Annotated in this window: 50 protein-coding genes and 1 riboswitch (2 of these 51 only partly in view); of the genes, 24 read left to right on the top strand and 26 right to left on the bottom strand. The window is 55.9% G+C overall.

The genetic code is table 11. The annotated features are described in order from the left end of the window. From gsiA to WFK85_RS04565, 3 genes are all read right to left on the bottom strand, one after another. On the bottom strand, window positions 1–263 hold the 5' end (the start) of the coding sequence (gene gsiA / locus WFK85_RS04575) for a glutathione ABC transporter ATP-binding protein GsiA (RefSeq protein WP_336706995.1). The gene continues 1612 nt to the left of window position 1, outside the view; 263 of the gene's 1875 nt are visible here — the first part of the coding sequence; the start codon lies at window positions 261–263; the stop codon falls past the left edge of the window. Further along, window positions 263–1216: a beta-aspartyl-peptidase gene (gene iaaA / locus WFK85_RS04570; RefSeq protein ID WP_166991090.1), complete on the bottom strand. Its 954-nt coding sequence runs from the start codon at window positions 1214–1216 to the stop codon at window positions 263–265. The genes gsiA and iaaA overlap by 1 nt, the downstream gene beginning before the upstream one ends. A gap of 214 nt (window positions 1217–1430) precedes the next feature. Then, window positions 1431–3374 carry an autotransporter outer membrane beta-barrel domain-containing protein gene (locus tag WFK85_RS04565; protein WP_442892230.1) on the bottom strand — a complete coding sequence of 648 codons (1944 nt, stop codon included), beginning with the start codon at window positions 3372–3374 and terminating at the stop codon, window positions 1431–1433. A 243-nt stretch (window positions 3375–3617) separates the two neighbouring features. Here WFK85_RS04565 and moeA point away from each other — a divergent pair, with 243 nt between their 5' ends. Together moeA and moeB are read left to right on the top strand one after the other, a co-directional pair. After that, a complete protein-coding gene (gene moeA / locus WFK85_RS04560) occupies window positions 3618–4850 on the top strand; it encodes a molybdopterin molybdotransferase MoeA (protein ID WP_166991084.1) in 1233 nt (410 codons plus the stop codon). A 1-nt stretch (window position 4851) separates the two neighbouring features. After that, window positions 4852–5598, top strand: coding sequence for a molybdopterin-synthase adenylyltransferase MoeB (moeB, locus tag WFK85_RS04555; protein ID WP_336706990.1), 747 nt, complete (start codon window positions 4852–4854; stop codon window positions 5596–5598). A gap of 35 nt (window positions 5599–5633) precedes the next feature. Here the strand turns inward: moeB and WFK85_RS04550 are convergent, their stop codons facing one another. Both WFK85_RS04550 and WFK85_RS04545 read right to left on the bottom strand, forming a co-directional pair. After that, window positions 5634–6680, bottom strand: coding sequence for a magnesium transporter (locus tag WFK85_RS04550; RefSeq protein ID WP_008455228.1), 1047 nt, complete (start codon window positions 6678–6680; stop codon window positions 5634–5636). Between the two features lie 72 nt (window positions 6681–6752). Then, window positions 6753–6925, bottom strand: a riboswitch (M-box (ykoK) riboswitch). A 91-nt stretch (window positions 6926–7016) separates the two neighbouring features. Beyond that, a complete protein-coding gene (locus WFK85_RS04545; protein WP_166991081.1) occupies window positions 7017–8087 on the bottom strand; it encodes a substrate-binding domain-containing protein in 1071 nt (356 codons plus the stop codon). Window positions 8088–8382: 295 nt separating this feature from the next. Between WFK85_RS04545 and WFK85_RS04540 the strand changes: the two genes are divergently transcribed. Then, window positions 8383–9684, top strand: a complete 1302-nt coding sequence (locus tag WFK85_RS04540) for an MFS transporter (RefSeq protein ID WP_336706988.1) — start codon at window positions 8383–8385, stop codon at window positions 9682–9684. A 14-nt stretch (window positions 9685–9698) separates the two neighbouring features. Next, window positions 9699–12062 (top strand): TIM-barrel domain-containing protein, encoded by a 2364-nt coding sequence (locus WFK85_RS04535; protein ID WP_166991078.1) that lies wholly within the window; start codon window positions 9699–9701, stop codon window positions 12060–12062. A gap of 102 nt (window positions 12063–12164) precedes the next feature. Here the strand turns inward: WFK85_RS04535 and WFK85_RS04530 are convergent, their stop codons facing one another. Further along, window positions 12165–13760 (bottom strand): ABC-F family ATPase, encoded by a 1596-nt coding sequence (locus WFK85_RS04530; protein ID WP_008455235.1) that lies wholly within the window; start codon window positions 13758–13760, stop codon window positions 12165–12167. A 238-nt stretch (window positions 13761–13998) separates the two neighbouring features. Here WFK85_RS04530 and ldtB point away from each other — a divergent pair, with 238 nt between their 5' ends. From ldtB to WFK85_RS04500, 6 genes are all read left to right on the top strand, one after another. After that, window positions 13999–14913, top strand: coding sequence for a L,D-transpeptidase (ldtB, locus tag WFK85_RS04525; RefSeq protein ID WP_008455237.1), 915 nt, complete (start codon window positions 13999–14001; stop codon window positions 14911–14913). 170 nt (window positions 14914–15083) lie between these two features. Then, window positions 15084–15485: a CidA/LrgA family protein gene (locus WFK85_RS04520; RefSeq protein WP_039295384.1), complete on the top strand. Its 402-nt coding sequence runs from the start codon at window positions 15084–15086 to the stop codon at window positions 15483–15485. Beyond that, window positions 15482–16177: a CidB/LrgB family autolysis modulator gene (locus WFK85_RS04515; protein WP_008455241.1), complete on the top strand. Its 696-nt coding sequence runs from the start codon at window positions 15482–15484 to the stop codon at window positions 16175–16177. Before WFK85_RS04520 ends, WFK85_RS04515 begins: the two co-directional genes overlap by 4 nt. A 128-nt stretch (window positions 16178–16305) precedes the next feature. Next, window positions 16306–17193 (top strand): cytidine deaminase, encoded by an 888-nt coding sequence (cdd, locus tag WFK85_RS04510; protein ID WP_336706984.1) that lies wholly within the window; start codon window positions 16306–16308, stop codon window positions 17191–17193. Between the two features lie 131 nt (window positions 17194–17324). Beyond that, complete coding sequence (gene sanA, locus WFK85_RS04505) at window positions 17325–18044, top strand: outer membrane permeability protein SanA (RefSeq protein WP_008455244.1); 720 nt, start codon at window positions 17325–17327, stop codon at window positions 18042–18044. Between the two features lie 282 nt (window positions 18045–18326). Continuing rightward, the gene (locus WFK85_RS04500; RefSeq protein WP_336706983.1) at window positions 18327–18950 is read left to right on the top strand and encodes a hypothetical protein; all 624 of its coding nucleotides are present in this window, start codon (window positions 18327–18329) and stop codon (window positions 18948–18950) included. 144 nt (window positions 18951–19094) lie between these two features. Here the strand turns inward: WFK85_RS04500 and mglC are convergent, their stop codons facing one another. The 6 genes from mglC to folE form a co-directional block, all read right to left on the bottom strand. Further along, window positions 19095–20105 carry a galactose/methyl galactoside ABC transporter permease MglC gene (mglC, locus tag WFK85_RS04495; protein ID WP_039295392.1) on the bottom strand — a complete coding sequence of 337 codons (1011 nt, stop codon included), beginning with the start codon at window positions 20103–20105 and terminating at the stop codon, window positions 19095–19097. Between the two features lie 20 nt (window positions 20106–20125). Further along, a complete protein-coding gene (gene mglA, locus WFK85_RS04490; protein WP_039295397.1) occupies window positions 20126–21646 on the bottom strand; it encodes a galactose/methyl galactoside ABC transporter ATP-binding protein MglA in 1521 nt (506 codons plus the stop codon). 201 nt (window positions 21647–21847) lie between these two features. Then, complete coding sequence (gene mglB, locus WFK85_RS04485) at window positions 21848–22843, bottom strand: galactose/glucose ABC transporter substrate-binding protein MglB (RefSeq protein ID WP_008455250.1); 996 nt, start codon at window positions 22841–22843, stop codon at window positions 21848–21850. A 283-nt stretch (window positions 22844–23126) separates the two neighbouring features. Further along, window positions 23127–24182, bottom strand: coding sequence for an HTH-type transcriptional regulator GalS (gene galS / locus WFK85_RS04480; RefSeq protein WP_008455251.1), 1056 nt, complete (start codon window positions 24180–24182; stop codon window positions 23127–23129). A 122-nt stretch (window positions 24183–24304) separates the two neighbouring features. Then, window positions 24305–25462 (bottom strand): DUF418 domain-containing protein YeiB, encoded by a 1158-nt coding sequence (gene yeiB, locus WFK85_RS04475; RefSeq protein ID WP_166991072.1) that lies wholly within the window; start codon window positions 25460–25462, stop codon window positions 24305–24307. 20 nt (window positions 25463–25482) lie between these two features. After that, a complete protein-coding gene (gene folE / locus WFK85_RS04470) occupies window positions 25483–26148 on the bottom strand; it encodes a GTP cyclohydrolase I FolE (protein ID WP_008455254.1) in 666 nt (221 codons plus the stop codon). A 238-nt stretch (window positions 26149–26386) separates the two neighbouring features. Between folE and fghA the strand changes: the two genes are divergently transcribed. Further along, window positions 26387–27223 carry an S-formylglutathione hydrolase gene (gene fghA / locus WFK85_RS04465; RefSeq protein ID WP_008455256.1) on the top strand — a complete coding sequence of 279 codons (837 nt, stop codon included), beginning with the start codon at window positions 26387–26389 and terminating at the stop codon, window positions 27221–27223. Between the two features lie 671 nt (window positions 27224–27894). Here the strand turns inward: fghA and cirA are convergent. The 10 genes from cirA to yieE form a co-directional block, all read right to left on the bottom strand. After that, a complete protein-coding gene (gene cirA / locus WFK85_RS04460; RefSeq protein WP_336706976.1) occupies window positions 27895–29865 on the bottom strand; it encodes a catecholate siderophore receptor CirA in 1971 nt (656 codons plus the stop codon). A gap of 126 nt (window positions 29866–29991) precedes the next feature. After that, a complete protein-coding gene (locus tag WFK85_RS04455) occupies window positions 29992–30780 on the bottom strand; it encodes an ABC transporter ATP-binding protein (protein WP_085938913.1) in 789 nt (262 codons plus the stop codon). Then, the gene (locus tag WFK85_RS04450; RefSeq protein ID WP_008459946.1) at window positions 30777–31853 is read right to left on the bottom strand and encodes a FecCD family ABC transporter permease; all 1077 of its coding nucleotides are present in this window, start codon (window positions 31851–31853) and stop codon (window positions 30777–30779) included. The genes WFK85_RS04455 and WFK85_RS04450 overlap by 4 nt, the downstream gene beginning before the upstream one ends. 15 nt (window positions 31854–31868) lie before the next feature. Beyond that, a complete protein-coding gene (locus WFK85_RS04445; protein ID WP_034809653.1) occupies window positions 31869–32984 on the bottom strand; it encodes an ABC transporter substrate-binding protein in 1116 nt (371 codons plus the stop codon). A gap of 180 nt (window positions 32985–33164) precedes the next feature. Beyond that, window positions 33165–34634, bottom strand: coding sequence for an amino acid permease (locus WFK85_RS04440; protein WP_166991063.1), 1470 nt, complete (start codon window positions 34632–34634; stop codon window positions 33165–33167). A 189-nt stretch (window positions 34635–34823) separates the two neighbouring features. Further along, window positions 34824–35561, bottom strand: coding sequence for an amino acid ABC transporter ATP-binding protein (locus tag WFK85_RS04435; protein ID WP_039295413.1), 738 nt, complete (start codon window positions 35559–35561; stop codon window positions 34824–34826). Then, window positions 35542–36198, bottom strand: a complete 657-nt coding sequence (locus WFK85_RS04430; protein WP_336706973.1) for an amino acid ABC transporter permease — start codon at window positions 36196–36198, stop codon at window positions 35542–35544. Before WFK85_RS04430 ends, WFK85_RS04435 begins: the two co-directional genes overlap by 20 nt. Further along, window positions 36195–36863 (bottom strand): amino acid ABC transporter permease, encoded by a 669-nt coding sequence (locus WFK85_RS04425; RefSeq protein ID WP_008459934.1) that lies wholly within the window; start codon window positions 36861–36863, stop codon window positions 36195–36197. Before WFK85_RS04425 ends, WFK85_RS04430 begins: the two co-directional genes overlap by 4 nt. Before the next feature lie 10 nt (window positions 36864–36873). After that, entirely contained in the window at window positions 36874–37659 is a 786-nt protein-coding gene (locus WFK85_RS04420; RefSeq protein ID WP_166864868.1) for a transporter substrate-binding domain-containing protein, read from the bottom strand. 184 nt (window positions 37660–37843) lie between these two features. Next, window positions 37844–38710, bottom strand: coding sequence for a DNA-binding transcriptional regulator YeiE (gene yieE, locus WFK85_RS04415; protein ID WP_008459931.1), 867 nt, complete (start codon window positions 38708–38710; stop codon window positions 37844–37846). A 124-nt stretch (window positions 38711–38834) separates the two neighbouring features. Between yieE and WFK85_RS04410 the strand changes: the two genes are divergently transcribed. Both WFK85_RS04410 and nfo read left to right on the top strand, forming a co-directional pair. Further along, window positions 38835–39884, top strand: coding sequence for a YeiH family protein (locus tag WFK85_RS04410; protein WP_008459930.1), 1050 nt, complete (start codon window positions 38835–38837; stop codon window positions 39882–39884). An 86-nt stretch (window positions 39885–39970) separates the two neighbouring features. After that, window positions 39971–40828, top strand: coding sequence for a deoxyribonuclease IV (gene nfo / locus WFK85_RS04405; RefSeq protein ID WP_008459928.1), 858 nt, complete (start codon window positions 39971–39973; stop codon window positions 40826–40828). 49 nt (window positions 40829–40877) lie between these two features. Here the strand turns inward: nfo and fruA are convergent, their stop codons facing one another. From fruA to fruB, 3 genes are read right to left on the bottom strand one after another with little or no spacing between them, the layout of a single operon-like run. Then, window positions 40878–42566, bottom strand: coding sequence for a PTS fructose transporter subunit IIBC (gene fruA, locus WFK85_RS04400; protein WP_166991057.1), 1689 nt, complete (start codon window positions 42564–42566; stop codon window positions 40878–40880). A 16-nt stretch (window positions 42567–42582) separates the two neighbouring features. Beyond that, window positions 42583–43521 carry a 1-phosphofructokinase gene (gene fruK, locus WFK85_RS04395; RefSeq protein WP_008459923.1) on the bottom strand — a complete coding sequence of 313 codons (939 nt, stop codon included), beginning with the start codon at window positions 43519–43521 and terminating at the stop codon, window positions 42583–42585. Continuing rightward, entirely contained in the window at window positions 43521–44651 is a 1131-nt protein-coding gene (fruB, locus tag WFK85_RS04390; RefSeq protein WP_008459922.1) for a fused PTS fructose transporter subunit IIA/HPr protein, read from the bottom strand. The genes fruK and fruB overlap by 1 nt, the downstream gene beginning before the upstream one ends. A 386-nt stretch (window positions 44652–45037) precedes the next feature. Here fruB and setB point away from each other — a divergent pair, with 386 nt between their 5' ends. Then, on the top strand, window positions 45038–46222 hold the full coding sequence (setB, locus tag WFK85_RS04385) for a sugar efflux transporter SetB (protein ID WP_213712712.1): 1185 nt from the start codon (window positions 45038–45040) through the stop codon (window positions 46220–46222). On the opposite strand, the gene WFK85_RS04380 is transcribed toward setB, so the two are convergent. Continuing rightward, on the bottom strand, window positions 46219–46473 hold the full coding sequence (locus WFK85_RS04380) for a YkgJ family cysteine cluster protein (RefSeq protein ID WP_273968840.1): 255 nt from the start codon (window positions 46471–46473) through the stop codon (window positions 46219–46221). The genes setB and WFK85_RS04380 overlap by 4 nt on opposite strands. A 133-nt stretch (window positions 46474–46606) precedes the next feature. Between WFK85_RS04380 and WFK85_RS04375 the strand changes: the two genes are divergently transcribed. From WFK85_RS04375 to WFK85_RS04330, 10 genes are all read left to right on the top strand, one after another. After that, on the top strand, window positions 46607–47047 hold the full coding sequence (locus WFK85_RS04375) for a DUF2946 family protein (RefSeq protein ID WP_166991045.1): 441 nt from the start codon (window positions 46607–46609) through the stop codon (window positions 47045–47047). 109 nt (window positions 47048–47156) lie between these two features. Beyond that, window positions 47157–49223 carry a TonB-dependent receptor domain-containing protein gene (locus WFK85_RS04370; RefSeq protein ID WP_336707010.1) on the top strand — a complete coding sequence of 689 codons (2067 nt, stop codon included), beginning with the start codon at window positions 47157–47159 and terminating at the stop codon, window positions 49221–49223. A gap of 60 nt (window positions 49224–49283) precedes the next feature. Further along, the gene (locus WFK85_RS04365) at window positions 49284–49544 is read left to right on the top strand and encodes a DUF2534 family protein (protein WP_008459914.1); all 261 of its coding nucleotides are present in this window, start codon (window positions 49284–49286) and stop codon (window positions 49542–49544) included. Between the two features lie 164 nt (window positions 49545–49708). After that, complete coding sequence (gene yeiP / locus WFK85_RS04360; RefSeq protein ID WP_008459912.1) at window positions 49709–50281, top strand: elongation factor P-like protein YeiP; 573 nt, start codon at window positions 49709–49711, stop codon at window positions 50279–50281. 190 nt (window positions 50282–50471) lie between these two features. Continuing rightward, window positions 50472–51938, top strand: a complete 1467-nt coding sequence (locus WFK85_RS04355) for a mannitol dehydrogenase family protein (protein WP_336706962.1) — start codon at window positions 50472–50474, stop codon at window positions 51936–51938. A 150-nt stretch (window positions 51939–52088) separates the two neighbouring features. Beyond that, on the top strand, window positions 52089–53066 hold the full coding sequence (locus WFK85_RS04350) for a CobW family GTP-binding protein (RefSeq protein WP_336706960.1): 978 nt from the start codon (window positions 52089–52091) through the stop codon (window positions 53064–53066). Between the two features lie 45 nt (window positions 53067–53111). Further along, on the top strand, window positions 53112–53816 hold the full coding sequence (locus WFK85_RS04345) for a phosphatase PAP2 family protein (protein ID WP_166991030.1): 705 nt from the start codon (window positions 53112–53114) through the stop codon (window positions 53814–53816). A 420-nt stretch (window positions 53817–54236) separates the two neighbouring features. Continuing rightward, window positions 54237–54803 carry a bifunctional murein DD-endopeptidase/murein LD-carboxypeptidase gene (mepS, locus tag WFK85_RS04340; RefSeq protein ID WP_039295455.1) on the top strand — a complete coding sequence of 189 codons (567 nt, stop codon included), beginning with the start codon at window positions 54237–54239 and terminating at the stop codon, window positions 54801–54803. 251 nt (window positions 54804–55054) lie between these two features. Further along, window positions 55055–56635 (top strand): cyclic di-GMP phosphodiesterase, encoded by a 1581-nt coding sequence (locus tag WFK85_RS04335; RefSeq protein ID WP_336706957.1) that lies wholly within the window; start codon window positions 55055–55057, stop codon window positions 56633–56635. Window positions 56636–56767: 132 nt separating this feature from the next. Beyond that, window positions 56768–57671 carry the 5' portion of an extracellular solute-binding protein gene (locus WFK85_RS04330; protein WP_442892229.1) on the top strand. 896 nt of this gene lie beyond the right edge of the window, so only the first 904 of its 1800 coding nucleotides appear in the window; it begins with the start codon at window positions 56768–56770; its stop codon lies beyond the right edge, outside the window.

Below are 57671 nucleotides of genomic sequence, written 5' to 3'. Positions count from 1 at the left end.
AGCACCTCTTTATTACGCCGACGCAGCAGCAGCTTGTCGCAGCTAACCTGCCCGCCGCCCTGCTCCAGCAGGCGCATCAGCGCCATCGCCGTGACCGACTTCCCGGAACCAGACTCGCCCACGATAGCCAGCGTTTCGCCCCGGTTAAGGGTCAACGACAGGTGGCGTACCGCGTCGGCAACCTGCTGCTGTTGGCGAAAGCGAATATTGAGGTCGCTAACGGCAAGCACCTGCTCGTCCGGTAGCTCATGACTGTGCGGCATTAACTCTCCTGGTCACGATAAATTCCTACGTTCGGGGCATCGCCGACAAAGCCAAAGCCACGGTACATTCCTTCGCTGTTAAACGGCAGCGCGACGTTCCCCTGATTGTCGATGGCAATCATGCCGCCGCTGCCGCCCAGCGCGGGCAGTTTCTCCATCACCACGCGGTCAACGGCCTGCTGCAGACTTAGTCCGGCATACTCCATCAGGGCCGCAATATCGTAGGCCGCCAGCGTGCGGATAAAAACTTCGCCCGTGCCGGTGCAGGACACGGCCACATTGGCGTTGTTGGCATAGCAGCCCGCGCCGACTAAGGGAGAATCCCCTACCCGGCCCGGCAGTTTATTGGTCATTCCGCCGGTGGACGTTGCCGCCGCCAGATTCCCCAGTTTATCCAGCGCCACTGCGCCTACCGTGCCAAATTTTTTATCGGCATCAATCGGCTCAGCCCCGTCATGATCCAGCAGAGTCTGTTGACTTTCACGGGCGCGCAGCAGCTGCTGATAGCGTTCTTCGGTCGAAAAGAGCGTGGCTTCGACCGGCTCAAGCCCATTCTGCGCGGCAAAACGCTCCGCCCCTTCGCCAATCATCAGCACGTGCGGGCTGTTTTCCAGCACTAATCTTGCCGCCAGGATCGGGTTGCGAATATGGCTCACGCCCGCCACCGCCCCGGCATTCAGGCTGTTGCCATCCATCACGCAGGCGTCCAGCTCATGTGTACCTTCACTGGTGAACACAGATCCTATCCCGGCGTTGAACAGCGGGCATTCTTCGAGCAGGCGCACCGCCTCGGTCACCGCGTCCAGCGCGCTGCCGCCGCGTTCAAGGATCTGCTGCCCGGCTTCAACAATGTCGGAGAGTGCGCTAATAAACTGCAGCTCTTTTTCCGGCGTCAGGTGGGCGCGGGTCAGGGCTCCGGCCCCGCCATGAATAGCGATAACGGCTTTGGTCATTCGGCATTGCCTGTAGAAAGTGATATCCGGCAGCGTTTTTTCTATAAATATCAGAATCGTTGCCAAACATTGATACGATTTTTGAATATAGAAAGACGTAAAAGTGTTGTAAAGAAAATTGACTTTACTCTATAAGCCTTTTGCCGCCCTGGCGGGAAGGAGAAATAGCGGCCAATTAAACCAAAGCCGCTATTTCTGTGGTAATAACAAAATCTTAGAACTTCGCGCTGATCCCCACGTTGTAGCTGGTCTGGTTCCCGTCGCTTAAGCCTGCCGTTTGTGCCACCGCCGCGAATGCGGACACGGTATTTGAAAGCGGCATATCTGCCCCGACGGCGATATCGGCCCAGTTTTTATCCAGCTGTTCACCGCTGCGGCTGAAGGTCAACGCCGTGGATTTTAGGCCGCCGTTCGCCCGATAACTGTCATCGCCGAACTGATGGCGATAGCTTGCCTGCGCCCAGGGATTAATGACGCCCAGCTTCGTGTCCACGCGCCAGCCCGCGCTGCCGATTTGCGAATGGCCGTTCTGGTCGCCAAAGCGCATAGCCGTGCTGCTGCTGCCATTTTCGCTGTAGCCGTTTACGTGGCTGTAATCCCAGGCGTACTGCAGCACCGGCCCCGTGGTTAGCCAGGCCGTGACGGGGATATCGTAGCCAGCCGTCAATCGCGCGCCATACAGCCTGCCGTCGGTGTCGCCTTTTTCCGTGCGGGTAAGCTGCCCCAGGGTGATATCGCGCTGAATATTGGTGAAGTCGGCAGAGAGATAATGCACGTCCCCGTTCAGCCAGGCCTGGCCCGCGCGAAGCTGGCCAAAGAGCGCCGCCTGAAAACCTCGGGTATCGTAGCGGTAGCCGTCGTCCGGGCGCTGATTGTCCAGCGAACCGGCGATCAGCCCGCCCAGCACCACGTTTTCGTTCAGCTGATAGTCGAGACCGACCGTCAGGTTATTGGTGTTACCTTTGCCGTCGCCGGTTTCGCTATTGCCGCTGTACCGCTGATACCCGCCGCTGTAGCCGCCAAATACGCCCAGTGAACCTGTGGCGTTATCGCCCTGCCGCAACTGCTGATAGCGGCTGTCGAGCGTTGCCCGGCTGCCGCGCACCATCGCCTGCGTGCCCTGGTTCAGGCGAGTGACCTGGACGGGCGCGACGATAATCGACTCAATGTACTCGGCAATGATGCTGTGAACCTGCGGGCTCGGGTGGAAATGATCGGCAAACAGATAATCCTGCGCGGCGTTAAATCCCGGCGTGGAGCTGGTGCAGTCGGTCGCCGCCACGCCCGGCGGGCAGGCCATCCCGGCGCTGTTTGTCAGACCGAAGGCCTCAGGATTAGCCAGAATCTCCTGGAAGACACCGTTGATATCCGCCCGGGCGATATTCCCCCCATGCTGCAGCAGGGCCTGATCTTCGGCGCTGTTGTAGAACGTGGTAAGCAAAGCGGCCTGCTGCACGGCCCGATCGTAGGCGGCTATCAGCTGCGCGGCTACCCCTTGCTGAACGAGCGGATTGGCACTGACAACGGAAGCCGCCGCCTGCAGTGCCTGATGAATCGCCTGCTGACGACTCGCCAGGTCAGGCGTTTGTGCCGCATCCAAAGACGCATAGGCAGCCTGAATCGCAGCCGTGGCCGCCGCCCCAAGCCCGGCGCTGAGTACCAGTTCCATTAGCGTTGGCGTGGCGCCGATATTCGGAACGTTCGGCACCACCACCAGCCCGGCGCCCGCATCAAGCAAAGCCCCCACCTGAGCGGCGGCGTTGGCCGCGCTATTGGCCGCTATCCCCTGCGCCAGCGCAGGCTGAGTGGCGGCCGCGGCAAGATCGTTGCCACCGATCCAGTGAATATATAAGCCGTTGCCATCCGCCCGCCCACCGGTCTGGCTCAGGTAGCGCTGAACCTGGCTTTGCGTATTATCGGCCGGATTAAGCGCGGGCACAGCGGTGCCCCCGCCTGCGGCATAGTTGCTCCCACCTTCGCGGGAAGGCGTCAGCGTCAGGCCATAATGTGCGGCGAGCTGCTCGTCATAGAGCTTGTTCTGGCTGCTGTTCCAGGTCCAGCGCCCGTTGTTGCCGGTATCGCTGAGGCTGTCGCCAAAAACGGTGAGGGAATCAAAGGCAAATGCAGATGAGGTGAAGCCCACAGCGGCGGCCAGCATACTGAATTTGAATGCTTTTTGTTTGCTTATCATCAGTTCTTCCTTGCAAGGTTTTTTATTAGCCACAATGACTATAGCCAATGGCGATTGACACGCAGGCCGAGCGTAAAGAAGAAACGTGACAACGTGATGTAACGCATGTCCGACCACTGACGAAAGGTTTTTGCTGATCCCAGACATGCCGTCAGGCGGCGTTTTCTGCCATACTAAGGCCTTATTTTGCCCCTGCCCCAGGAGTCATGAATGGAATTTACCGCCGGGCTGATCCCGCTTGAAACCGCACTTGAACAGATGCTGTCCCGTATTCATCCGTTGTCTGAAACAGAAACCCTGCCGCTGCTGCTGGCCACGGGCCGCGTCACGGCGTCCCCGGTGGTCTCGCCGCTGGATGTCCCCGGTTTCGATAACTCAGCGATGGACGGCTACGCGGTGCGGCTGGCGGATATCAAAGCCGGGGGCGCACTGCCCGTCGCCGGGAAAGCCTTCGCCGGACAACCGTTTAGCGGTGAATGGCCTGCAGGCACCTGCGTGCGCATCATGACCGGCGCGCCGATCCCTGTCGGAGCTGAAGCCGTTGTGATGCAGGAAGAGACGGAAGTCACCGAAAGCGGCGTGCGTTTTAACGCTCCGGTGAAGAACGGCCAGAATATTCGCCGTCGCGGTGAGGATATCCATCAGGGCGCCAGCGTGCTGGCCGCAGGCGTGAAATTAACCGCCGCCGAACTGCCGCTGATTGCCTCGCTGGGCATCCCGGAAGTGAAGGTCTTTCGCAAAGTGCGTGCGGCGGTGTTCTCCACCGGCGATGAACTCCAACTTCCGGGCCAGCCGCTGGCCGAAGGCCAAATCTACGATACCAACCGCCTGGCGGTGCACGTCATGCTGGAGCAGCTGGGCTGCGAAGTGATCGACCTCGGCATCGTTCGGGATGACCAGGCGGCCCTTCGCGCGGTGTTTAACGAAGCGGACAGCCGGGCAGATGTGGTCATCAGCAGCGGCGGTGTTTCCGTGGGCGAAGCCGATTACACCAAACAAATCCTCGAAGAACTGGGCGAAGTCGGCTTCTGGAAGCTGGCGATTAAACCGGGCAAACCGTTTGCCTTTGGACGCCTGAAAAACAGCTGGTTCTGCGGTCTGCCGGGCAACCCGGTTTCCGCCGCTCTGACGTTCTACCAGCTAGTGCAGCCGCTGCTGGCGAAGCTGAGCGGGCAAATCGCCAGCCCTCTGCCGCCGCGCATGCGCGTTCGCAACGTCGGCAAGCTGAAGAAATCCCCTGGCCGCCTCGACTTCCAGCGCGGCATTCTTCGCCGCAATGAGCAAGGCGACCTGGAAGTGTTAAGCACCGGGCATCAGGGATCGCATATTTTCAGCTCCTTCAGCCAGGCCAACTGTTTTGTGGTGCTGGAGCGCGAACGCGGCAACGTAGAGGCCGGGGAATGGGTTGAGGTCGAACCGTTTAATCCGCTGTTCGGAGGCTGAAATGGTCGAGCTTAGCGATGAGGAGATGCTGCGCTACAACCGCCAGATTGTGCTGCGCGGCTTTGACTTTGACGGCCAGGAAAAGCTTAAGGCTTCGCGAGTGCTCATCGTCGGGCTGGGCGGGCTGGGCTGCGCGGCGGCACAGTATCTGGCGGCCGCGGGCGTGGGCCAGCTCACGCTGCTCGATTTCGACACCGTTTCGCTCTCAAATCTCCAGCGGCAAACGCTGCACAGCGATGCCACAATTGGCAAACCGAAGGTGGATTCCGCGCGGGATTCACTGGCGGCGATTAATCCGCATATCCAACTCGACACCGTCAATGCGATGCTCGAATACCCTCAGCTTTCCGGGTTAATCGCCCGCCACGATGTGGTGCTGGACTGCACGGATAACGTGGCTATACGCAACCAGCTCAATCGCGGCTGCCATCAGCATAAGATCCCGCTGGTGTCCGGGGCGGCCATTCGCATGGAGGGCCAGATTAGCGTCTTCACGTATCAGGATAACGAGCCCTGCTACCGCTGCCTGAGCCGTCTGTTTGGCGAAAGTACGCTGAGCTGCGTTGAGGCTGGCGTTATGGCCCCGCTGGTCGGGATTATCGGCTCGCTGGAAGCCATGGAGGCCATCAAGCTGCTGGCAAACTACGGCACCCCAGCGCGCGGGAAAATCTTGCTTTACGATGCGATGACCTGTCAGTTCAGAGAGATGAAGCTGGCACGTAACCCGCAGTGTGAAGTGTGCGGGTAGAAACGAAAACGGGGATATCATTATCCCCGTTATTTTTAGACCGCCAGATCGGTGAGCATCACCTTGGCAATTTCGAAGTAAATCAGCAGCCCGGTTCCGTCGATTAAGGTGGTGATAAACGGCGCCGACACCACGGCCGGATCGATATTCACCTTACGAAGCAGCATCGGAATAATCGAAGAAACAATCGCGCTCCAGACGGTGATGGCGATGAGCGTCAGGCTGACCACCATCATCACTTCCATACCCACGCCCAGCATCCAGGCCCGAATAAACCCGGCGGTGCCAATGGTTAAGGCAATGAGCACCGAGGCCGAGATCTCCTTGCGCAAAATAGCGCCCAAATCCTTTAGCCCCACTTCGCCGAGCGCCATCGCCCTGACCAGCGTCGAGGTAATTTGTGTGCCGGTATTGCCGCCGGTGCCAATCAGCAACGGGATAAAGAACGCCAGCGCAATCGCCGCCTCAAGCTGATCTTCAAACGATTTAATCACCGAGCTGGTGTAAGCCTCGGCCACAAACAGCAGCAGCAGCCAGACCGATCTTTTGCGCCACAGCGTAAAGACGCTACTTTGCAGATAGGGCGTTTCCAGCGGCGACGACGCGCCCTGCAGCTGGCTGTCCAGCGTGTTTTCGTCCTCAAGCAGCTGAGCGATTTCCTGCGGGCCCAGCACGCCTTTCAGCTTGCCGTAGCTCAAAACAGGGATGTAGTTAGCGCCCGCCTTTTTAATATCCACGCAGGCTTCATGCCGCGTTTTTTCCGGCGTTAATGAGAACGCCACGGGCCGCATCAGATCACTGAGTAGCGCCTCTTTGTCGGCCTGCAGCAGTGATTTTACCGGCACGAGGCCAAACAAATGAGCATCGTCGTCCACCACAAATATCTGCGACGGGATCTGCTCATTTTTAATGCCCGAACAGAACAACGCCTGCGCATCCTGCACCGAAGTGCCCGGCGGTAAAGCGATGTAATCCTGGCTCAGGTAAGCCAGCACGGTGTTTTGTGAGTCTGAGGATGGCAGTTTGACGGACACGGCCAGTGAAGCGCGGGTGTGCGCTGAGGTATTAGTTGAAAAGGTCATGATTTTTCCCCGGTTACTGTTTTAAAAATAAACAGTCCTCATCCTGGGGCGAAGCAAGATATGAGAGTGCTGACGCTATCTCCATGTCTCGGTTTTAGCACTGCACAACGTATCCCCTAAAGCGGGGGAAGTTACCTGGGGTTATACCTTCGCTCGATATAACCTGTCCTAATCTTGGGCGTCTCTCGACGTCGTCAGATCAGCAACCTATGTTTGTACAGGAGCCTCGCCTAACGAGATACTGCAAGTCTTCCGCGGCCTATAGTAGGGATTTAAACTTCGGGCGCAAGGCAAAGAACCTGCGCTGTTTAGGGTTTATTTATGCTTTTTTTCTGCTCAGTCGTAGAGTTTATCGCTGGTCACCGCCGGTCGACCCTTCCCCGCTCCCACGCGCCGCACTGACGCCTGCACCTTTAGCGTACCGCCCAACAGAATATTCACCACCGGCGCTTCCGGGCGCATCAGGCGCTGCTGCAGCAGTTGAACCGCCTCCTCACCCAGCTCGTCCCTGGGAACATGAACCGAGGTTAAAGGCACGTCATGGATTTCGGCCAGGTTAAAGCCATCGATGCTCATTACTGACATATCCTGCGGCACGCGCAGCCCTGCTTTTTGCAGAGCACTAACGGCACCTGCCGCCATAAAATCGCCGCCGACTAACAGCGCGCTCGGCCAGGCCGGCCGCGGCGTAACGGCCAGATAGTCGCTGATTAAGGCCTCGCTCTCTTTGGCACCGAAGCTTTGGGCGACTAACAAATGCCGGGTCTCATCAAACGACAAATTACGGCTGTCCCACGCATCCCGAATCCCGGCCAGGCGCTGTTCCATGGTGTAGCGACGCAGGCACATTACCGTCAGTACGCCTTTATGCCCCATGTCGAACAGATAATTTGCGGCAAAGCGGCCGGTCATCAGGTGATCCGGCGCCACGCCTGAAAGACGCATTTTGCGATCCTGGCAGTTGATCAGCACGCAAGGCTTGCCCAGATCCGCCGCCAGATCGTGGATGTGCGGATCATCAATCCCCAGCAGAATGGCCGCTTCGGTTTCCGCCTCGTTCATCTTGCTGAGAAACAGTCCGGTATCGCTGTCATTCTCTTCCAGCGCGCAGAAGCGCAGCCTGGCGTCGTGAGGCACCAGCGCCTTGCCGATGCCCTGCATCACCCGGTAGTAGAAGACGTCCAGCCGCTCATCAAACGCCCGACGGGGCGCAAAAACCACCAGGCTGTTGACCAATAATCTGCCCGCGGCAATGCCCTGCAATACCCCCTTAGCTTTGGCGCAGGCCAGTACCCGCTGGCGGGCCGACTCGCTGGTATTCCCCTTACCCGCCAGCACGCGGGAAACGGTGCTTATCGACAGCCCCGTTTGCGCGGCAATTTCGGTGATTTTTAGCGTTTTACTCATTTTGTGATCGACGCCCGTTTGTGAAATGAAAAAATTTTCATGACTGCGAGTACGCCATAGTGCCGGAGATTTAGCGTTATTTCTTCGCGTCGGATCGAGATAGTGAAAATATTTGCAAAAATTGCGCTATTGGTTGGCTGATAACTCAATTACGCTCCATTTTGTTAACCAATAAGGTTCTCACTGAAAGTGAAAATAAAATTAAAAATATAAAAATCAAATAATTAAATTACACCCATCGCCAAAAATAGTGGCATACCAATTCTACTAATTACCCTACAAGGTGGAGTGAACTATGAGTCATGGCATCGACCAACCGATAACCGCCGTTAAGGCAGGACGCGTTTTCCGACATTTGCGCTGGTGGGTTCTGGTTCTGTTCTTACTTGGCGTCACCGTGAATTACATCACGCGTAATGCGCTGGGGATCCTGGCGCCTGAACTGAAAACCTCCCTCGGCATTACCACCGAACAATATTCCTGGATAGTCGGTGCTTTTCAGCTGGCCTATACCCTGTTCCAGCCTCTCTGCGGCTGGCTGATCGACGTGATTGGCCTGAAGATCGGCTTTCTGATCTGCGCCAGCATCTGGGCGGTGATGTGCATGCTGCATGCCGGCGCCGGGACCTGGTTACAGCTGGCTATTTTGCGCTTCATGATGGGCGGCGCGGAGGCCGCAGCCACGCCCGCCAACGCCAAAACGCTGGGTGAATGGTTCCCGAAAAAAGAGCGACCGATTGCCGCAGGCTGGGCCGGGGTGGGCTTTTCCATCGGCGCAATGCTGGCTCCGCCGATTATCTATTTTGCCCACAGTTTTTTTGGCTGGCAGGGTGCCTTTATGTTCAGCGGCGCGCTGGCGCTAGGGTGGGTTGTGCTGTGGTGGCTGTTTTACCACAACCCGGAACAGCACCCGAACCTGAGCAAGGAAGAACTGGCGTTCATCAAGCAGGACAACGAGCCGCCCGCCGTGAAACTGCCGTTTTTCACCGCCCTGAAAACCGTCTCCAAAAATAAACGCTTTTACGGCATCGCCATTCCAGCTTTTATGGCGGAACCCGCCTGGGCGGTCCTGAGCTTTTGGGTTCCGCTTTACCTGGCCAACGAACGCGGAATGGATCTCAAACAGATTGCTATGTTCGCCTGGCTGCCGTTCCTCGCTGCCGATATCGGCAGCATTGCCAGCGGCTATCTGACCAAAGTTTACGTCCGTATTTTTGGCTGCTCGCGCACCAATTCCGTGGTGGCGAGTTCGGTAACCGGCGCGTTCCTGATGCTTTCTCTGGCGCTGGTCGCCGTCACCAAAGATCCCTGGATTGCCATCCTGCTTATCTCCATCGGCGGCTTCGGGCACCAGATTATCTCCTGCATGCTCAGCGCGCTGGTGGTGGACTCTTTTGATAAAGGCCAGATGGCCACCGTCAACGGCATGCGCGGTTCGGCGGCCTGGATTGCCAGCTTTATCTTCTCTCTGATCATCGGCGTGACCGCCGACAAGATTGGCTTCAACCCGCTGTTTATCGCCATGGGCTTTTTTGATCTGATCGGCGCGGTGTTCCTGGTGGCATTTATCGCCGAACGCCGCGCAAAACGCACCTGAATGGATGGTCTCTCATGAAAACACTTAAGAACTGGACGCTCGCAAAACAAGATGACAGCCAGGTTATCCTGACCCTCGACGGCAAGCATTCGCTGCACCTGTATGTGCTGGAAGATAAGCTGTTTCGCGTGCTGATTAAACGTCAACAGGGCCTGGCGCTGGACCGCACCTGGAGCATCGCCCCGCAGCAGGATGTCCCGTGGGAGGGGCGCGACCGCGAAAGCCACGCCGGGTTTACCCTGCCCGGCTTCACGCTGGAACAGCAATCGGATAGGCTCATTATCAGTAGCGAAAGCCTGCGCGTGACCGTGCGCCAGCCGCTTTATCTGGAGTGGGAATACAAATCCGCCCAGGGCGAATGGCTGCCTCTCGCCTGCGATCGCCCCACCAGCGCCTACCAGCTTAACGCTCACGGCGATGGCGTGGCCCACTATCAGCGGCGCTTTGCCGGGGAGCGCTTTTACGGGCTGGGTGAAAAAGCCGGGCCGCTTAACCGCACCGGCAGGCGCTATGAGATGCGTAATCTGGACGCAATGGGCTATAACGCGGTGTCGACCGACCCGCTTTACAAGCATATTCCCTTCACTATTACGCGCCGGGACGACGTCAGCTTTGGCCTGTTCTATGACAACCTGAGCAGCTGCTGGCTGGATCTGGGCAACGAGATAGACAACTATCATCTGGCCTATCGCCGCTGGCAGGCAGAAGCCGGCGATCTGGACTATTACCTGTTTCTCGGCCCGCGCGTGCTGGACGTCACCAAGGCCTTCGTGCGCCTGACCGGGAAAACCTTCTTCGGGCCAAAATGGAGCCTCGGCTACAGCGGCTCAACGATGCATTACACCGACGCACCCGACGCCCAAAATCAGCTGATGAACTTCATTCGGCTGAGCCAGCAGCACGCGATTCCGTGCGACTCATTCCAGCTTTCGTCGGGCTACACCTCCATCAATAACAAACGCTACGTGTTTAACTGGAATTATGAAAAGGTGCCGCAGCCGAAGGTGATGAGCCAGGCGTTTATGGCGGCCGGGATCCGCCTTGCGGCCAACATCAAGCCTTGTCTGCTGCAGGATCATCCGCGTTATGAGGAGGTTGCCAAAGACGGGCTGTTTATCAAAGATTCGGAATCCGATGCGCCGGAACACTCCAGCTTCTGGGACGATGAAGGCTCTCATCTGGACTTCACCAACCCGGCCACGGTGAAGTGGTGGCAGGCTGGCGTCACCACACAGCTGCTGGAAATGGGCATTGGCTCCACCTGGAACGACAACAACGAATACGAAGTGTGGGACGGGGAAGCGCGCTGTCACGGCTTTGGCCAGCCGATAGCCATCAAACATATTCGCCCGGTCATGCCGCTGCTGATGATGCGCGCTTCGATGGAGGCTCAGCAGAAATTTTCCCCGGAAAAACGCCCATATCTGATTTCCCGTTCCGGTTGCGCCGGGATGCAGCGCTACGTCCAGACGTGGAGCGGCGACAACCGCACCAGCTGGGATACGCTGCGTTACAACACGCGGATGGGCGTCGGCATGAGCCTGTCCGGCCTGTTTAACGTCGGGCATGACGTTGGCGGTTTTTCGGGCGACAAACCTGACGCCGAGCTTTTCGTGCGCTGGGTTCAGAACGGCGTGATGCACCCGCGCTTCACCATCCATTCGTGGAATGATGACCACACCGTGAACGAACCCTGGATGTATCCGGCGGTGACTCCGGCCATCCGCAGCGCCATTGAGCTGCGTTATCGCCTGCTGCCCTATTTCTACACGCTGCTTTGGCAGGCACACTCGGATGATGAACCCATGCTGAGGCCGACGTTCCTCGACCATGAACATGACGTGAAGACGTTTGATGAATGCGATGAGTTCCTGCTGGGCCGGGATCTTCTGGTGGCAAGCGTGGTGGAGCCAGGACAACGCGAACGTACTTTATGGCTGCCGGCCAATGAGCACGGCTGGTACGACTATTATTCCGGCCAGTGGTTTAGCGGCGGCCAGACCATCACCCTGCCCGCCCCGCTTGAGCGTTTGCCATTGCTGGTTCGCGCCGGTGCGGCTCTGCCTCACAGCGAACGCATCAGCTACGTTTCCCCGCAGGACGATACCGTCCGTGAGCTAAAAATTTACCCGCTGCAGGGCACCGGGACGTCCCACGGCGTGTTGTTTGAGGATGACGGAGAATCCTGGGGCTATAAAGAAGGCAACGCGCTCTGGCTTAGCTGGGAAATAACCTGCTCAGCCAACGAGATTAACGTGGCCTTTAGCCGCAAGGGGGATTATTTGCCCGCGTGGCGCGAGATTAAGCTGTCTTTGCCTGAGGGAGAAAGACGTCGATTGCTGGTGAACGGCGTGGAATGCGAGGTATGGGGGCTGTAATTGCCCCTCACCCCGGCCCTCTCCCCAAAGGGGCGAGGGGGAAAACAACAGGGCAGAACAGTACACAATCTATTCCCTCTCCCTTTTAGGGAGAGGGTAAAATTACCCATCGATCCCTTTGCTACGCAGGTAATCTTCGTAGCCGCCGGTGAAGTCAATCACGCGCTCTGGGGTAATTTCCAGCACGCGGGTTGCCAGCGAGCTAACAAACTCACGGTCGTGGGAAACGAAGATCAGCGTCCCCTGGTACATTTCCAGCGCCATGTTCAGCGACTCGATGGATTCCATATCCAGGTGGTTCGTTGGTTCATCCATGATCAGGATGTTTGGTTTTTCCATCATCAGCTTGCCGAACAGCATACGGCCCTTCTCGCCCCCGGAAAGGACTTTGGCCGGCTTCTTGATGTCGTCCTGGCTGAACAGTAGACGACCCAGGATGCTGCGCACCGCCTGTTCGTCGTCGCCTTCCTGCTTCCACTGGCTCATCCAGTCAAAGACGGTCAGATCGTTTTCGAACTCGTATTCATGATCCTGGGCGTAGTAGCCAATCTGAGCATTTTCAGACCACTTCACGCTGCCGTTTTCCGGGGTCAGCTCGCCGACCAGGGTTTTCAGCATGGTAGATTTACCCACGCCGTTGGCACCCAAAATGGCAATCTTCTCGCCCACTTCCAGCAGCAGGTTGAAGTTTTTAAACAGCGGGCCGTTCTCAAACCCTTTGGTCACGGCTTCAACTTCAAGGGCGTTACGGAACAGTTTCTTATCCTGCTCGAAGCGGATGAACGGGTTCTGACGGCTGGACGCCTTCACTTCATCCAGCTTGATTTTATCAATCTGACGGGCACGGGAGGTGGCCTGGCGAGATTTGGAGGCGTTGGCGCTAAAGCGGCTAACGAAGGATTGCAGGTCTGCAATCTGCGCTTTCTTCTTCGCGTTGTCCGCCAGCAGGCGCTCGCGAGCCTGAGTTGCCGCCGTCATGTACTCGTCGTAGTTGCCAGGGTAAACGCGCAGCTCGCCGTAGTCCAGGTCAGCCATATGGGTGCAGACCATATTCAGGAAGTGACGGTCGTGCGAGATAATGATCATGGTGCTGTCGCGTTCGTTCAGCGTCTGCTCCAGCCAACGGATGGTGTCGATGTCCAGGTTGTTCGTTGGTTCGTCGAGCAGCAGGATGTCCGGGTTAGAGAACAGCGCCTGCGCCAGCAGCACGCGCAGCTTCCAGCCTGGAGCAACTTCGCTCATCGGGCCGTAGTGCTGCTCCAGCGGAATGCCCACGCCAAGCAGCAATTCACCGGCACGCGCTTCTGCGGTGTAGCCGTCCATCTCGCCGTATTTCACTTCGAGGTCGGCAACTTTGTAACCGTCTTCTTCGCTCATCTCAGGCAGGGCATAAATGCGGTCGCGTTCCTGCTTCACTTCCCACAGCTCGCCGTGACCCATGATAACGGTGTCGAGTACGGTGAATTTTTCGAAGGCGAACTGATCCTGACGCAGCTTACCGATACGCTCGTTTGGGTCGAGAGAAACGTTGCCAAGCGTTGGCTCTAAGTCCCCGCCGAGGATTTTCATGAACGTGGATTTGCCGCTTCCGTTCGCGCCAATCAGGCCGTAACGGTTGCCGCCGCCAAATTTAACGGAGATATTTTCGAACAGCGGTTTGCTGCCAAACTGCATGGTAACGTTGCTGGATACAAGCACTGGTATGTCCTGGAGAAATAAGTTGTCGAGATTTTGGAATGTGATTTCGGCCACATTATGCCATAACTATGATAAAGGGTCGCCCCGCATCTTCACCGTACAATAGTTAATCAGTGTGAAAAAATTGTGATTTCATCCACATCTGATTTCCCAGATGAATGTAATGCACATATAATGCGCGGCTGAATCGTCCATGAACACTCACTAGCTGGCCCGTCTGGCATAACACTCGCATAACATGAATATGAAATTACGCTCGCTTTTACTGGCTTTTGTGGCTGTCGCGTCTTTCTCTGCTTCCGCCGTGACTTATCCGTTACCGACTAACGGCAGCCGCCTGGTTGGTGAAAACCAGGTTATTACTATTCCTGAAGGCAGCACCGCGCCGCTGGAAGAGTATGCCGCACAGTACCAGATGGGTCTGTCTAACATGCTGGAAGCTAACCCAGGCATTGACCCGTACCTGCCAAAAGCCGGCACCATTCTGAACATCCCTCAGCAGCTGATCCTGCCGGACACCGTGCATGAAGGGATTGTGATCAACAGTGCCGAAATGCGCCTCTACTATTACCCGAAAGGCACCAACACGGTGATCGTGCTGCCAATCGGTATCGGCCAGCTGGGGAAAGATACCCCGATCAACTGGACCACCAAGGTAGAGCGTAAGAAAAATGGCCCAACCTGGACCCCGACGGCGAAAATGCATGCGGAATACGCCGCAGCCGGTACGCCGCTGCCAGCCGTTGTTCCCGCTGGCCCGGACAACCCAATGGGCCTGTACGCGCTGTACATCGGTAACCTGTATGCGATTCACGGCACCAACGCCAACTTCGGTATCGGTCTGCGCGTAAGCCACGGCTGCGTGCGTCTGCGTAACGAAGACATCAAGTTCCTGTTCGACAACGTGCCGGTTGGCACCCGCGTTCAATTCATTGATGAGCCGGTAAAAGCCACCACCGAGCCAGACGGCAGCCGCTACATCGAAGTTCACAACCCGCTTTCCACCACTGAAGCGCAGTTCAACTCCGATGAAATCGTGCCGATTAAACTGACCAGCAGCGTTCAGCAGGTGACCGCTCAGTCCGACGTTGACACCACCGTTGTTGACCAGGCGATTCAGAACCGTTCCGGGATGCCGGTTCGTCTGAACTAAGTCCAGCAGTTTGCAAAATAGCGGCCTCCGGGCCGCTTTTTTATTGCCCGAAATCCGCCCGACAACCTTCACGCAGGGAATGTTTGTTATGCTGATAATTCATGATGTGATGGATAGCACAATTTTGAGTTTAATTGTATGATGAATGCGTTTCTTAAAGGGTAACCTCCATGCGCAACTCGTTCACGATAATCTGGCAGTATCTTCGCGCTTTTGTCTTAATTTACCTGTGTTTATACGCCGGTATTTTTGTCGCCTCTTTACTGCCTATCGTCATTCCCGGCAGCATTATCGGCATGCTGATTTTGTTTGTGCTGCTGTCGCTGCAGATCCTGCCGGCGAAGTGGGTAAAACCCAGCTGCCATTTGCTGATTCGCTATATGGCCCTTCTGTTCGTCCCTATTGGCGTGGGCGTGATGCAGTATTACGACGTGCTGAAGGCCCAGTTTGGTCCGGTGGTGGTGTCCTGTTTGATCAGCACGCTGGTGGTGCTGGTTATCGTGAGCTGGAGCTCACATCTGGTACACGGTGAAAGAAAAGTGATTGGTGAAGGCGAGGCAGAGAAAAAATGATGCACTTTATATGGTGGTCTTTACCGTTAACGCTGGTGGTGTTTTTTGCCGCCCGCAAGCTGGCCGCCCGGTTGAAATCCCCGCTGCTGAACCCGCTGCTGGTTTGCATGGTGGTGATCATTCCTTTTTTGCTGCTGACCGGCATTCCTTACGACCACTATTTTAAAGGCAGCGAAGTGCTCAACGACCTGCTGCAGCCCGCCGTTGTAGCCCTGGCCTTCCCGCTCTATGAGCAAATACACCAGATTCGCGCCCGCTGGAAATCCATTATTACCATCTGCTTTATTGGCAGCATGGTGGCGATGTCCACCGGCACCTCTATTGCGTTATTGATGGGGGCGTCCCCGGAAATTGCCGCTTCGGTCCTGCCAAAATCCGTCACCACGCCAATTGCAATGGCGGTTGGCGGCGGCATTGGTGGTATCCCGGCTATCAGCGCCGTCTGCGTTATCTTCGTCGGTATTCTTGGCGCGGTGTTTGGCCACACGCTGCTGAACATGATGCGCATCAATACCAAAGCCTCACGCGGCCTGGCAATGGGTACCGCTTCCCACGCGCTGGGCACCGCTCGCTGTGCGGAACTGGACTTCCAGGAAGGGGCTTTTAGCTCGCTGGCGCTGGTGATTTGCGGGGTCATGACGTCGCTTATCGCTCCGTTTTTATTCCCGGTACTGCTGAAGCTTTTCGGCTAAAGCTTGCGAGAGATCGCGCACTTTCAGATTTGTTTTCATAAGTTGCATAAACAATTAGAACTAGATCACATATTTGGCCGGTACAGATCCGTAAACTACGTTTCCGTTACCTTTGATGAGGCTTTAACATGCGTTCACGTTTTGATGCCGCCGTTGTGCAACTCCCCGCCGCGCTGCAAACCGCTTTGCAACCCCAGCTTGCCGACGACCACTTCCCGGCTATGTTTACCGCAGCCGAAGTTGAAGCGCTAAAACATCAAACCGGGCTGGGTGACCAAGACCTGGCTTTCGCTCTGTTGCCGCTGGCCGCAGCCTGTGCCCGCGCAGACCTCTCTCATTTTAACGTCGGCGCCGTCGCGCGAGGCGTCAGCGGGAATCTCTATTTTGGCGGCAACATGGAGTTTCTGGGTGCCACCATGCAGCAAACCGTGCACGCCGAACAAAGCGCCATTACCCACGCGTGGATGCGCGGCGAAAAAGGCCTGGTTGATATCACCGTCAACTACACGCCCTGCGGTCACTGCCGTCAGTTTATGAATGAACTGAACAGCGGCACCGCGCTGGGTATTCATCTGCCTGGCCGCATGCCTTCCACTCTGGGTGAATATCTGCCGGATGCCTTTGGCCCGCGCGACCTGGACATCAAAACGCTGCTGCTGGATGAAGAAAACCACGGTTTTGCGCTGAAAGGGGATGCCCTGACCCAGGCGGCAATAACCGCGGCTAACCGCAGTCATGCGCCTTACAGTCAAGCCCCGGCAGGCGTTGCGCTGGAAATGGTCGACGGGAAAATCTTCACCGGATGCTATGCGGAAAACGCTGCGTTTAACCCTTCCCTTCCGCCGCTGCAGGCCGCGCTGAACCTGCTTTCTCTGAATGGTTACGACTACCCACAAATTAAGCGCGCCGTGCTGGCAGAAAAAATCGATGCGCCGCTGCTGCAGTGGGATGCCACCTCCGCCACGCTGAAAGCACTGGGCTGTGAAGCCGTTGAGCGTGTTAATATTGCTCAATAATTCTCCGTTGCGGGTGTACCCACACTCGCATTGTTGAAATTTGCCCCAACTGAACCCGCGTTTCTTGCTCTTGAGGGCCGGGTAAAGTAGCCTTGGATGAAATTTCACCCCGCGAATGAGTCTGCAAGTCCATGTTGAAGCGCGTGTTTTACAGCCTGCTTATTGTTATCGGCTTAATGCTGGCGGCTGCGCTCGGGCTCGACCGCTGGATCAGCTGGAAAACCGCCCCCTACGTCTACGATGAACTGCAGGACTTGCCCTATCGCCAGGTGGGTGTGGTGCTCGGCACCGCCAAGTATTACCGCACCGGCGTCATCAATCAGTATTACCTGTACCGTATTCAGGGCGCGCTGAACGCCTACAACAGCGGCAAGGTGAACTACCTGCTGCTCAGCGGCGATAACGCGCAGCAAAGCTACAACGAGCCGATGACCATGCGCAAAGACCTGATCGCCGGCGGCGTTGATCCGGCGGATATCGTGCTGGATTACGCAGGCTTCCGCACGCTGGACTCGATTGTCCGCACCCGTAAAGTCTTTGATACCAACGATTTCATCATTATCACCCAGCGCTTCCACTGCGAGCGTGCGCTGTTTATCGCGCTGCATATGGGGATTCAGGCGCAGTGCTACGCGGTACCTTCCCCAAAAAACATGCTGACCGTGCGTACCCGCGAATTTGCCGCTCGCCTGGGGGCATTAGCGGATCTCTATCTCTTCAAGCGTGAGCCGCGTTTCCTCGGCCCGTTAGTGCCTATTCCGTCGCAGCAGGAAGTCCCGGAAGACGCGCAGGCCTATCCGGCCGTTACGCCGGAGCAACTGCTGGAAATCCAGAAAAAAGAGAAGAAGTGAGATAGACTATTGCGCTCATTTTGATAGCGCCTCTTCCGTCGTCGCCTTTCCTAATTCCTCAACTGCTGCATTCTTATTCCCTTGAATCCGACATCTGAGTTCGCCCTTATGCCTTTCACCCCATATTATTTTGGCGGAGCGCAATATCTCCATCTCAATAAGTGAGAAACTTTAATTCTCAACCTTTAACTCATAAACAAAATGAATTAAGACCAAAAACCTTTCTTTCGTAGGCCATTTAGGTGAATGTTGAATAATATGCATTCCCGCGGAGTGTATTACATGGAATTCACTTCCCCTACCTTAGTCCTCATAAAAATAGAGAAAATGAAACTTACAAACAGCTTATTTAGAACCGCAGGCAAAATACCTTTATTAAGATCGCATGACTGGCCCTTTGGAAAAATAGAGGTCGTGCTTGCCTATAACTTTAAAAAACGCCGACCTCATGAATATGCTTACCTGAAGTCAAAATATAAAGACATGCTTGAGCTGGTAGGTCGAGAGTCTGAGAGCGAAGAAAAAAAGTATATTTATAACAACTTCCACTATCTTCAGTCCGTGACGGAAAATGACCGCATAGATATTTTTGCTCACGCCAGTGAACATATGCTGGGTCACTACAGCCCCGAGGCGCTGGCGGATGATTTGAAAAAGATGTCTCTACGCCGCGTGGGCGTGATCAAATTTCAGGCTTGCTATATTGGAAAGGGTAACTGGCTGGAAAGAGCGCGAGATATCTTCATCAGTAAGGGAATCAGTTTTGCTTACATGGCAGCCCCCACCAACCGTATAGTATGGAATAATCCGTTCACTAAATATGTAAAAGGTGATCGAGAATTAGCCTATAAAGTGGTTAAAGGTAATATTAATAAACAGTTTCCTGGTACAAGATATACAGGATAAATTATTTACCTTCATTTGTGCCACCTGTGGGTAAGATGAACGGCAGTATCAGGGTGTTAAAGCCATTAACACTCAGATATCAGGGGCGCAGCTTATGCCAGAAAATCGAAGCCGCGCCCGGTCAAAATACGGTTACCGCAGAAATTACTTCTTACGCGCGTACTTCAGGGAGTCCAGCGCCACGGCGAAGATGATAATGCCGCCCTTGATGATGTACTGCCAGTAAGGGTTCACGCCGATATAGGTCAGGCCGTAGTTAATAACCGTAAAGATAATTACCCCGGTCACCACGCCCAGCACCGTCCCTACCCCGCCGCTGAACGACACGCCGCCCACCACGCACGCCGCAATCGCATCCAGCTCGTACATAAAGCCGAGGTTGTTGGTGGCCGAGCCGATACGTCCCGCTTCCAGCATCCCGCCAAAGGCATAGAACACGCCGGACAGGGCATAAATCATGATCAGGTTCAGCGCCACGTTAACGCCGGAGACTTTCGCCGCTTCCGGGTTGCCGCCGATAGCGAAGATGTTTTTCCCGAAGCGGGTTTTGTTCCACAGCACCCACACAAACAGCACCGCAAACAAGGCGTAGAACGTAATGTACGACAGGCGGAAGCTACCCAGCGCGATAAAGCCCTGCGTGAAGGTAGAGAAGTGGGAGTCAAACCCGGAAATCGGCGACGCGCCCACGAAGTCGTAATACAAGGAGTTGATCCCGTACACGATGATCATGGTGCCCAGGGTAGTGATAAACGGCGTCACGTTCAGGTAAGCGATAATAATCCCGTTCACCAGGCCAATCACCGCGCCCACGGCGCAGACAATCAACAGCACCAGCGGAATCGGCATGGTGTGCATGTCCGGGAACACCTTGTTGACGTTATCCATTGATTGCAACAGCGTAGCCGCCACAACCGCCGCCAGCCCCACCTGTCGCCCTGCGGACAGGTCAGTCCCCTGGGTGACAATCAGCCCGGCCACACCGAGCGCGATGATAATACGCACCGAAGACTGGGTGAGGATGTTACTCAGGTTAAGCAGGCTTAAGAACGTCGGATCCTGGAAAATAATGATCGCCAGCAACACCAGCAGCACCACGTAGATGCCGCCCTCTTTTAGATAAGTTAGAAAACTCTTCTTATTTAACGCACTCATTTTTAATAGCCCCTAAATCATCACAGGTGCACAGACGCAAGACGTAAAATTTCGTTCTGCGTTGTTGTTTTGGTGTCTACAATTCCGGCCACGAGCCCGTTGCTCATCACCAGAATACGGTCTGTAATCCCTAACAATTCCGGCATCTCGGACGAAATGATAATGATCCCTTTCCCTTTTTTGGCAAGCTCAGCAATCAGCTGATAAATCTCAAACTTGGCGCCCACATCAATGCCGCGCGTCGGTTCATCCAGCATCAGGATTTCCGGCTGGGTCAGCAGCCAGCGGCCAATGATCACCTTCTGCTGGTTACCGCCGGACAGCGAGCCGATAGAAGTGCGGTGCCCTGGGGTTTTCACGCGCATGGAGTCGATAACCCACTGGGTATCGCTTTTCATACGGGAGTTATCCAGCAGGCCGACCTTATTTTTGTAGTTACGAATATTGGAAATGAGTGAGTTAAAACCGATATCCAGGTAGGCGTAAATCCCGGTTGAGCGACGCTCTTCGGTCACCAGCGCAAAACCGTGATTAATCGCTTCGTTCGCGCTGCTGTTGTTGATTTTTTTGCCGTGAAGCTTGATGGTACCGCCAGATTTCTCGCGGATACCAAACAGCGTTTCTACAATGTCGGTACGCTTCGCGCCGACGAGGCCCGCAATGCCGAGGATTTCACCTTTATGCAGATCAAAGGAGATATCACGAATCGACGGCTGGCGCAGCGAGGTCAGGTTGCGGACTTCAAGGATCACTTCGCCCGGCACGTTGGATTTGTCCGGGAAGCGCTGGTTCAGAGAGCGGCCGACCATCATGGCGATGATTTTGTCCATATCCAGCCCTTCCAGCGGCTGGGTGGCAATCCACTGCCCGTCGCGCAAAATCGTAATTTCATCGCACAGCTGGAATATTTCTTCCATTTTATGGGAGATATAAACAATCCCGCAGCCGCGATCTTTTAATTTGCGAATAATTTTAAAGAGATGATTAACTTCTTTTTCCGTCAGCGAGGACGTTGGCTCATCCATAATAACGATTTTGGCGTTATAGGAAAAAGCCTTGGCGATTTCAATCATCTGCATTTGAGAAACGGACAGCGTACCGACGCGGGCTCGCGGGTCGATATCAATATCCAGCTCATCAAATATCTCTTTGGTGTCGCGGTACATTTTATCCTGATCGACAAACACGCCTTTGGTCGGGTAGCGCCCAAGCCACATGTTGTCCATCACGGTGCGCTGCAGAACCAAGTTAAGCTCCTGATGCACCATAGAAATACCGTTTTCCAGCGCCTCTTTCGTGCTGCTGAAATTCACCTCTTTTCCCTGGAAAAGGATACTGCCGGAATCTTTGCTGTAGATCCCAAAAAGGCATTTCAATAATGTCGATTTGCCCGCACCGTTTTCACCCATCAGGGCGTGAATAGAGTGTGGCCGTACTTTTAAATTAACATTATCCAGTGCCTTAACGCCGGGGAAGGATTTATTAATGCCGGTCATTTCCAGCAAAAATTCCGTCGGCGTAGCTGAGTTATTGTCGACCATAATTATACCTGTGTCGCTGAGTAACCTGCCTAAAGCCGGGCGCAGGTATCTGCGCCCGTATACAACTAAAAAACGTTACCCTAAATAATTCGAGTTGCAGGCAGGCAACAAGCTCGATAATCCCCAGGCGCTTACATCAAGTAAGCAACTGGGGTGAGCGAGTGCAGTTCACGCCCCTGCGGCTCGAAGGATGACGGGTATTTATTTGCCGATGAACTGTGCGAGATTATCTTTATCCACGCCTACGTAAGGTACGCGTACGATTTTGTTCTCGATCTTCCAGTTGGTGCCTTCAGCGGCTGGCTTACCGTCGGCCAGGTTTTTCGCCAGGTCGAAGGTCGCTTTAGCCTGGTTGTTGGCATCGTTCAGCACGGTCCCGGCCATCGCACCGGATTTCACCAGTGCCAGCGCTTCCGGCAGGGCATCTACGCCAAACACTGGAATAGACGATTTGTTGTGGGCTTTCAGCGCTTCTACCGCACCCATTGCCATTGCGTCGTTGTTAGCAATAACCACTTCGATTTTGTTAGCGTTCGGGCCAGAGAGCCACGCGTCCATTTTGTCTTTAGCCTGAGCGGTATCCCACATCGCGGTATCCAGCTGCAGCTGCTGAGTTTTCAGGCCTTTGTCGTTCAGCTCTTTGATAACGTAGGTGGTACGTGCTTCGGCATCCGGGTGACCTGGTTCGCCTTTCAGCAGCACGAACTGGATCTGGCCGTCTTTGTTCAGGTCCCAGGCCGGGTTAGCCGCCCAGTGTTTAGCAATCAGGTCGCCCTGGATGATACCGGACTCTTTAGAGTCGGTGCCGACGTAGTAAGCTTTGTCGTAGCTATCCAACGCTTTGCGGGAAGGTTCTTTGTTGAAGAACACCACCGGCACGTTTTGCGCGCGCGCTTTTTCGATAACGGTGCCCGCGGCGGCCGGGTCAACCAGGTTGATGGCCAGCGCTTTCACGCCTTTTGCCAGCAGAACGTCGATCTGGTCGTTCTGTTTGGACTGGTCGTTCTGGGAGTCGTTCATCAGCAGCTGTACGTCAGGTGACGCTTTCGCATCTTTCTCGATAGCTTTACGAACCACTGACATGAAGTTGTCGTCATATTTATAAATCGTCACGCCAATACGGTCAGCGGCGTTCGCTGCGGCACCAAACAACATGCAGGACATCACGGCGGACAGAGTCAAAACCTTCTTATTCATGGTATCTCCGGTTTTTATTTTGCAGGGTAGTTCGCGTTCGAAACCAGGCAGGACAGTAATGTTATAAAAAAGTTACTGAATGCCGAAGTTATCCTAAAAAATGTGCACTTCCGTGTTCGGTAACAATCCAATACTGCGTTTTTATGAGCGTTAATGGCCTTATCACGACGCTAAAAATGAGCAGTCACCGTTACATCGTGTTTCAGCTGATAAAACGCTGACATAATAGTCAGCGCAATGTTAATTAACTGTGAATTTACTCACAGATTGAAACCGGTTACATCTAACTCTTTGACAGCGGAGTGATCGACGCCACATTTTGCTTTATCGCCACCGAATGACGACGGACTAAAGTCGGCATAAAACAGTGCGTTACATCACGATCCAGCTGGCCTGCTGCGCCCTGTAACGCCAGTTCGGTAGCTAAACGCGCCATCGAAACCACCGGATAGCGCACGGTTGTCAGCTGCGGGTCGGTGTAACGGGCAATGGGAATATCGTCGAAGCCGATGATAGATACATGCTGCGGCACGGCAATGCCGTTGTCTTTCAGCGCCGTTAGCGCGCCAGCGGCCATGCTGTCGTTATAGGAAAAGACCGCGCTAAGCTGCAGATTGCGCCCAAGCAGCTCAACCATCGCCGCTTCCCCGCCCTGCATATCCGGCGTGCCCATGCCGACCCAGCCCTCCGGCGGCACGATCCCCTGCTCCGCCAGCGCCTGCAGCCAGCCCTGATGCCGCTGGTCGTTATCCTCAATTTGATGGCTGGAGGCCAGGTACCCGATGCGCGAATGCCCCTGGTTCAGCAGCATCCGCGTAGCCATCACCGCGCCGCTGACGTTGTCCAGACAAACACAGCGGTGAGCGTAGCCGGGCACCAGGCGATTGATCAGCACCATGCCGGGAACCTGCTCCAGAAAAGTAGCCAGTTCCTCGTCGCTCAGCGCCTTGGCGTGCACAATCAGGGCGCTGCAGCGCTGGCGGATCAGCACTTCAATGGCATGACGCTCTTTGTCTTCCTGGTGGTAGCTGTTGCCGATCAGCAAATATTTATTGTGCTGCTGGGCAACCACATCCACGGCTTTTACCAGCGCCCCGAAGAAGGGATCGGAGACGTCCATCACCACCACGCCGATGGTGTCGCTCACTTGAGTAGCCAGCGCTTGCGCGTTGGCGTTTGGACGGTAGCCCAGCTCAGCAACCGCCTGCATGACGTTTTCGCGCGTTTCCGGGCTGACCAGCGCGCTGTTATTTAATACTCGGGATACTGTCGCTACTGAAACCCCGGCGATACGGGCAACGTCACGAATGGTAATCGGCGTTGGGGGAGTCGGTCTCATAGGTGCACCCTGTTTTAGGCAAGGTGGCTATTTTGCGGCGAGTGGGGGGCGGTTCGGCGTGAAGTCGATCACAGTGATGAAAGCGGTTACATACAATTCGTTAACCTTTGTGACGAATATCATTATCTCTGTGCTTTGTGTAAGGCGGTCCCTGAAGCACGGGCGGTTAGCTGCCGCCACAGCCATTCCACCGGTCCCTGGCGGAAATAGCGCAGCCATAACACCGACAGCAGAATGTTCGCCGCCCACACCGCAGGCACAAAAGCCAGCAGCGATAAACGGTCAAATTTCATATAGAAACCAAAGCGATAGAACAAGGTTGTGCAGAGAATGGTTTGCAGCAGGTAGTTGGTCAGCGCCATCCGACCGACGCAGGCAATCCAGCCCACCAGCCGGAAACGGGACAGCTGCGGCCAGAAGCCCCAGGCCAACGCAGCATAGCCAATCGCCTGAAAAGGAGCGCTCAGCTCACGTGGGGCCTGTAACAGCAACGCACACCAGCGGAAATCCCACTTCAGGTGCCACTGGGCTAAAATTGCCGGCAGGTTAATCGCCATGCCGATGACGATCAAAATGGCACCGGTTCGCCGGTAATGCTTCAGGCTAAACTCCCCTTTCAGCCAGCCGCTGCGCATCAGTGCCGCGCCAATCAGCATCATGCCCGCCAGTTGCCAGCCGTATTGCGCCCCCAGCGCCACCAGGTTCGAAGAGAGCAAATCGGCGCGGTTGCTGATAGCTTCCACGCCGCCACCGAGCTTCCACCACTGCTCATATTGCAGGTTGGCCGCATCCGGCACCCAGGAGCGATTAATGCCGTCACCTGAAATGACGCCCAGCAGCAACAGGACGCCAATACCGATGAGGTACAGCACGACGCCGGTATTAAACAGCTGCTTTTGCCCCGTCGCGTCACGAATCAGCCGCCAGCACACCAGCCCGGTCAGGCCGTATGCCAGCAGAATGTCGCCATCCCACAGCAGCAGCGCATGCATAAACCCCAGCAGCACTAACAGCGTCAACCGCGACTGGATCCAACGTGAGCCGCGAGCCAGCAGCATTTGCAGGCCAGCCCCAAAAAGCAGCGCAAAAAGCGTGAGGAATTTAACTTCGGCAAACAGGTCCATCACCGCCCAGGTCCAGGCATCGCGGGAGGTTATCTCGCCATACCAGGCCGGGTTGAGATAAGCCGCCTTCGGCAGGCCAAAGGCGACAATATTGAGCAGCAGAATGCCCAGAATGGCGGTACCGCGGACGAAGTCCAGGGTGACATTTCTCTCCACGGATACCTGCCTGGGGGGGATTAATTGTGGCGTACTGCGCGCAGGAACTCCTGACGCGTATTCTGGCTCGACTTAAACAAGCCGCCGAGCGAGGTGGTGGTGGTCGCGCTGGTGGCGTCTTTTACCCCACGCGCTTTCACGCAGTAATGCACCGCATCAATGGACACCGCCACGTTGTTGGTGCCCAGCAGCGTTTGCAGTGCAATCAGGATCTGCTGGGTCAGGCGTTCCTGAACCTGCGGGCGCTGAGCAAAGAACTGCACGATGCGGTTAATTTTAGACAAGCCGATGACGGTATCTTTCGGGATATACGCCACGGTGGCTTTCCCGTCGATGGTCACGAAGTGGTGCTCGCAGGTGCTGGTCAGGGTGATATCACGCACGGTGACCATTTCATCCACCTTCATTTTGTTTTCAATGACGGTGATTTTCGGGAAATTGGCGTAGTCCAGGCCGGAGAAAATCTCATCGACATACATTTTGGCGATGCGATGCGGAGTTTCCATCAGGCTGTCGTCACTCAAATCGAGATTAAGCAGCTGCATGATTTCCGTCATGTGGGCGGCAATCTGGCTTTTACGGGTTTCATTATCCAGTTCACGTAACGGCGGACGCAGCGGCGTTTCCAGACCGCGCGCAACCAGCGCCTCATGAACCAGGGCGGCTTCTTTCGAGAGTGATGACATGCTGTTTTCTCCTGCAGGTGTGGCTGACCTCTGCCCTTCATGGGGCAAAGTGTCCGCTTATTGTGCGGCAGCACGTGCTTAGAATCCAGTAGTGCCGGGCATAATTATTGAAATCGAAAATACCGTTCATTGCCTGAGCGGGCGAGAACAATACCGTTGCGGCCATAATGCGGGATGGCTAGACTCAGGTGAAGTGAAAGTTGTTCATAAGTCTTGAAAATAGATAAGGATCCTCTGGATGGAATTACTGGAAGAGCACCGATGTTTCGAAGGCTGGCAGCAGCGCTGGCGCCACGCGTCCACCCTACTTAACTGCCCAATGACGTTCAGTATTTTTCTCCCACCGCCGGCAAGCGCCTCCCCGCCGCCGGTGGTTTACTGGCTTTCCGGGCTAACCTGCAACGACGAAAACTTCACGACCAAAGCGGGCGCGCAGCGCGTAGCGGCCGAGCTTGGTATTGTTCTGGTGATGCCGGACACCAGCCCCCGTGGCGAAGAAGTCCCTAACGACGCAGGCTATGACCTGGGCCAGGGCGCGGGCTTTTACCTCAACGCGACTCAGCAGCCGTGGGCCACGCACTTCCGCATGTACGATTATCTGCGTGACGAACTGCCGCAGCTGATTGCAGAGAACTTTAGCGTCAGCGAAAAAGCGTCGATCTTTGGCCATTCCATGGGCGGACACGGTGCGCTGATCATGGCGCTGAAAAACCCTGGCCGCTTCCGCTCAGTTTCTGCCTTTGCGCCTATCGTTAACCCGACCCGAGTGCCGTGGGGGCAAAAAGCCTTTAGAGCCTATTTGGGTGAAGATGAATCCTTGTGGCAAGAGTGGGACAGCTGCTGCCTGCTGGGTAAAGCCTCGCCGTCGGCACAGCTGCCAATGCTTATCGATCAAGGGGATGACGATCAGTTCCTCGCCGACCAGCTAAGGCCGGAAGAATTTGAGAAAGTCGCGCAGGAGAAAGGCTGGCCGCTGACGCTGCGCATACAGCCGGGCTGCGACCACAGCTACTACTTCATCGCGACGTTTGTAGAGGATCATCTTCGTTTTCATGCGGAGTATTTACGGGGATAGGGCGTGCCCTCTCCCCTTAATTTTAATGATGAGTAATCTGTTACTCCGCTATTTTCCGTTCACCCATAGATCGATTTTCCCTGCACGTTCAGAGCACGGTGAACGTGTCAGGGGGAATTACGCCATTCCCCCTGACAACCCCCGGCGCCCGGCGAGCTCATCGCCGCTGAAGCGGTAAACCCACCGGCTATCACCCAAACATTCGGGGTCGTTCGCGATTCGTTCCCGACGATCGCTCTCTTTCGCTGTTCCCGACAGCTCAACCCCGTCTGTTTGGGTCATAACCGGGGGCGCTGAGAGCCGGGAACAAGGGTGTGGCTGTGAAACTTACAGCAACGTTAACGTCCCGTGTGGCTGCAGGTTAAAAGCGAGGCACGGTTCCGGCTTAAATCGCCTCCGTTTTCTCTCCGACTGGCCAGGGTCCGGCCGTCGGGAACGGCCGGAGGCTGAGAGCGTCGGGAACGCATCTCAGCCGACCCAGGACTGGGAGATAAAACGGAGGTCTGCCGTTTCAGCGGTCGATTTATTTCGCCGGGAGTCCGGGGTCTCGGGGGAGCGACGGTGGCTCCCCCGAGTCGTTCACGGTCTCTGTGATAACATATAAAACAGAGCTGGAAGTGAACGGAACTTCGATCGGCTCTTTTGAAAGAGCAGACAAAGCTATCTCCCGCTTAGAAACTATAATCCAGCGCCATAAAGTAGCGGCGACCGTCTTCGTTATAGCTGTAGATATCACGATTCAGATCTTTGTCGCCGAGGTTCAGAACCCCTGCTCGCACCTTCACGTTCTTGGTCGCTTTCCAGGCTCCGCCGGTGTTCCACACGATGTAGCCGCCGGGCGTTTTATCCGTTGCAGAAACCGCACGCTGCTTGCCGGTGTAGTTCGCCGACACATAGAACGACCAGTCCTCCAGCGGCGCCCAGTCAACGGTGCCGTTGGCGGTGTGGAACGACTGCTGCTGCAGCGGCTTATTGCCGCCGTTGCTCAGGTCACGCCCGTCGTTATAGGTGTAGTTCAGCGACAGCTTCCACTGGTCGTTAAACGGTATTTTTAGCTCGGTTTCTACGCCGCGGATGCGAGCTTTGTTCACGTTGTAATAGCGGAAGATTGGGTTACCGCTCTTATCAAAGCCCACAAAGTTTGAGTAAGACGGTGCCACGCTACGGTTCGCGGTACGCTGAATATCAATCATATCCTCAACGTTGTTCTGGAAAGCGGTCACGCTGCCGCTCACGCCGTCCAGAATGCCTTCGTCCCCGGCGTAATACAGCCCCAGCTCAAAGCTTTCGCTGGTTTCCGGCTTCAGGTCAGGGCTGCCGACAATCTGGCAGGCACCACGGCAGGATTTACTGGTCCAGTCCGGGCTAAGCTGCAGCAGAGACGGCGCTTTGAAGGCCGTAGCCCAGCCGCCTTTGACGGTGACGGTATCCGTCGCGTTATAAACGAGATAGGCCCGCGGGCTCCAGTGGTCACCGTAGGTTTCATGGTCATCCATACGAATGCCGGTGGTCAGCGCCAGCGGCTCAAAGATGCGCCATTCGTCTTCAATAAACAGGGCGTACTGGCTGGCCGAGGTTTGCGAGCTATTACCGCCGGTAATATTCACCGGATCGCTCAGCTTGTCATGCCGCCACTCCCCGCCGAAGGTCAGGAACTGGTTGATGTCGCTGAGCGGCAGCACCAGCTTGCCGTCGAGGCTGTTGTTGCGTGAAGTAATCGCCCCGCTGTTGCCTGGATTCAGGTTATCGATTTTGTCGCCATAGAAACGCAGTTCGGTATTGCCGAAGCCCCAGCGGCCGTTATGCCCGAGGGAGTAATCCTGACGTTCGATGCGATTCTTATCCAGCGAGTCAGATTCCCTGTCCTGGCGGTCAAAGCCGTAGCCCACGGTGACATCCTGATTTTCAGCCGGCGTCCAGGCAAACTCGGTGCTGGCATTGCGGGAAGTAAAGCCTTCAATCTGCGGCGTCAGGCCGCTGGCGTTGATCGTTGACGCCTGTTGGCCGTCCTTCTGGCGCTTGCCCAGGCTGCCATAGACTTTTACGCCCAGCACGTCGTCAATCAGCGGGCCGCTGGTGAAAAAGTTGCCGTTATAGGTGTCGCCGCGATCGCGGTGTTCTTGCACCGTGGAATCTACGGTGAAGGTGCCGTGCCAGGCTTTACCAACTTTACGGGTGATGATGTTCACCACGCCGCCGAGGGCGTCGGAACCATACAGGGAGGACATCGGCCCGCGCACCACTTCGATGCGCTCGATGGCATCCGCCGGGATCCAGTTCAGATCGAAGTCATTATGGCGGAATACCGCATTACGGGAGTTGACTCGTTTACCGTCCACCAGAATCAGGGTGTAGCTGCTGTCCAGGCCCCGCAGGCTGACGCCCCGGCGGTTATCCCCTTCGTTGGTCAGCTGGACGCCAGGCACGTTCTGCAGCACATCCTTCAGATTGTTAACCGGTTTTTTTTGCAGTTCGTCCCGGGTGATAACGCTGATACTGGCGGGCGCATCTTTGAGGTTTTGCTCGGTGGCAGACGCGGTGACAACGAGGGTTTCTTCGCGATCGTCGGCGATGACGGGAAAAGCCAGACCAAGTACAGACGCACAAAGTCCTCCCCGGACAATGGGATTCAACCTTAACATTTCTTTCTCTCCATGAGGTGAATTACAAACGAAACAACCGTTTAGCGCTCACATTGCACTATGCGCCAGCGGCTACATTGGTCGCCGGCTGCATACTGTGTTCCTTAGTATTTCTGAAATGCGTTGTTATACGGTGGGCGTTTCCACCAGGCCGTCGATCAGCACCTGGGCAACGCCCTGTGAGCAGCGTTCAATGCGCCCCTTCACGCCGTAAACCTGGGCCAGACTGCGCGGAGTAATCACTTCCTCCGGCTCGCCACTGGCAACCAGTTTGCCGTCGCGCAGCATGAGAACGTGCTCGCTATGGCGTAAAGCAATATTGATGTCGTGCACCACCACAACGGTGACGATATTACGCTCGCGGGTTTCGCGGGCGACCAGATCCATGACGTGGAACTGGTAATTTAAATCCAGCGCGCTCAGCGGTTCGTCGAGCAGCAGCAGGGACGGACGGCGAATCAAAGACTGCGCGAGACCCACCAGCTGTTTTTGCCCGCCGGAAAGCTGGTCGAGGTAGCTCAGCGCCAGGTGCGAGATCCCCAGCTGTTTCAGCAGTTGCATGACCTGCGCTTCGCTTTCAGCGCTGTGGCGGCCACCGGACGCGCGCTGCGCCACGATAATGGACTCCAGCACGTGGAGATGGACGCCCTGCGGCAGCGACTGCGGCAGATAAACCACTTTTTCGGCGCGTTTGGCGAACGGCAAAGCCATTAAGTCTTCACCATCTAGATACAGCTGCCCTTCCGCGCGATTCAGCCCCGCCAGCGAACGCAGCAGCGTCGATTTCCCGCAGCCGTTCGGCCCCAGCAGCACGGTGATTTTGCCCCGCGGCAGCGTTGGCACGCTCAGGTTTTCGATGATTTGACGCTTCGGGTAACCGGCGTTGAATGCATCAATCTTTAAGCCCTGCATCACACGTTCCCCTTATGGCGCAGAATAATACTCAGGAAGAACGGCACGCCCACCAGCGAGGTGACAATCCCCACCGGAATAATGACGCCTGGGATAATGTTTTTAGAGGCAACCGACGCCAGCGACAGCACCAGAGCACCGACCAGCACGCTGCCCGGGAGATAGAAACGATGATCTTCGCCAAACAGCATACGGGCGATGTGCGGTGCCACCAGGCCGATAAAACCAATGGGGCCGACAAACGCCACGGACAGCGCGGACAAAATACTGATGCGCAGCAACGTGCCTAAACGCAGACGTTTTACGTCGATGCCAAAACTGACAGCACGATCTTCGCCTAAGCGCAGCGCGGTCAGCTTCCAGGAACTCAGCATAGAAATCGGCATGATGATGGCGAAGGCCAGCAGCAGCACGCCGAGCTTGTCCCAGGAGGCTCGCGCCAGGCTGCCCATCGTCCAGAACACCAGCCCCTGCAGCGTGTCTTCGCTGGCGATAAACTGCAGCATCGACACCAGGGCGTTAAAGGTGAACACCAGCGCGATACCAAACAGCACCACGCCGGAACTTGCCACGCGGGTCCAGCGGGTAATGGCGTCCAGCATCAGCGCGGCAAACAGTGCAAAGACGAAGGCGTTGGCGGAGATAAACCACTGATCGGGCACCCCAGGAATACCGATGCCGAGGATAATCGCCAACGCGGCACCAAAGGCCGCGGCGGAGGAAACGCCGAGGGTAAACGGGCTGGCTAGCGGGTTATTGAGGATGGTTTGCATCTCCGCCCCCGCCAGGCCCAGCGCCATACCGACCAGCAGCGCCATCAGCGCATAAGGCAGACGAATGTCCCACACGATCACCCGAGTACCGGCGTTAGCGCTGGCCGGGTCAATCAGAGTCTGCCACAGCGTATCCAGCGGCAGCCCGGACGGACCAAGGGTAAAGTCCAGCAGCAGCGAGGCGAAAATCGCAATAACCAACGCCCCCATCAGCAAATAGCGGTGACGTAGCACCTGCTGGTATCGCCCCATAATGGTGGCAGGCTGCGCCTCGTTTGGCATTGGATCGGTGGTGGCACTCATTAAGTCTTACCTTCGTTACTTCTTAAGATCGGTCCAGTACGTTCCCGTTGGCTCGACCGCCAGGAACTGTTTATAAAGTTGCTGCATTGTCTGTTCCGGGTTCACCTCAGCAAACTGCTGTGGATGGAACCAGGTTGCCATCGCCTGAATCGCGAGGATGTTGTACGGCGAATTGTAGAAATTGTGCCATACGCCATAGGCGCGCCCTTCTTTGACCGCCGTTAACTGGTCAATACCTTTACGCTCCAGCACGCTCTTGAGGCTGGCCTGCGCTTCGGCTTGAGTAGCCTGAGCGCCAAGCACTACGCCCGGAGAGGTTGAGCCAGGTGCTTTACCGCCGCTGGCAATATAAACCTGCGGGTCAGCGGCAAGCACTTTTTCCAGGTTTACGGTGCCCAGCGCGCCCGGCAGCAGATTTTTGGCAATGTTCGTGCCGCCCGCCAGGTCGATGAAGTCGCCCATGTTACCCTTGCCCGCCGAACCACAGCACTCTTCCATGGCCGCCGCACGCAGTTCTATGAACACGGATGGCTTGTCTTTTTCCGCCATCTTGCCGGTGACGTCGGTAATTTTTTTCAGGTTTGCTTCATAAAAGGCGATGTAATCATCGGCCTGTTTCTCGCGATGCAACACTTTGCCCAGCACGCGCATGCTCGGCAAGGTATTTTTCAGCGGCGAGGTACGAAAATCAACGAAGACCACCGGGACGCCCGCTTTTTCAAGCTGAGAGACCAGCTCGCTGTGGCGGCCAGGGCCGTGACCAGACAGGCCAAAAATCGCCACGTCTGGGTGTAAAGTCAGCACTTTTTCCGGGCTGACGCTGTCGGCGGTGGTACTGCCAATCAGCGGAATGTCATCAATTTTCGGGAATTTCGCTTTATATTCCGCGTAAGTCTGCGTATCTAACTTACGGAAATCGCCCTGCCAGCCGACGATACGGTCAATCGGTTTTTGCCCTTCCAGCAGCGCCAGAGCATAAAACAGCCGCCCTTCCCCCAGCAAAATGCGGTCAACCTTCTGCGGGATGGTTACTTCACGCCCGACGATATCGGTCACCGTCGCGGCCAGTGCGGCAGGCAAACCAGCGGCGGTTAATGCCAGGGCCAGACAAATATTCTTGAATTTAATCATACGCTTCACGCTAACACTCCTTCGTTCCTTAAAGAATGGCGTTAACGATAAAGCAAATGATAATGGTTATCAATTTAATTGTTCTCTACTATAACCTGGAGGAATTATTGCTGGCGAGAGCGAAATAAAAAAGGGCGTGATGATCACGCCCTCTAAAGAGTAACTTATTGTTGCTAAGGCTTATTTCTCACGAAATTTCGGGAATTCCATTTCGCTGTAGCGCACAAAGCGGCTGCCCTTCGTTATCTTGTAGCCAAACCAGATAGCCAGGAACAGCGGGATGCCGATATAGGTCGCCGCCACGCCGCCCCAGTCAATGGTATCCGACAGGAACGCTTCGTAGTTCTGGCCCAGCGTGATGATCAGGCACAGCACGAACGCGAAGATCGGCCCAATCGGGAAGAAGCCCGAGCGGTACGGCAGGTCGTTAATGTCGTTGCCCTGCAGCACGTAGCCGCGACGGAAGCGATAGTGGCTGATGGCAATCCCGAGCCAGGCGATAAAGCCGGTCATCCCCGAGGTATTCAGCAGCCAGAGGTAAACGGTCTGGTTGCCAAACATAGAAGTCAGGAAGCACAGCGCGGCAATAACGGTGGTCGCATACAGCGCGTTACGAGGCACGCCACCTTTGGACAGCTTCGAGAAAATACGCGGCGCTTTGCCGTCGCAGGCCAGGGTGTAAAGCATGCGCGTGGAAGCGTACATCCCGGAGTTACCCGCAGACAGCACCGCCGTCAGGATAACGGCGTTCATCACCGCCGCCGCAGACAGCAGGCCCGCGTGCTGGAACACCAGAGTGAACGGACTGACGCTGATGTCTTTCACGTCATTGCGCAGCAGGCTTGGATCGGTATAAGGAATGATCAGGCTGACAATCAGAATCGCGAACACGTAGAACAGCAGGATACGCCAGAACACCTGGCGCACGGCGCGAGGAATGTTTTTCTCCGGGTCAGCGGATTCACCGGCGGCAATCCCGATAAGCTCGGTGCCCTGGAAAGAGAAGCCGACGATCATCGCCACGCCGATCATTGCGGCAAAGCCCCCGGCAAACGGCGCGTCGCCGGTTGTCCAGTTGCTCCAGCCTACCGGCTGCTCCCCTTTGAAAATACCCACGATCATCATCACACCCACAATGATGAAGATGATGACGGTGGTCACTTTTATCAGCGAGAACCAGTATTCCGCTTCGCCAAAGCCCTTCACGGAGATCCAGTTCAGCAGGAACATAATGCCCAGGAACAGCGCGCTCCAGATCCAGCCAGGGGTGTCCGGGAACCAGTAATTCATCACCAGCTGTGCGGCCACGAGGTCAACGGCGATGGTTACCGCCCAGTTGTACCAATAGTTCCAGCCGAGCGCGAAGCCGAAGCCGTCTTCGACATATTTCTGGCCGTAGGTCGCGAAAGAACCGGACACCGGCATAAACGCCGCCAGCTCGCCGAGGCTGGTCATCAGGAAGTACACCATCAGGCCAATCAGCATATAAGAGAGCAGCGCCCCGCCCGGTCCTGCCTGAGAAATTGTTGCCCCAGAGGCAACGAAAAGCCCCGTGCCGATGGATCCGCCGATGGCGATCATCGTCAGGTGGCGCGCCTTTAATTCGCGGCGTAAGCCAGGCGCTTCTGTCGTTTTATCTTGTGAAACCATAGGAAATTGTTGCCTATCCAAAAAATGAGGCAAGATTGTAACAAAACGTCTTTGTTCAGATAGCAGAAATCCCGGGTTATAAGAGAGCTTCATGATCGCCCGGCGATTATTAGCGAGGCACTTATCAGGCCGATAAGTTGAGGGGAATTAAAAAACCGCCGGCGCGCTCAGTTGCCCGGCGGTCAAAGATTAACCCAGCCCGCGCACGGACGAAATAAACTGCTGCAGTTCCTGAGTCCGGGGATTGGCGAAGAACGACTTGCTTTCCCCCTGCTCCCACACTTTGCCCTGGTGCATAAACACCACGCGGTCGCCGACTTCCCGGGCAAAGTTCATTTCGTGAGTGACCAGAATCAGCGTCATGCCTTCTGCCGCCAGCTGCTCCAGTACTTTCAGCACTTCGCCCACCAGTTCCGGATCAAGCGCCGAGGTGATTTCATCGCAAAGCAAGACTTTTGGGTTCATTGCCAGCGCGCGGGCAATGGCCACGCGCTGCTGCTGGCCGCCGGACAGGTTAGCCGGGTAGTAATCCACCCGCTCGCCCAGGCCGACTTTATTGAGCATCTCCAGCCCCAACTCGCGGCATTCGGCGGCGCTTTTATTCAGCACCCGGCGCGGCGCCAGCATCACGTTTTCCAGCGCGGTCATGTGCGGGAATAGGTTAAAGTTCTGAAACACCATACCCACGGAACGGCTGATTTCACGCGCCTGCGACTCCCGGTCGGTAATGGTCATGCCGCCCAGCTTGATGCTGCCGTCCTGGTAGCCTTCCAGCCCGTTCATGCAGCGCAGCAGCGTACTTTTGCCGGAGCCGCTGCGGCCGATGATCGACACCACTTCGCCCATGTCGATATCCAGGCTAACGCCTTTCAGCACGTGATTGTCGCCATAATATTTCTGTACATCATTAATGGTGATGAGCGGCATTAAATTTTTTCTCCAGGTAGCGGCTGTAGCGCGACAGCGGATAGCAAAGTAAGAAATAGCCGAGCGCCACCAGGGCAAAGACTTTAAACGGCTCAAACGTGACGTTGTTCAGCATGGTGCCGGCTTTAGTTAGCTCGACAAAACCGATGATCGAGGCCAGGGCCGTGCCCTTAATGACCTGCACCGAAAACCCAACCGTGGGTGCCACGACGATACGCATCGCCTGTGGGGCAATGACCCGGCACAGCGTCTGCCCGAAGCTCAAACCGAGGCAGCGGCAGGCTTCCCACTGGCCTTTAGGCAAAGCACGAATGCTGCCGTACCAGATATCCAGCAAAAACGCGCTGGTAAACAGCGTCAGAGCAAGCGTGGCCGCCGTCCAGGGGCTGACATCAATGCCAAACAGCGCAATGCCGAAGAAAGCGAGGAACAACTGCATCAGCAGCGGCGTGCCCTGAAACAGCGCGACGTAGGCGCTGATGAAGCGTTTGGGCCATTTCCAGCGGCTCATGCGCAGCAGCAATAAAGGCAGCGTCACCAGAGTGCCGCAGAAAAAAGCAATCAGCGACAGCAGCACCGTCCAGCGGGCCGCCAGCAGCAGGTTGCGCACGATATCCCAGTCGGTAAACGTCATCATCCGACATCACTCCCCAACCATTTCCGCCCTGCCGCCAGCAGCAGTTGACGCATAATTAACGACAGCACCAGGTACATTAAGGTCGTCACCAGATAGACCTCGAAGCTGAGGAAGGTACGCGACTGAATGAGGCTGGCCGCAAAGGTCAGATCTTCACAGGACACCTGGGACACCACGGAAGAGCCCAGCATCACAATGATGCACTGGCTGACCAGCGACGGATAAATACGCTTCAGCGACGGCGGCAGCACCACGCGTAAAAAGGTCTGGCTACGGCTTAATCCCAGCACGCGAGCCGCTTCCCACTGCCCTTTCGGCGTCACCTGAATACCTGCGCGAATAATCTCGGTGCTGTAAGCCCCTAAATTAATCAGCATCGCGATAAGCGCCGCTTCCCCGGCGTTGAGCTTTAACCCCAGCGCAGGGAGCCCAAAGACAATAAAGAACAGCTGCACAACGAACGGCGTGTTGCGAATCAGTTCCACGTATCCGCCCCACGCCAGGCTTAACAGCCCTGGCTTTCCGCTGCGAATGGCCGCCCCGGTAATGCCGATAGCCACGCCACCGACCGTCGCCATAAAAGTGAGCCCCAGCGTCACCCACAGGCCGGACAATAACTCCGGCCAGTAAGGCAGCAGACCGGCAAAATCAAGTTGCGTGGTCATCCCCGGCACCTCAAGCGCCGAGGTTGGCAGGCAGCGGCGCCTGCATCCATTTCTGCGACAAGGTGTTCAGGGTATTGTCCTTCAGCGCCTCACCAATCAGCTCGTCCACCTTCGCTTTCAGCGCAGGTTCATTCTTTTTCAGCCCGATGTAGCAAGGGGAATCCTTGAGCATAAATTTGCTGACCGGCGCTTTGGCTGGGCTCTGGCGGGCAATCGCCGCCACAACGAGGTTACCGGTGGCGATGTACTGCACCTGGCCTGAAAGATAGGCGGAGATGGTAGTGTTATTGTCTTCGTAGCGCTTCACGTCGGCGTCTTTCGGCGCGAGGTCGGTTAATACCATGTCCTCTACTGCGCCACGGGTCACGCCAATGGTTTTCCCACTAAGCGCTTTAGCATCTGTCACTGCGCCATCTTTCGGCCCGAACACGCCAAGGAAGAACGGGGCGTAAGCGCGGCTAAAATCGATGACTTTTTCACGTTCAGCGTTCTTGCCGAGGCTGGAAATGACCAGGTCAACTTTGTCCGTCTGCAGATATGGCACGCGGTTCGCGCTGGTGACCGGCACCAGCTGTAGCTTGACCTTCAGACCTTTTGCCAGGTAAGCCGCCATATCAATGTCGTAACCCTGAGGTTTCAGGTCAGCGTTCACTGAACCAAAAGGCGGGAAATCCTGCGGAACCGCTACGCGCAGCACGCCGCGTTTTTCGATATCCTGCAGCTGATCGGCCATTACCGCCCCGGCCTGAGCCAGCAGCACCGTTGCGCCAACTAAAGAGAACAACCATTTTTTCATCGTCATGTGCAGCCTCGTCGCCTGATTGAAACAAAAGATTCTTTGAATTCAATTCTGCAACTAATGTGCCAACGACGATGAATCGCAAAGATCGCTGCTACATTGCGGTGAAAAAGAAGTTAACGGGCGGGAGGTTGCCTCGCAGCCACACCCCAATCAGGTGCAGCTGCAAGATTTTGGTGCATTATGCTTCGCAGTAGCGCAGAAAACGCAGCAGCGCGTTAGAGATATGCTTCTGGCGATGGTGGATCCGGTACAGCGTCCGCACCAGACGAGGGAGGGGAATAGCCACTTCAACCAATGAGCCGCTCTCCAGCTGCTCGGCAATCACCCGGCGAGACAGGCAGCTGATGCCCAGCCCGTGGCGCACCGCATGTTTGATCGCCTCGGAATTGCCCAGCTCCATACCCAACTGAAACTCTGGCAGATGCGAAAGCAGTAAATAGTCGACGATTTCGCGGGTGCCTGAGCCGCGCTCACGCAGGATCCACGGCTGCTTTGCCAGGCTTTCCAGCGTTACCGCCTGGTGCACCAGCGGGTTGCCCGGCGAAGCAAAGACCACCAGCTCATCGTCGAGCCACGGCTCGGTCACCAGCTCCGCCATATGACAAGGCCCTTCAATCAGGCCAATATCGACGCGAAAATCCGCCACCGCGTTGATCACGTCCTGGCTGTTGCCGACGCTAAGCTCCAGCGGCAGCTTCGGGAAGTCGCGGCGATAGCGGGCAATCATTTCCGGCAGAATATAGTTGCCAATGGTGCTGCTGGCATACACGCGGATCGCGCCGTTATCTTCCCGAAACAGCTGTTCTATTTCACCGGCCTGTTCCAGCAGCCCGACAACTCGCGGGTAGAGCAGCCTGCCGTGTTCATTTACCACGAGGCGCTTCCCCACTCGGTCAAAGAGCTGAACCCCAAGCTGACCTTCAAGATCGGCAAGCGCGGCGCTAACCGCCGACTGAGAGAGGGACAGCATCTGGGAAGCTTGCGTGGTCGAACCGCTTTTAAGCACTTCAGCAAAGACTTCCAGCTGCCGCAGCGTGATATGCATAAGAGAGATTTCCTGTGGTGGCAGCCGTCGCTTACCACTTATAAAGATTAATTATAAATATATAATCAATTTTATTTTTATGCCAGCCAGGCGTAGCCTTTTCCCTAAGACAGAGGAGAAGGTTATGACAGTACTCACCGTACAAGCTCGCCGCCACACGCTGTGGCATTTTTTACCGGGGCTGGCGCTTTCCGCCGCCATTACCGGCCTGGCGTTATGGCTTGGCAACATTCCCGCGGTGGCCGGCGTCGGCCTTAGCGCCCTGACGCTCGCCATCCTGTGCGGCATGATAATCGGCAACACCGTGTATCCCAAAATCTGGCAGCAGTGCGACGGCGGCGTGCTGTTCGCCAAGCAGCACCTTCTGCGCCTCGGCATTATTCTGTATGGCTTCCGCCTGACGTTTTCGCAGATTGCCGACGTTGGCGTCAGCGGCCTGGTGATTGACGCCCTGACGCTGTGCAGCACCTTCGCCCTCGCCTGCTGGCTCGGCCAGAAAGTGTTTGGTCTGGACAGACAAACCAGCTGGCTGATTGGTGCGGGCAGCAGTATTTGCGGCGCGGCGGCTGTACTTGCCACCGAACCGGTGGTGAAAGCCGAAGCCAGTAAAGTCACCGTGGCCGTCGCCACCGTGGTTATCTTCGGGACGCTGGCTATCTTTATCTACCCGATGATTTACCCGTTCGTCAGTCACTGGTTTACGCCAGAAGCCTTTGGGATTTACACCGGGTCAACGATGCATGAAGTTGCCCAGGTTGTTGCCGCAGGGCACGCCATTAGCCCGGAAACGGAAAATGCGGCGGTGATTGCCAAAATGCTCCGCGTGATGATGCTCGCCCCGTTCCTGATTTTCCTGGCCGCCCGCGTTAAATCTCTGGCACCGGCTGGCTCGGCGCAAACCGGTAAAATCACCATCCCGTGGTTTGCAATACTCTTTATCGTGGTGGCGATCTTCAACTCCTTCCACTTCCTGCCACAGGCGCTGGTGAATGTGCTGGTCACGCTGGATACCTTCCTGCTGGCAGTGGCGATGGCGGCTCTGGGCCTGACGACCCACGTTAGTGCCCTGAAAAAAGCCGGGGTTCGCCCGCTGCTTATGGCGCTGGTGCTGTTCATCTGGCTGATTGTCGGCGGCGCGGCCATTAACCTGGCAATTCATCACCTGTTAGCATAATTCAATACGGAAAAAAGCCTCCTGACCCGCTATCATGACGGACTACCGATAGCGGGTTTTGCCCGTCAAGAAACAGGAGAAGACAGATGAAGTTTATTGGAGCGCACGTTAGCGCCTCGGGTGGCCTGGAAAACGCCGCCATTCGCGCCCACGAACTGGAAGCCACCGCTTTTGCCCTGTTCACCAAGAATCAACGCCAGTGGCGCGCCGCGCCGCTGACCAGCGAAGTTATCGACAACTTTAAGAGCGCCTGCGAAAAATACCATTATGGCCCAGGCCAAATCCTCCCCCACGACAGCTACCTGATAAACCTCGGCCACCCGGTTGAAGATGCGCTGGAAAAATCCCGCGAGGCGTTTATCGACGAAATGGTGCGCTGCCAGCAGCTGGGGCTGACGCTATTGAATTTCCATCCGGGCAGCCACCTGAAGCAGATTCCGGAAGAGGAATGCCTGAAGCGCATTGCGGAGTCGATTAACATTGCGCTGGAGAAGTCCGAAGGCGTGACCGCAGTCATCGAAAACACCGCTGGCCAGGGCAGTAACCTTGGTTTCCGCTTCGAGCATCTCGCGGCGATTATTGACGGCGTGGAAGATAAATCCCGCGTTGGCGTCTGCATCGATACCTGCCACGCCTTTGCCGCCGGGTACGATCTGCGCACAGAAGCTGACTGCGACAAAACCTTTAGTGAGTTCGAACGTATCGTCGGGTTCAAATACCTGCGCGGGATGCACCTCAACGATGCCAAAAGCGAGTTTGGCAGCCGCGTTGACCGCCACAACAGCCTCGGCCTCGGGAATATCGGCCACACGCCGTTTAGCTGGATCATGCGTGACGCCCGTTTCGATGGTATTCCGCTAATTCTGGAAACTACCAACCCGGATATCTGGGCCGAAGAGATCGCCTGGCTTAAAGCACAGCAGCACGAGGAAGCGACGGCTTAGAAAGAAAAACGCCCCGCATTAGCGAGGCGTTTTTTAGCTGAGCGGAAGACTAAGCGACCTTCGCCGCCAGCTCCGTTTCAGGACGTTTGAGGAAGGCGTAGGACAGGCCCGCCACCAGCGTACCGGCGACAATCGCCAGCAGGTAACCCAGCACCGGAGTAATCGCGCCAGGGATCAGCAGGACAAACAGGCCGCCGTGCGGGGCCATCAGTTTCGCGCCAACCGCCATGGACAGCGCACCCGTCAGCGCCCCGCCGATGATGCAGCAAGGCAGCACGCGCATCGGGTCACGGGCGGCAAACGGAATCGCCCCTTCGGTAATAAAGCACAGCCCGAGCACTAGCGCCGCTTTGCCCCCTTCCTGCTGCGCCTTATCAAACTTACGGCGAGCCACCAGCGTAGCCAGGCCCAGCGCCAGCGGTGGTACCATGCCCGCGGCCATGATCGCCGCCATTGGTGCGTAGGTCTGGGTACTGAGCAAGCCGACGCCAAAAGCGTAAGCCGCTTTGTTCACCGGGCCGCCCATATCGGTACACATCATGCCACCCAGAATCGCGCCCAGCAGAACCGCGTTCGCGGTGCCCATGGTTTGCAGCCAGTGGGTCAGGCCCGCCAGGATTTTAGCCACCGGGGTGCCAATCAGGTAGATCATTGCCAGGCCAACAACCAGGCTTGAGAACAGCGGAATGATCAGGATCGGCTTCAGTGCTTCCATGCTTGGTGGTAGCTTCAGCTTCGAGCTAATCAGCTTCGCGATATAACCCGCCAGGAAACCGGCGATGATGCCGCCGATAAAGCCCGAACCGGTGCTAACGGCCAGCATGCCGCCGATAAGACCCGGCGTCAGGCCAGGACGGTCCGCAATCGAGAAGGCAATATACCCCGCCAAAACCGGGACCATCAGCGCAAACGCAGAGCCACCACCAATTTGCATCAGCGCCGCGGCAAGCGTACCAGGTTCCTTAAAGGCAGTGATACCGAAGGCAAAGGAGAGCGCAATACACAGGCCGCCCGCAACCACCATCGGCAGCATGTAAGACACCCCCGTAAGCAGATGGCGATACACCCCGGCGCTTTCTTTTTTGCCGGATTCCTGAGCCGCGCTGGCTTTACCTGCGGCTTCGTAAGGTTTGGCCTCGACCAGCGCCTTATCCAGCTCCTGAGCCGTTTTCTTCAGCGCCAGGCCTGTAGACGTGCGGTACATCGGCTTCCCGGCAAATTTAGCCAGATCCACTTCAATATCCGCCGCCACAATCACCAGATCCGCCTCGGCCACTTCTTCAGGGGTAATCGCGTTCCCTGCGCCAACGGAACCACGGGTTTCAACCTTCACCCACCAGCCGCGTTTTTTCGCTTCGGTTTCGATGGCTTCCGCCGCCATAAAAGTGTGCGCCACGCCGGTCGGGCAGGCCGTGACGGCGACGATACGCTTCGGCCCTTTTGCTGGGGCGGTTGCAACAGCTGTCGGGGCGGTGTACGTATGAGCCTTACCTTTCGCTTCGTTCAGGAACAATTCCGGGTGCTGCACCGCGCGATCGATATCGCCCAGGAACACCTTTTTGCCGTTCAGTGAAGTATCAGCGGGAATGGCGTTGCCAACGACAATCGCCAGTTCGGCATCGTTCGGGTTATCAATAATGTCGAGGTGCGCTTTTGGCGCTGCGGCACCGAGCAGCGTCTTCGCGAGATACGCGCGCGCCTGCCCAAGTCCCGGTTCAATAATTAACAGCGTTTTCATTGCCTGTCTCCTGCTGTCAGTGGAAAGGTTTCAGGTCGACACGAGCCATCATGGCGGCCAGCTGTGTACGATCGGTAATGCCTACGTTGCTCTGGCTGACGGCCAGGGCCGCAACGGCGGTAGCAAGGCGCAGCGTGTGTTCGCTGGACTCGCGCATCAGCAGGCCATAAATCAGGCCGCCAACCATGGAATCTCCTGCGCCAACGGTACTAACAACTTCACAGGTGGGTGGTTTGGCAATCCATTCCCCTGAAGCGTTAACCCACAGCGCGCCTTCCGCGCCTAGAGAAATCACCACATGCGCAATCCCCTGCTCACGGAGCGCATGCGCCGCCTCAATCACATCCTTCAATTCAGGCAGCTTGCGACCGGCCCAAATTTCCAGCTCGCGACGGTTCGGTTTGACCAGCCACGGTGCCGCCTTCAAACCGGCAACCAGCGCTTCGCGGCTGCTGTCGAAAATGATGCACGGACACTGGCTGCGCAAACGGGTCATCCAGTCCGTGAACGCTTCCGGGGAAACGCCCGCAGGCAGGCTGCCGCTGACGCAAACCATGTCGAACTGGCCCAGCCAGCTCAGGGAGTCCGCCACAAAGCGTTCCCAGTCCGCGCCGGTGACTTCAAACCCGGAAAAGTTCAGATCGGTGACTTCCCCGTCTTTTTCGGTCAACTTAACGTTGATGCGGGTACGGCCCTGTACGACCTGGAAGCGGTTGGCGATTCCCAACTCGCTAAACAGCTGCTGGAAGCCGTCCTGGTTGTCTTTGCCGAGGAATCCGCCTACGGTCACGTCGATGCCGAGATCTTTCAGTACTTTAGCGACGTTGATGCCCTTGCCAGCCGCATGCAGACCGGTGGTGCGCACCAGGTTTACTTCTCCACGCTCGATTTCCGGGCAAAAGCCCACCAGGTCATAGGCCGGGTTCAGGGTGATCGTTGCTACACGTCTGGTCATTACGCGCCCTCCCCCAGTCCTTCAGAGATGGCTTCGCCAATCGCTTTCAGCGCCTGTTCAGCATCTTCACCCTGCGCGGTAAAGCGCAGCCGGTGGCCTTTTTTCACACCCAGAGCAACAACTTTCATCAGGCTACGTCCATTTGCCGGTTTCCCGGTTCCATCAAGGTTTGTCACGGTAATTTCGCTATTGAATTGTTTTATGGTGTTAACCAGCGCCGTACCCGGCCGGGCGTGCAGGCCGTGTTCATTACGCACGGTAAACTCGGCGCTCAGCGCTTCTTCTGCCGGGGCATCATCGCTGGTCAGCAGCGTCAGCAACGCCGGCGCATCTGCGGTTAAAAGCTTGTCGGCACGGTTGCCAATCAGCATGTCGCTCAGGCGGTTCAGCACCTGCAAGGGCTGGTCGTCGGCCACAGCGACGGTCATCAGGAGAGAAACCGGGTTTCCATCCGCTTCAAAACTGGCCGCCGGACGGCTGACAGCAACCGCGCTGGCCAGGTTGCCTGCCGCGCTGTCATTCAGCCAGATACCCTGACCGAGATACAGTGGATTACCGGCAATCACGTTGCTGACGAAAGCGGCATCAACCGCACCCGCCTGCTTCAGGCGGCCCGCGTTCAGCGCCTGCAGCGTCATCAAATCGCTGGCCTCGACGTTCAGCGCCAGCAGGCTGTTGTCCAGCAGCAGCGCGCTGCTTTGCTTCTCGCCCATCAGCAGCGCCCGGAGTTCTTCCGCGCTGGTGGCGGATTTCAGCTGTGCAGCCACTTCGTCGTCACTCAGCACATGCGTCAACTGGCGCAGCAGGCCAAGGTGTTCGTCGGAACTGGCCGCAATACCGATCGCCACGTAAGCGGTCTGCCCTTCGCCCCACTCCACGCCCTGCGGGAACTGAAAAACCTGAACGCCGGTTTTCAGCACCAGATCGCGCGTGTCGGTGGTGCCGTGCGGGATAGCAATCCCGTTGCCTAAATAAGTGGTGGTTTGCTGCTCACGCGCCAGCATACCGTTGACGTAGCCTTCACCGACGTTGCCTGCCTGCACAAGGGCGGCGGCAACCTGGCGGATAGCGTCTTCTTTGCTCCCGGCAGCTTTGCCCGGGTGAATATCCTGCACAGATAACTGGAACATAGATCGCCTCTCTCGCTGAATTGAAACGATTCAGCTAGCTTGAGAAAAAATGCGCCATCTCGAGCTGCGGGATGCAAAAAGATGACGCTGAAACGTTTCAAGGAGTGTTGCGCTAATGCTGCATGACACGCAACATTTCTCGCATTTCTGTTTGCGAAATTTAGAGCTTCAGCACATTTTCAGTTTAGCAGGCCGGGTGTTCAGCACACTGGCAACAGTTTACAACCCGGCATCAGCAAATTTCAGCTTTGACAACGTATCGCCAAAGCGGCCTTCGTTTCCTGGATAATTTGTGCGAGTTCCCGCGCAGGACTTAAGGGTAAATCTGTCTATTTAGGGGTAACGAGGGTACACTCCGCGCATTCTTTTTCCTGCCGTCCAAAAGTATGCAAAACGCTCCCGTTACCGCCGCCCGTAAGCCTCTGGACTTCACCTCAACCGCGTTTCTGATTGTGGCTTTTTTGACCGGCATCGCCGGGGCACTACAAACCCCAACGCTAAGCCTGTTTTTAACCGATGAAGTCCACGTTCGCCCTGCGCTGGTCGGCTTTTTCTTCACCGGCAGCGCGGTGATTGGCATTCTGGTGAGCCAGTTTTTAGCCGGGCGCTCCGACCGCAAAGGCGACCGGAAAACGCTGATTTTTGCCTGCTGCCTGCTCGGTGCACTGGGCTGCATCCTGTTCGCCTGGAACCGTAACTACTTTATTTTGCTGTTCGTCGGGGTGTTTCTGAGCAGCTTCGGCTCCACCGCCAACCCGCAGATGTTTGCGCTTGCCCGCGAGCATGCCGACAGCACCGGGCGTGAAGCGGTGATGTTCAGCTCTATCCTCCGCGCACAGGTGTCTCTTGCCTGGGTGATTGGGCCGCCAATTGCCTACGCGCTGGCGATGGGGTTTGGCTTCAAGGTGATGTACCTGAGTGCGGCGTTTGCCTTTGTGATTTGCGGCGCGATGGTGTGGCTCTTTTTGCCGTCCATGCGCAAAGAACCGGTGGCAAAAGCAGAAGCCCGGCTCGAGTCACCGCGTCGCAACCGCCGCGACGCCCTGCTCCTGTTCGCCGCCTGTACCATGATGTGGGGCTGTAACAGCCTCTATATCATCAATATGCCGCTTTACATCATCAATGAGTTACACCTCCCGGAGAAGCTCGCCGGGATCATGATGGGCACCGCAGCCGGGTTGGAAATCCCGACCATGCTGATTGCGGGCTACTACGCCAAACGCTTCGGTAAGCGCTTCCTGATGCGCTTTGCCGTTGCCGCCGGGTTGCTTTTCTATGTCGGAATGGTAACGCTGACCAATGAATATATGCTGCTGGGGCTGCAGCTGCTCAACGCTATCTTTATCGGGATTCTGGCCGGGATCGGCATGATCTATTTTCAGGATCTTATGCCTGGCCAGGCAGGGGCCGCCACCACGCTGTATACCAACACCACGCGCGTAGGGTGGATCATTGCCGGTTCGCTCGCCGGCGTGGTGGCCGAGATCTGGAACTATCACAGCGTCTTTTTCATCGCACTGGGGATGATAGCCGTCAGTATTTATTGCATGGCCCAAATCAAAGATATTTAAGGTGCCGTCGCGGCTTCAAGGTGGATCAGGTAGGTCATTGCCTGCTGGCGTGAGGTACCGCACATCTCTCTGGCAGGCTGGAGGCCGCCGCAGACTTTAGGCCGCAAAGGCGATCCAAACAGCTTGCAGCGCAGGCGTTCGTCCAGCTGAATACAGGGCGTGTTGGCGGGCTTCCCCTCCGGCATACCGGGGATAGGCGTTGATATAGAAGGCGCAGTACAGCAAGCGCCGCAGTCAGGACGGCAATCCATTTACGTTTCCACCGGCGTCAAAAGGTGCGTGACAATAGCAGACCCACTGCCTGCGTCAATCTAACAATTCATTTAACATCATTCCTTCTTTCAGGATACACTTGCGCCACAACGACTACGGATCGGTAACGTTTTGTCACGGCGCAATCACTTTCACCGAACAGCCTGCTGGCTGGCGCTGCTTGCCGTTGCCATGCTGTTTATTGCACCGGTAATTTCAAAATCGCTGATGCACCATTCAGCCTGCGAACACAGCAGCATGATGATGACAATGGACATGTCTGACATGGGCCATCACATGCCTGTGCCCGAACCGTGCCCTCAGGCGTCAATGCCGCACAATATGCTGATGTCCGGCCCGGGCATGTCGCCGGGAGAAGAAATCGCCTGCGGCTATTGCCAGCTGCTGATCCACCTGCCTTTTATTGAATTCTGCCTCACCGTTTTACTGCTGTTATTGTTGATTTGCGTGCGCCGGACGCCGGTGATCGCACTCTGCTGCGCGGCGATTTCTCGCCCCTGGTCACCTCACCCGGCCCGCGCCCCGCCCTCTGCTGCCTGTTACTTCGCTTAAAACACCAATAATTAACCGCGTAATGCCGCAGGCGACGCTGAAGCGTTGTCTCGAGCTGTTCTTTTTATAAAGAGCGGCAACGTTACGCCTGAAGGACAGTAAGGCAATGATGAAAACACATTTAAAGCCGCTGGTATCCTGGATACTGCTGGCTATCACTTCTCCCGCAGCCATCGCGGCGGGTTCGCATGACACGATGACTATGCCGGACGATGCCGTGATGATCGTCACCTCTCCGGCATCATCACCGCTGGAAGTTGTGACGTCCCCTAAAACGCCGCGTCAGCCTGTGCCAGCCAGCGACGGATCTGACTACCTGAAAACTATCCCCGGTTTCTCGCAAATCCGCAACGGCGGCACCAACGGCGACCCGGTTTTTCGCGGCATGTTCGGTTCTCGCCTGCGTATCCTGACCAATAATGGTGAAATGCCGGGGGCCTGTCCGGCCAGAATGGATGCCCCAAGTTCATATATTTCACCGGAGAGCTTTGATCTGCTGACGCTGATTAAAGGGCCGGAAAGCGTGCTATGGGGGCCGGGTAACTCCGCGGGAACCGTCCGCTTCGACAGGGAACCGCCGCGCTTTGATAAAGCTGGCATCCAGGGCACGGCCAGCCTGCTCACAGCGTCCAACCAGCGCTGGGACAGCAATGCAGACGTCAGTCTGGGGAGTGAGGACGGCTATTTACGCCTGATCGGCAATAAGTCCCACTCCGGCGATTACGAAGACGGCAGCGGCAACCGGGTGGCCTCAAAGTGGGATAAATGGAACGCCGATGTTGCGCTGGGCTGGACGCCTAACAAAGACACATTGCTGGAGCTAACGGCGGGTAAAGGCAACGGTGAAGCCCGCTACGCGGGCCGCAGTATGGACGGCTCCCAGTTCAGGCGCGACAGCCTCGGGGCGCGCTTTGAAATGTCGAACATCGGCGAGGTGTTCAACAAGTTTGAAAGCAGCGTCTACTACAACTACGCCAATCATATTATGGACAACTATTCCCTCCGCTCGCCGGGAACAATGTCCAGCAGCATGTCCGGCGGGCATATGGCCTCCTCGATGGGCATGGATATGGGCAGTTCGATGGACATGGGTTCATCCATGAGCATGAATATGCCAATGGCGATGCAGCTCGATCGCCGCACGGTTGGCGGGCGCATGATGGGCACGTGGCTGTGGTCTGACTACGAACTGCGCAGCGGTATCGACGGGCAGCAAAGCACCCATCGCAGCAAACAGGGCGCCGGCTGGAAGCAGGATGCCCGTTTCCAGGACGCAGGTATCTTTAGCGAACTGACCTGGAATGCCACCGACAGCAGCAAAGTTATCGGCGGCGCGCGCCTCGATCGAACTCGCGTCAATAATGATACGGACGCAGGTGCCAGCGTGCGGAGCAAAACGCTACCGGCAGGTTTTGTGCGCTACGAACAAACGCTGAGCGATATCCCCGTCATGCTGTACGCTGGCGTGGGCTACACCGAGCGCTTCCCGGATTACTGGGAGCTGTTTTCCCCCACCTACGGGCCGGACGGCACTAAAAATGTCTTCGATAAGCTGAAAACAGAAAAAACGACGCAGCTGGATATTGGCGCCCAGTACAGCGGGGAGCGCTTCAACAGCTGGGTTTCCGCCTACCTTGGCCGGGTGAATGATTTTATTCTCTTCCGCTATGACCCTAATAACGCCCGCGTCAGTCAGGCAGATAACGTGGACGCCACCATTATGGGAGGCGAAATGGGCATGAGCTACGCGCTGACCGAAGCCTGGAAGGCGGACGCAAGCCTGGCGTATGCCTGGGGGCAAAACACCAGTGACCATCAGCCGCTGCCGCAAATAGCCCCGCTGGAAACACGCTTCGGCCTGATCTGGGAGCGAGGAGACTGGAGCAGCACCGGCCTACTGCGGCTGGTCAGCGGCCAGCATCGCGTGGCGCTGAATGAGGGTAACGTGGTCGGGAAAGACTTCGATAAAAGCAGCAGCTTTGCGATTTTTTCCGCCAACGCGGCTTACCGTCTAAGCAAAGCCATCAAGCTCAGCGCAGGGGTCGATAATCTGTTGAACAAAACCTACAGCGAACACTTGAACCTGGCGGGCAATAGCAGCTTTGGCTATTCGTCCAATACCCCGGTCAATGAACCAGGCCGGACGGTCTGGGGCAAAGTGAACGTCACGTTTTAATTACCTGGCCCCGGTTGTCGGGGCCATTACGCTTAATCATTTCCCAGCCAGGAGGCTGATATGCTTGCAAAACTTCGTACGCCGGAAGGTAAAAAGTTCCTTATCGCGGTTGCCATCGTTTTCACTATTGTCGTGTCGCTTATTTCGAAGGTGACCTTTGAAGGCGTGGAAGAGCAGTACAACTGGCCAATGGAACAGTGGACGCTGGACATGTTTATCATGCAGGGCGCGTGGGTCACTATCTACACGATCATGTTCACTATTCTATGTTCGCTGCCGTTTGCTTTCTATTTCTTAGCGCCTAAGGATGGCCGCGGCTAAGGCGCGTTAAGCCACCAGCGTGTCGGCAAAGCAGGATGTTGTCGGCACGTTTGCCTTAAGCCCCTTACTTTTGTGCTTCTTTATTAAATCCACTTGCCTGAAACGCGCCTCACGAGTACTTTGACGCAATATTTTCGCATCTCAATTTTTGACAGGAAACACCGATGGCAAGAGCTAACGAAATCAAAAAAGGCATGGTACTCAATTACAACGGCAAGCTGCTGATTGTTAAAGACATTGATATCCAGGCTCCCAGCGCACGCGGCGCAGCAACCCTGTACAAGATGCGTTTCTCCGATGTTCGCACCGGGCAGAAAGTGGAAGAGCGCTTCAAAGGTGATGATATCGTTGACACCATCACCCTGACCCGCCGCTTCGTTGACTTCTCCTATATCGACGGCAACGAATACGTGTTCATGGATAAAGAAGATTACACGCCGTACATCTTCACCAAAGACCAGATCGAAGAAGAGCTGCAGTTCATTCCCGAAGGCGGTATGCCGGACATGCAGGTTCTGACCTGGGACGGCCAGCTGCTGGCGCTGGAGCTGCCGCAGACCGTGGATCTGGAAATCATCGAAACGGCTCCGGGCATCAAAGGCGCTTCCGCCAGCTCTCGTACCAAGCCAGCAACGCTGTCCACCGGCCTGGTGATTCAGGTGCCGGAATACATGGTTGCCGGGGAAAAAATCCGCATTCATATCGCAGAAAAACGCTCTATGGGCCGCGCAGACTAATAATAAATGACGCTCCTTCGGGAGCGTTTTTTTGTTCTCACAACCAAAGTTATTATACCAATTACATCATCCTGCTTTATTATCAGACCTACATCACACAAAAGCGATTAACCAAACAGACCAATTTTATTTCCTGTCATACAGCTTTACACTGCATAGATTCCCACCTCCCTACACAGGATGCGACTCTATGGATACCCTTGCCACTGCTTCACTTCCGGATACCGTTCAACGGCCAAACTACGACCGCCGCGCGCTGAAAACCCGTATCGTGCATTTTGGGTTTGGCGCTTTCCACCGTGCGCATCAGGCCCTGCTCACCGATCGGGTGCTCAACAAACTGGGCGGCGACTGGGGGATCTGTGAGATCAGCCTGTTTAACGGCGATAAGCTGATGCACGATCTCAGGCAACAGGATCATCTTTTCACGGTGCTGGAAAAAGGGGCGGCGGGAAACCAGGCGCGGGTCATCGGTGCCGTGAAAGAATGCCTGAATGCGAGGCTGGATGGCATGGAAGCCATCATAGAGAAGTTTTGTGAACCGCAGGTCGCCATTGTCTCCCTGACCGTGACCGAAAAAGGCTACTGCATCGATCCCGCCAGCGGAAAACTTGATCCCACCAATGAGCGGATTATTCACGATCTGACGTCGCCGGAGTCTCCGCATTCCGTACCAGGAATACTTGTGGAGGCGCTAAGCCGTCGCCGTGAGCGTGGGCTTAGCCCGTTTACGGTCTTATCCTGCGATAACATTCCTGATAACGGGCACCTGGTTCGCCAGGCCGTTCTGGGTATGGCCGCGAGTCGAAGCGCCGGGCTGACAGAATGGATTGCCAAAGAAGTCACCTTCCCCAGCACCATGGTCGACCGCATTGTTCCGGCGGCCACGGAGGAATCGCTGCAGGAAATTGCGGAAATACTGGGCGTACAAGACCCCTGCGCCATTGCCGCCGAGCCGTTTATTCAGTGGGTCGTCGAAGATAATTTCGTCGCCGGTCGCCCGGAATGGGAAGCCGTCGGGGTGGAAATGGTTGACGATGTGGTGCCCTACGAGCAGATGAAGCTGCGGATGCTCAACGGCAGCCACTCATTTATGGCTTATCTCGGTTACCTCGCCGGTTACCCGCATATTAATGATTGTATGGCTGACGAACATTTTGCCCGTGCAGCAAAGCACCTGATGCTGCAGGAGCAGGCGGTGACGCTGAACATTCGGGGCATCGACCTGAATCAGTACGCCGCCAGCCTGCTCGAGCGGTTCGCAAATCCGGCACTGAAGCACCGAACCTGGCAAATCGCCATGGACGGCAGTCAGAAGCTTCCTCAGCGCTGGCTGGAAAGCGTGCGCTGGCATCTGGCAAACGGGAGCAGTTGGCCATGCCTGGCGCTCGGGATCGCAGGCTGGATGCGCTACGTTAGCGGCCTCGACGAACAGGGCCATGCGATTGACGTTCGCGATCCGCTTCAGGGCAAAATCCAGATGCTGGTGAGCGACAGCGGCGAAAACGAACGCGTCAGCGCCCTCCTCAGCCTGAACGAAATTTTTGGTGATGACCTGCCCAAAAACGAAAAATTTGTCGAAAACGTGCGGCAAGCCTGGCAGCAACTCATCCGCCTGGGCGCACGCGGTGCGGTCGAAAACTTGCACTTAAGTTAACAATCAATGCGCTTAACGTAGTCTTACCGTGCTGTAAGCCGCGTTAAGGCTTCTCTTTTCTCCGGGTTGTCGTCAGGATAGTCAGCGTAAATAATGAATAATCACTGATAGATTGACGTGGTTTGCAGGCAGTAAACCCCCGGAGTCACCGTGACAAAAACGAATTTAATTACCGGCTTTCTGGGCAGCGGTAAAACCACCACCATTTTGCACTTACTGGCCAACAAGCCCGCCGATGAAAAATGGGCGGTGCTGGTCAATGAATTTGGCGAAGTGGGGATTGATGGCGCCCTGCTGGCAGATAGCGGCGCGCTGCTGAAAGAGATCCCTGGCGGCTGTATGTGCTGCGTTAACGGCCTGCCGATGCAGGTCGGCCTCAATACGCTGCTGCGCCAGGGCAAGCCCGACCGCCTGCTGATTGAACCTACCGGCCTTGGCCACCCAAAACAAATCCTGGACATGCTCACCGCCGACGTATATCAGCCGTGGATTGACCTGCGGGCCACGCTTTGCCTGCTCGACTCGCGCCAGCTTCTGGATGAAAAAGCCCTGAATAATGACAACTTCCGCGATCAGCTTGCGGCGGCGGACATCATTGTAGTCAACAAGCAAGATCGCGCCACGCCGGAAAGCCAGGCCGCTTTAGCGCGCTGGTATCAAAACAATGGCGACAGCCGCGAACTTATGCACGTAGAAAAAGGGGCCGTCAGCATTGCGCTCCTCGACAAACCAAGACAGAACCAACGCGAGCTGCCGCAAAGCCCTGAGCACCAGCATGCCCAATCGGTTCCTCATGGTCTTGCTGCGCTGAGCCTGCCGGGGCATCAGCGCTGGCGCCGGAGCGTGAACAGTGGGCAGGGTTATTACGCCTGTGGCTGGATTTTCGATGAAGAAACCGTGTTCGACACCATTGGCCTGTTGGAGTGGGCACGTCTTGCCCCGGTTGAGCGAGTCAAAGGCGTGTTGCGTATTCCCGAAGGCCTGGTACGTATCAACCGCCAGGGCAACGACCTGCATATTGAAACGCAACCCTCGCCGCCGCTGGACAGCCGCATCGAATTGATTCACCCGGCTCAGCCCGACTGGAACGTCCTGCAAGCCAGCCTGTTGAGCTTACGTTTAAGTTAGCGCGTCTACCTTCGCGCCCCCAGAATGAGATTTAGAAGCTGTATCATGATTAATCGCCTCCCTCTTATCCTGCTGCTGAACCTCCTGGGCATTGCCCTGTTCTTTAGCTGGTACCTGCCAGAGAACCATGGATTTTGGTTCAACATTGACGCCACGCTGTTCCATTTCTTTAATAATGAATTGGTTAAGAGCCATACCTTTTTAACGCTGATTGCCATCACCAATAACCGGGCCTTCGACGGCATTTCGCTGCTGGCGATGGGCGCGCTGTTTTCCTGGTTCTGGCTGCATGAAGACGCCGCTGGCCGCCGCCGCCTGGTGCTGATGGGCGTGGTGATGCTGCTGTGCGCCGTGGTCATCAACCAGCTCGGCCACCTTATCCCGGTGGTGCACGCCAGCCCTACGCTGTACTTTAAAGACATTCATCGCGTCAGCGAACTGCTGCACTTCCCGACGAAAGACGCCTCGAGCGATAGCTTCCCTGGCGATCACGGCCTGATGCTGCTTATCTTCACCGGTTTTATGCTGCGTTATTTCGGCCCACGAGCGTTTCTTATTGCCCTCGCGATCTTCTTTATCTTCTCTTCGCCAAGAATAATGATAGGCGCACACTGGTTTACCGATGTCTACGTCGGGTCAGTCTCTATTGCTCTGGTTGGCCTGCCCTGGGTGCTATTAACCCCAGTCAGCGACCGGTTAATTTCTATACTGAACCGCACTGTTCCGGGAAAATATAAAGCGTCCCGCTGACGGTTAATAAGTGATGAAGATAGTCACCGAACAGAGGCCCACCCGGGCCTCTGTTTATTTTTTCAGCATCATGACAGCCAGATGAATATTTACTCATACAAAATCAGCTTCAATTTGAATGACCTGACGATAAAATCAGCAGCATTGCCGATCATTTGTTCGAAATAACCTTTCGCGACGAATCATCACAATTTCTTATAAAAATAAGAATAAAAACGCTCGCATAGCCTGGTTTTATCGGGTAGTCTCGGGAAAGTTTGCTCTACGGCTGATCTATTTGTGCTGTGAATAAAAGTGTGCGATGTTCCACATTTTTGTGCATGAATAATTGTCTCGTGGCTTTTAGGTAATTAGTCTCGTCACGTTGGTATTTTTGTATAACGAATTATTCGTTAAGGACATCAAGGGAAAACAAACAAAATGGTCAAATCTCAGCCTATTTTGAGATACATCTTGCGGGCGATACCCGCGATTGCGGTGGCAGTTATGCTTTCCGCCTGTAGTTCGACTAACACAGCAAATATGCATTCTGAGACGCATGCAGTCGGTGAAAAAGATGGTTTTTTACTGCAAGCCTCTCAGGATGAATTCGAAGAGATGGTTCGTAATGTTGACGTGAAGTCACGCATTATGGAGCAATACGCGAGCTGGAAAGGTGTACGCTACCGTCTTGGCGGCAGCAGCAGAGCTGGTATTGATTGTTCTGCCTTCGTGCAGCGCACTTTCCAGGAACAGTTTGGTTTAACCCTGCCTCGCTCAACGTCTGAGCAGCAGGAGTCCGGTAAATCTGTCTCGCGTAACAAGTTACGCACCGGTGATTTAGTGCTGTTCCGTGCAGGCTCAACTGGCCGTCACGTAGGCATCTACATTGGCAATAACCAATTTGTACATGCTTCCACCAGCAGCGGCGTTGTGATCTCCAGCATGGACGAGCCTTACTGGAAGAAGCGTTACAACGAAGCGCGCCGGGTGCTAAGCCGCAGCTAACGCCGCCACAAGATATGTTTTGTTGAGAGTTATTCCCTTGGCTACTCAGCAAAGCCACCAACGTTAAAAACGCTGCCAATGCAGCGTTTTTTTATGCCTAAAATTCAGACGGTTACTCTTTCCTCTTAAAATTGAAAGATGAAATAGTTACCCTGTGAAACAAGTTAAACAATTTCCTGGTTATGGGTTATAGTCAGAAAAAAGCACAAAACAAACGATGATTCGCTTACCCCTGCGGGACTCATAATTCCATGTCTTATAGAAACATTTTTTCACGCTACTTTAGCACCCCAAAGCAGATAGTCGCGTTTAGCCTGCTAATGGGATTATTTGCCGCATTATTTATCGGTGGGCTAACCAGCCTGGCGCTCCATTCAAAGCGTGAGTCCGCCTATAACCTCCTCTCTCGCGACATCAGTAACTACCTGGATACCTTTTTTAAAGAACTTCACGCCACCGCCGAGGGTATCCAGCCTTTAACCATGAACGAGTGTGAAAGGGTCAGCGGCGAACTGACTTCTCGTGCGGCTTTTAATCCTAACGTACGAGCCTTTTTGCTGGTGCGTAACGGCATTGCCTACTGTTCTTCCGCCACCGGCAACATGGAAATGTCGATGGATGCGCTGGAACCCGAGATCAATATCAATAAAACCGTCGACCTGGCGATTATGAACGGCACGCCAATGATGCCGGGCAAGCCGGTGATTGCCGCCTGGTTTCTTAACCCGCAGGCCTCGGGGCGCGGCGTTTTTACCACCCTAAACGTCAATCTTACGCCCTACCTGGTTTTCACCTCCCGTCAGCAGGACATCAGCTCCATGGCCCTGGTGGTGGGCAACAAGGCGCTCACATCCTATTCACCGGACGTGATAAATACCGATGAGCTTCCCCCCTCGCCCACCAGAATCTCAGTCCTTAATGGTTACCCGATTAAACTCTACATTTATGGTACCCCGTGGCCGCTGGAGGATATTCAACTGGCCATTCTGGCCGGGCTATTATCCGGCCTGCTGAGCACTGCGCTGTGCGGTTACTTTCTGTCGGTCAAAGTACGGGCGGGGAAAGAAATTCTTACCGGCATTAAGCGGGGGCAGTTTTTTGTTGTTTACCAGCCCGTTGTCGACTCACAGGCTCTGCAGATGCGTGGCATAGAGGTGCTGATGCGCTGGGAGCACCCAACGGCGGGTATGATCCCCCCGGATGCGTTTATCGGCTTTGCCGAAGCTCAGCAGTTGATTGTGCCACTCACGCGCCATTTGTTTGAATTGATTGCCCGGGACGCGCCCACGCTGCAAAAAGTTCTGCCCGCCGGGGCCAAGCTCGGCGTGAACCTCGCCCCAAGCCACCTTCACTCCCCGACGTTTAAGCAGGACATTCAGGCCTTCGCCGCGTCACTGCCGCCGCACCATTTTCAGTTAGTGTTTGAGATAACCGAACGCGACATGCTGAAAGAAAAAGAGGCGATGGGCATTTTCGCCTGGCTGCACGAACAGGGATTTGAAATTGCGGTGGATGACTTCGGCACTGGCCACAGCGCCCTGATTTACCTCGAGCGTTTTACGCTGGATTATCTGAAAATTGACCGCGGCTTCGTCAACTCTATCGGTATGGAAACGGTGACCGCGCCGGTGCTGGACGCCGTGCTGACGCTGGCTCAGCGCCTGAATATGAACACGGTAGCGGAAGGGGTAGAAACGCCGGAGCAGGCGAAATGGCTTATCGAACGCGGCTGTAACTTCCTGCAGGGGTATTACTTCAGCCGCCCTCTGACCTTAAGCCAGCTTGTCAGTTGGAATCCTTCCCACTCGCTTTATGACGAATTGAAAGACTGACAGGCATTGCGCAATCTTCACTGGCTAACTTATGATTAACCATCATGGGTTTACCGGGCGCGGCAGCGTGACGCCTGCGCTTTCCCACCCACCGGGCAAGGAATGAAGATGACAAAAGCTGTACGTGCACTGATGCTGCTTTGCCTGAGCACCTTTTCCCTTACGCCACGCGCCGCAGAGATAAACGAAAGCTACTCTTTTGCCGTCCTGGGCGAACCTAAATATGCCGTCAACTTCACGCAGTTCGATTACGTCAATCCCGCAGCCCCCAAGGGCGGCAATATCACGCTCTCGGCCATTGGCACTTTTGATAACTTCAACCGCTTTGCCATGCGGGGTAATCCGGGCGTTCGCACCGACACGCTGTATGACACCCTGTTCACCACTTCCGATGACGAACCCGGCAGCTATTATCCTTTGATTGCCGAGATGGCCCGCTACCCGTCCAACTTTGCCTGGGCGGAAGTGTCCATTAACCCGCGCGCCCGCTTTCAGGACGGCAGTCCGATTACCGCCGAGGATGTCGCCTTCACCTTCAATAAATTCATGACGGAAGGCGTGCCGCAGTTCCGCCTGATTTACAAAGGGGCAACGGTACGCGCCATTGCGCCGCTCACCGTGCGTATTGAGCTTGCCACACCAAGCAAAGACCGGATGCTGGGCCTGTTTTCGCTCCCGGTGTTCCCGGAGAAGTTCTGGAAGGATCATAAGCTGAGCGACCCGCTCTCTGCCCCACCGCTTTCCAGCGGGCCCTATAAAATCACCGACTGGAAAATGGGGCAATACATTACCTATACGCGAGTGCGGGATTACTGGGCGGCAAACCTGCCGGTAAACCGCGGGCGCTGGAACTTTAATACCATCCGCTACGACTATTATCTCGATGATGACGTGGCTTTTGAGGCGTTCAAGGCCGGGGCATTTGATTATCGCACTGAAGTCTCAGCCAAAAACTGGGCCACGCGCTACATCGGGAAAAACTTCAGCAACCATTACATCGTCAAAGACGAGCAGAAAAACGAATCCGCCCAGGACA

Source organism: Cedecea sp. VD22, from assembly GCF_037150195.1.
Classification (GTDB): domain Bacteria; phylum Pseudomonadota; class Gammaproteobacteria; order Enterobacterales; family Enterobacteriaceae; genus Cedecea.
The sequence above is the reverse complement of the archived record's forward strand: the minus strand, read 5'-3'. Positions and strand labels throughout refer to the sequence as shown.

What these genes read in the sequence shown, in the direction of transcription:
- iaaA (WP_166991090.1), bottom strand. Translation starts at nt 1,216, where the DNA reads ATGACCAAAGCCGTTATCGCTATTCATGGCGGGGCCGGAGCCCTGACC.
- WFK85_RS04565 (WP_442892230.1), bottom strand. Translation starts at nt 3,374, where the DNA reads ATGCTGGCCGCCGCTGTGGGCTTCACCTCATCTGCATTTGCCTTTGAT.
- moeA (WP_166991084.1), top strand. Translation starts at nt 3,618, where the DNA reads ATGGAATTTACCGCCGGGCTGATCCCGCTTGAAACCGCACTTGAACAG.
- moeB (WP_336706990.1), top strand. Translation starts at nt 4,852, where the DNA reads ATGGTCGAGCTTAGCGATGAGGAGATGCTGCGCTACAACCGCCAGATT.
- WFK85_RS04550 (WP_008455228.1), bottom strand. Translation starts at nt 6,680, where the DNA reads ATGACCTTTTCAACTAATACCTCAGCGCACACCCGCGCTTCACTGGCC.
- WFK85_RS04545 (WP_166991081.1), bottom strand. Translation starts at nt 8,087, where the DNA reads ATGAGTAAAACGCTAAAAATCACCGAAATTGCCGCGCAAACGGGGCTG.
- WFK85_RS04540 (WP_336706988.1), top strand. Translation starts at nt 8,383, where the DNA reads ATGAGTCATGGCATCGACCAACCGATAACCGCCGTTAAGGCAGGACGC.
- WFK85_RS04535 (WP_166991078.1), top strand. Translation starts at nt 9,699, where the DNA reads ATGAAAACACTTAAGAACTGGACGCTCGCAAAACAAGATGACAGCCAG.
- ldtB (WP_008455237.1), top strand. Translation starts at nt 13,999, where the DNA reads ATGAATATGAAATTACGCTCGCTTTTACTGGCTTTTGTGGCTGTCGCG.
- WFK85_RS04520 (WP_039295384.1), top strand. Translation starts at nt 15,084, where the DNA reads ATGCGCAACTCGTTCACGATAATCTGGCAGTATCTTCGCGCTTTTGTC.
- WFK85_RS04515 (WP_008455241.1), top strand. Translation starts at nt 15,482, where the DNA reads ATGATGCACTTTATATGGTGGTCTTTACCGTTAACGCTGGTGGTGTTT.
- cdd (WP_336706984.1), top strand. Translation starts at nt 16,306, where the DNA reads ATGCGTTCACGTTTTGATGCCGCCGTTGTGCAACTCCCCGCCGCGCTG.
- sanA (WP_008455244.1), top strand. Translation starts at nt 17,325, where the DNA reads ATGTTGAAGCGCGTGTTTTACAGCCTGCTTATTGTTATCGGCTTAATG.
- WFK85_RS04500 (WP_336706983.1), top strand. Translation starts at nt 18,327, where the DNA reads ATGGAATTCACTTCCCCTACCTTAGTCCTCATAAAAATAGAGAAAATG.
- mglC (WP_039295392.1), bottom strand. Translation starts at nt 20,105, where the DNA reads ATGAGTGCGTTAAATAAGAAGAGTTTTCTAACTTATCTAAAAGAGGGC.
- mglA (WP_039295397.1), bottom strand. Translation starts at nt 21,646, where the DNA reads ATGGTCGACAATAACTCAGCTACGCCGACGGAATTTTTGCTGGAAATG.
- mglB (WP_008455250.1), bottom strand. Translation starts at nt 22,843, where the DNA reads ATGAATAAGAAGGTTTTGACTCTGTCCGCCGTGATGTCCTGCATGTTG.
- galS (WP_008455251.1), bottom strand. Translation starts at nt 24,182, where the DNA reads ATGAGACCGACTCCCCCAACGCCGATTACCATTCGTGACGTTGCCCGT.
- folE (WP_008455254.1), bottom strand. Translation starts at nt 26,148, where the DNA reads ATGTCATCACTCTCGAAAGAAGCCGCCCTGGTTCATGAGGCGCTGGTT.
- fghA (WP_008455256.1), top strand. Translation starts at nt 26,387, where the DNA reads ATGGAATTACTGGAAGAGCACCGATGTTTCGAAGGCTGGCAGCAGCGC.
- cirA (WP_336706976.1), bottom strand. Translation starts at nt 29,865, where the DNA reads ATGTTAAGGTTGAATCCCATTGTCCGGGGAGGACTTTGTGCGTCTGTA.
- WFK85_RS04450 (WP_008459946.1), bottom strand. Translation starts at nt 31,853, where the DNA reads ATGAGTGCCACCACCGATCCAATGCCAAACGAGGCGCAGCCTGCCACC.
- WFK85_RS04445 (WP_034809653.1), bottom strand. Translation starts at nt 32,984, where the DNA reads ATGATTAAATTCAAGAATATTTGTCTGGCCCTGGCATTAACCGCCGCT.
- WFK85_RS04440 (WP_166991063.1), bottom strand. Translation starts at nt 34,634, where the DNA reads ATGGTTTCACAAGATAAAACGACAGAAGCGCCTGGCTTACGCCGCGAA.
- WFK85_RS04435 (WP_039295413.1), bottom strand. Translation starts at nt 35,561, where the DNA reads ATGCCGCTCATCACCATTAATGATGTACAGAAATATTATGGCGACAAT.
- WFK85_RS04430 (WP_336706973.1), bottom strand. Translation starts at nt 36,198, where the DNA reads ATGATGACGTTTACCGACTGGGATATCGTGCGCAACCTGCTGCTGGCG.
- WFK85_RS04425 (WP_008459934.1), bottom strand. Translation starts at nt 36,863, where the DNA reads ATGACCACGCAACTTGATTTTGCCGGTCTGCTGCCTTACTGGCCGGAG.
- WFK85_RS04420 (WP_166864868.1), bottom strand. Translation starts at nt 37,659, where the DNA reads ATGAAAAAATGGTTGTTCTCTTTAGTTGGCGCAACGGTGCTGCTGGCT.
- yieE (WP_008459931.1), bottom strand. Translation starts at nt 38,710, where the DNA reads ATGCATATCACGCTGCGGCAGCTGGAAGTCTTTGCTGAAGTGCTTAAA.
- WFK85_RS04410 (WP_008459930.1), top strand. Translation starts at nt 38,835, where the DNA reads ATGACAGTACTCACCGTACAAGCTCGCCGCCACACGCTGTGGCATTTT.
- nfo (WP_008459928.1), top strand. Translation starts at nt 39,971, where the DNA reads ATGAAGTTTATTGGAGCGCACGTTAGCGCCTCGGGTGGCCTGGAAAAC.
- fruA (WP_166991057.1), bottom strand. Translation starts at nt 42,566, where the DNA reads ATGAAAACGCTGTTAATTATTGAACCGGGACTTGGGCAGGCGCGCGCG.
- fruK (WP_008459923.1), bottom strand. Translation starts at nt 43,521, where the DNA reads ATGACCAGACGTGTAGCAACGATCACCCTGAACCCGGCCTATGACCTG.
- fruB (WP_008459922.1), bottom strand. Translation starts at nt 44,651, where the DNA reads ATGTTCCAGTTATCTGTGCAGGATATTCACCCGGGCAAAGCTGCCGGG.
- setB (WP_213712712.1), top strand. Translation starts at nt 45,038, where the DNA reads ATGCAAAACGCTCCCGTTACCGCCGCCCGTAAGCCTCTGGACTTCACC.
- WFK85_RS04380 (WP_273968840.1), bottom strand. Translation starts at nt 46,473, where the DNA reads ATGGATTGCCGTCCTGACTGCGGCGCTTGCTGTACTGCGCCTTCTATA.
- WFK85_RS04370 (WP_336707010.1), top strand. Translation starts at nt 47,157, where the DNA reads ATGAAAACACATTTAAAGCCGCTGGTATCCTGGATACTGCTGGCTATC.
- WFK85_RS04365 (WP_008459914.1), top strand. Translation starts at nt 49,284, where the DNA reads ATGCTTGCAAAACTTCGTACGCCGGAAGGTAAAAAGTTCCTTATCGCG.
- yeiP (WP_008459912.1), top strand. Translation starts at nt 49,709, where the DNA reads ATGGCAAGAGCTAACGAAATCAAAAAAGGCATGGTACTCAATTACAAC.
- WFK85_RS04355 (WP_336706962.1), top strand. Translation starts at nt 50,472, where the DNA reads ATGGATACCCTTGCCACTGCTTCACTTCCGGATACCGTTCAACGGCCA.
- WFK85_RS04345 (WP_166991030.1), top strand. Translation starts at nt 53,112, where the DNA reads ATGATTAATCGCCTCCCTCTTATCCTGCTGCTGAACCTCCTGGGCATT.
- mepS (WP_039295455.1), top strand. Translation starts at nt 54,237, where the DNA reads ATGGTCAAATCTCAGCCTATTTTGAGATACATCTTGCGGGCGATACCC.
- WFK85_RS04335 (WP_336706957.1), top strand. Translation starts at nt 55,055, where the DNA reads ATGTCTTATAGAAACATTTTTTCACGCTACTTTAGCACCCCAAAGCAG.